Source organism: Pseudomonas sp. BRM28, assembly GCF_002939405.1.
GTDB lineage: Bacteria > Pseudomonadota > Gammaproteobacteria > Pseudomonadales > Pseudomonadaceae > Aquipseudomonas > Aquipseudomonas palmensis.
Window position 1 is genome coordinate 3597363 of the sequence record NZ_PEFV01000001.1, and the last position, 57671, is coordinate 3655033.

The following is a 57671-nucleotide window of genomic DNA, read 5'->3' on the forward strand; positions in this document are numbered from 1 at the left end:
AATCGGCTTCGGCCACCCCATCGGCCCCACCTGGCTGGAGGTCAACACCTGGGTTTCGCTGTTCGGCGACAACGACGACTACCTGGGCGACAACAAGCTGGAGCAGAAACCGCTGTATGCCGTCGAAGGCCACTACAGCTACACCATCAACCGCGGCCTGTGGGCTTCCCTCGACGCCACCTACAGCTTCGGCGGCGAAACCCGCATCAACGGCGAAAACCAGGACAACAAGCAGGCCAACACCCTGGTCGGTGCCAGCCTGGGCTTCATGCTCTCGCCGCAGTTCGGTGGCCTGATCGCCTACACCGACACCGTGTCCGAACGTACCGGCTCACCCGATGTGAACACCTGGACCTTGCGCCTGAACTACGCCTGGTAGCCATGGGAGGCCTGATGAAGCGTTCGCACCGACTCACCTGCCTGGCCCTGCTGGCCCTGTTGCCGGCCCTGGCAAAGGCTGCCGACCCGCTCGACCCCAGGGCCCTGGCCGCGCTGTCGAACATGGGCAGTTACCTGCACCGCCTGCAGGCCTTCAGCCTGAGCACCCGCAGCGAAACCGACCAGCAACTCGACAGCGGCCCCACGGTGACCTTCGCCCACCACACCCAGGTGCTCGCCCGCCAGCCCGACAAGCTGTTCGTCAGCGTCGACCAGGGCTCGGCGGCGCGCCAGTTCTTCTACGACGGCAAGCAGTTCACCCTGTATGACGGTCGTCACGGCTACTACAGCAAAGGCGCGGCGCCGGCGACCATCGAGCAACTGCTCGGACAACTGAGCGAGCGCTACGCCATCACCCTGCCGCTGGCCGACCTGTTCCGCTGGAACGCCCAGACCGCGAAACAGGTCGGCATCACCCAGGCCACGCTGATCGGCAGCGAATCCCTCGACGGCCAGGCCTGTACCCACTACGTGTTCCGCCAGCCCGACATCGACTGGCAACTGTGGCTACGCGAAGGCGCGCAGCCGTTGCCGTGCAAGCTGATGATCACCCGCCGCGACGACCCCGAGCGCCCGCGCCACAGCGTGACCTTCGACTGGGACCTGAGCACGCCCATCAACCCGGCAGCCTTCGACTTCACCCCGCCGGCCAAGGCCGTGGCGGTGCCGCTGCGCGAACCGAACGAGGGCCGCCAGCCATGACGCCACTGCGTACCTGCCTGCACCTGGGCCTGATCGCCTGCCTGCTGACACCGCTGATGGCCGACGCCTGGCAACTGCGCGGCGGCGGTGGCGGGCGTACCTTCGTGGTGCCCTATCACGCCGGGGGCGGCCACTTCGCCCCCCCGCCGCCGCATTACCAGCCCATGCCGCACCCGATGCCCCCGCATCCGCAGCCGATGCCGCCCCACCCGGCGCCGCCTCCGCATCCGCAGCCCGGCCCTGGGCCGCACCCACCGGGCCCGCCACCGCATCCACCGGGCCCGGGCCCTCACCCGCCCGGCCCCGGCCCGATGCCGCCACCACCGCCACCGCCACCGCCGCACCCGGACGACTGGTATCACCCCTGGGCCGCCGCTGCCGTGGTCGGTGCCACCACTGCCACGGCCATCGCCATCGGCACCCAGGTGGCCGAGGTACCGCCGGACTGCGTGTCGGTGGTCGCCAACGGCGTGGCCTACCAGCACTGCGGCGCCACCTGGTACCAGCCGCAGTACGTCGGCAGCAACGTGCAGTTCATCGTGGTGCCTGCGCCATGGTGAACCCACCCGACCCAAAGGAATGCCCATGAGCGCCCTCACCGACATCAATGCCCTGCACGCCGCCATCGCCGCCTCGGTGCTGGGCCAGGACCAGGTGATTCGCCAGATCCTGGTGGGCCTGCTGGCCAACGGGCACGTGCTGCTCGAGAGCCTGCCGGGCCTGGCCAAGACCCGCACGGTCAAGGCCCTGGCCCGGCACCTGGATGCACGCATGAGCCGCATCCAGTTCACCCCCGACCTGCTGCCCTCCGACATCACCGGCGCCGAGGTGCTGCAACAGGTCGAGGGCCAGCACCAGGTGCGCTTCCAGCCCGGCCCGCTGTTCGGCAACCTGATCCTGGCCGACGAGATCAACCGCGCCCCGGCCAAGGTGCAGGCGGCGCTGCTCGAAGCCATGGAGGAGCGCCAGATCACCGTGGCCGGCACCAGTCACAGGCTGCCCGACCTGTTCATGGTGATCGCCACCCAGAACCCCATCGAGCAGGAAGGCACCTACCCGCTGCCCGAGGCGCAGATGGACCGCTTCCTGATGAAGGTGCTGCTGGATTACCCCGCGCCAGCCGATGAAGGCCAGGTGTTGCAACTGCTGCGCCAGGAGGAACAGCGGGCGGCGGCCAAGGCGGCCAGCGACAGCTTCAGCCTCGGCCAGGAGGTGATCTTCCAGGCCCGCCGGGAAGTGGCGGCCATTCACGTGGCCCCGGCCATCGACAGCTACCTGATCGCACTGGTCAACGCCACCCGCCACCCCGCCGACTACGACGCCGACCTGGCGCGCTGGCTGCAGCTGGGCGCCAGCCCGCGCGGCGGCATCGGGCTGGACCGCTGCGCGCGCGCCGATGCCTGGTTGCAGGGCCAGGACTTCGTCTCGCCCGACAACGTGCGCGCCATGCTCCACCCGGTGCTGCGCCATCGCCTGCAACTGAGCTACGACGCGGTGGCCGACGGCGTGACCAGCAGCGAGGTACTCGACCGCCTGCTCGACAAGGTGGCCATCCCGGCCTGAGGACCGCATATGCCAGCACCGGCGCAGCAACCCGACGGGCACGTCTACGTATCGCTGGCGCAGCTGATAGCGCTGGCGTTCGATGCCCGCGGCCTGAGCTTTCTGGCGCGCCAGCCCAGGGCCAGCGTGCTGGCCGGCAGCCACGCCTCGCGCCTGCGCGGGCGCGGCCTGAACTTCGACGAGCTGCGCCGCTACCAGCCCGGCGACGACCTGCGCCATCTCGACTGCAGGGCCAGCCTGCGCACCGGCACGCCGGTGGTACGCACCTTCACCGAAGAACGCGACCGGCCGGTGCTGGTGGTGCTCGACCAGCGCATGTCGATGTTCTTCGGCTCGCAGGTCAGCTTCAAGTCGGCGCTGGCCGCGCAACTGGCCGCGCTGTGCGCGTGGATCGCGCTGGCGGCAGGCGACCGGGTCGGCGCCCTGCTGTTCGACGACACCCGCATCGAATACCTGGCGCCGCTGCGCAGCCGCAGCCGGGTCCAGGCGATCTGCGCCAGGGCCGCACAGTTCAACCAGGCGCTGTCGGCGGATGTACCCGATGGCGATGCTGCGCACGGCCTCGACACAGTCCTGCAGCGCTGCCTGGCGCTGGCCGCGCACGACTGCCTGATCTGCTTCATCAGCGACTTCGCCGGTGCCGGCGAACGCACCCTGCATCAGTTGCGCCAGCTGCGTACCCACAACGACGTGATCGCGTTGCAGGTCTACGACCCGCTGGCCCTCGACCTGCCACGCCAGGGGCGCCTGCTGGTGACCCAGGGCCAGTTGCAGGTGGAGCTGGCGGTGGAGCGGCGTCAGGTGCACAAACCCTTGAGCGAGTTTCTCAGTGGCCGCCTGCACGACGTGGCGCAGATGCTGCGCCGCAGCCAGGTGCCGCTGCTGATGTTCAGCACCGCCCTGCCTGCCGCCCAACAGCTGCGCATGGAACTGGGCAAGCTGCGCAGGCCACCGGCATGACCGCGCCAGTGCCCAGCGTCGACCAGCTCAAGGAGCTGGCGCTGCCGCCCGCCGTCAGCTACTGGCCACAAACCTGGGGCTGGGCGCTGCTGGCGGCATTGCTGCTGGCCGGGCTGCTGCTGTGGGCGGCGCTGCGCCTGCGCCGCTGGCAGCGCGACCGCTACCGCCGCCAAGCCCTGGCACGCCTGCGCCAGCTGGAACAGGCAATGGCAGATCAGACCCGGCGCGTGCAGGCCCTGCGCGAAGTGCCCGAGCTGCTCAAGCGCGTGGCCCTGTCGATGCCCGAGGCTCCGGCCGTGGCCCCGCTGCATGCCGCCGACTGGCAGGCGTTTCTGGTGAGCCATTCAAGCACCCCGCTGCCCGCCGACTTCGCCTGGCAACTGGCGCAGCTGGCCTATGCCCCCGACAGCCGCCTGCACGAAATCGATGCGTCAGCGCTGTTGGGCTACAGCCGCGCCTGGGTGGAGCATCATCATGTGGCAGCTTGATTACCCCTGGCTGTTGCTGATGCTGGCGCTGCCCTTGCTCGGCTACCGCTACCTGCCGCCCTATCAGGAAGCCCGCAGCGCCTTGCGCGTACCGTTCTTCGAGGCCATCAGCCAGGCCACCGGGCAGCGTCCGCGCCTGCCCGGCACCCGGGCCAATCGCTGGCAGCTGCTGTTGCACTGGCTGGTGTGGGCACTGCTGTGCCTGGCCGTGGCACGCCCGGTGCTGGTCGAGCCCCCCATCGAGCACCAGGCACCGGTACGCGACCTGATGCTGGCCATCGACATCTCCCAGTCGATGCAGACCGTCGACCTCAAGAACGCCGACGGCAAACCGGTTTCGCGCATCAGCGCGGTCAAGGCGGTGGTCGCCGACTTCATCGCCAGGCGCCAGCAGGACCGTCTCGGCCTGGTAGTGTTCGGCAGCGGCGCCTACGCCCAGGCACCGCTGACCCTGGACCACGCCAGCCTGTCGATCCTGCTGCAGCAGACCGACGTCGGCATGGCCGGGCCCAACACCGCCATCGGCGATGCCATCGGCCTGAGCCTCAAGCTGCTGGAGCAGGCTCACGAGCCGCAGAAGGTGCTGATCCTGCTGACCGACGGCAACGACACCAGCAGCGCCATCACCCCCGCCCACGCCGCCCAGATCGCCGCGGCCCGCGGGGTGGTGATCCATACCATCGGCATCGGCGACCCGCAGGCCGAAGCCGAGGCCAAGGTCGACCTGCCGACCTTGCAGCAGATCGCCACCGTCACCGGCGGGCAGTTCTTCCGGGCCCAGGACCGCGATGCCCTGCAACAGGTGTACGCCACCCTCGACACGCTCACCCCGCACGCGGTGAAGACCTACAGCCACCAACCCAAGCGCGACCTGTTCTGGCTGCCGCTGGGCGCGGCCCTGTTGCTGCTGACGCTGTACCACCTGCTCGCCCTGGCGGCAGCGTGGTGGCGCAGGCGCCTGCCAGCGGAGGCGCCCGCGCATGGACATTGACCTGAACAACCTGCATTTTCTGCGCCCGCTGTGGCTGTGGCTCTGGCTGCCCGCTGTGCTGCTGGTGCTGGCCTGGCGCCGCCAGCGCGGCCAGGCGCTGAACGTGAGTATCGCCCCGCAACTGCTGGCGCACCTGCGCATGGACGGCCACGACCGGCACCGCATTCGCCCCATACACCTGCTGGCGGCCCTGCTCGCACTCGGCGCACTGGCCGCTGCCGGCCCCACCTGGGAGCAGGACCGCCCGCAGTTTCTCGACAACCGCGCGCCGTTGATCCTGGCCCTGGACCTGTCCGGCTCGATGGACGCCAGCGACCTCTCGCCCACCCGCCTGGAGGCCGCCAAGCACAAGCTGCACAGCCTGGTGCAACGCCGCCAGGGCGCAGCCACCGGGCTGATCGCCTATGCCGGCAGCGCACACCTGGTGCTGCCCCCCACCCGCGACCCGGCGCTGCTCGACAGCTTCATCCAGGCGCTGGGCAGCGACCTGATCGAACAGCCTGGCAAGAACGTTTTGGCCGTGGTGGGGCTGGCCCGTAAACTGATCGCCGCCGAGCCCGGCCCCGCCACCCTGGTGCTGCTCACCGACGGTGCCGACACCACGCAACTGGCCCCGCTGGGCAAGGCCCTGGACGCCAGCCTGCTGCAGGTACTGGTGCTGGCGGTGGGCAGCAGCGATGGCGGCCTGGTCAGGGGCGCCGACGGTCAGCCGCGCACCGACAGCAACGGCCGGCCGCAACTGGGCCGCTTCGACAAGGCCGGCCTCGAACAACTGGCCAGGGCGCTGGATGCACCACTGGGCAGCCTGACCCCCGACGATGACGACCTGGACTGGATCGAGGCCCATGCCCAGCAGCACTTCGCCGACGCCGACCCGGCCAGCCAGCAGCTGCGCTGGAAAGACGCCGGCTACTGGCTGTGCTGGCCGTTGCTGCTGATCGCCCAGTTGTGCATCCGCCGCGGCTGGAGCCTGAACTGGAGCGCGTGCCTGCTGCTGGGCCTGGTGCTGGCCCCGGACGGGGCGCGCGCCAATGCCCTGGTGGATGCATTCATGACCCCCGACCAGCAGGGTCGCTGGGCCTTCGAACACCACCACCTGCCCGCCGCGGCCGCGCACTTTCAGGACCCTTACTGGAAGGGCATTGCCGCCTACCAAGGGGCCGACTACGACCTGGCGCTGGCCAGTTTCGCGCGCCTGCACACCGCACCGGCCTATTTCTACCTGGGCAATATCTACACCCGCCGCTTCAAGTTCGACCAGGCCATCGCCGCCTATCGCCAGGCACTGGCCCTGCAACCGGGGTTTGCCGAGGCCCAGGCCAACCTCGCCCTGGCCATCGCCCTGCAGAAGGACACCGAGTCGGCGCAGCAGAACGCCCCAGAGGTGCAGGCCGACCAGGTGGCCTTCGACAAGCCGGCCGGCAAGGGCCCGAGCAAGCAGGTGCAGACCCCGCAGGCGACCTCGGACGCCCTGTGGCTGCAGAACCTCACCACCTCGCCCGCGCAGTTTCTCAAGCGCAAGTTCAGCCTGCAGGACCAGGCTGCCAGGGGGGCGCCATGAGGCTTGTCGGCCTGCTCCTGGCCTGGCTGCTGTGCAGCTGTGCGCTTGCCGCCGACCCGCAGTTGCGGGTGCAGGCGCAACTGCTGGGGGGCGACAGCGTGGTGGTGGGTGAAACCGTGCAGTTGCAGCTGGACGTGCTCACCGACACCTGGTTCACCGGCGCCCCGCAGTTGCCGACGCTGAGCGTGCCCGGCGCACTGGTCACCCCACCCGGCGACCAGGCCCAGCACCTGACCCTGAACCTGGACGGCAGCACCTGGTTCGGCATGCGCTACCTGTACCCGATCACCGTGCAGCAGGCCGGCACCCTGGACATTCCCGCACTGACCGTGACGGCCCGGCCGGGCAATGCCGCGGCCGCCCTGAGCGCCACCACGGCGGCGCTGCACCTGCGCGTACAACTGCCGACCGGGGTCGAGCCGGGCCAGGCGGTGCTGGTGGCCAGCGCCCTGAGCCTGACCCAGCAGGTGAACCCGGCAAGCAGAACATTCAAGGTGGGTGACAGCCTCACCCGCAGCGTGACCCTGCAGGCCCAGGGCGCGCCGAGCCTGATGCTGCCGGTGACGGCGCTGCAGGCCGTGCCGGGCCTGAGCCTCTACCTCAAGACGCCCCAGGTGCAGGCCCTCGACGATGGCCATGGCCACGTCGTGGGCGGCCAGCGCATCGACACCGCCAGCTACCGCATCGAGCAGCCCGGCAGCTACCAGCTGCCCGCCGTGCAGGTGCACTGGTGGAGCACCACCGACCAGGCCCTGCGCAGCGCAACGCTGCCCGCCGTGCCCTTCACCGCCAGCGCTGGCCCTGCCTACACCCCGGTGTTCTCGGTGGCCGACGATCTGCAGCGTCTTGGCCAGCAGGGCCGCCTGCACCTGTCGCGGCACTGGCTCGGCGCCGCCCTGGTGCTCGCGGCACTGGGCCTGGCGTGGCGGGTGTGGCTTAGCCCGCGGGCCGACCTGGCTGGCCCGCTGGCGGCACTGGCAGGCCCGACGCCAGGCCCGTCGCCTCGCCTCTGCCGAGCATGCATGGCAACAGGTGCCCGTTGATCTGGCCAGGCATCCGCCGCAGCTCACTGCGCTATACCTGTGGTTCAGGCGCAGCCAGGGCAGCGTGCGCCTGGCCACGACCGACGACACCACCCTGCTGGCGCTGCTGCGACGCGGCTACGGCGCAGACGGCGCGCCCGATACGCTGCTCGCTGCGCTCAAGGCCGAACTTGCACAGCTTCATGCACGGCATTCACCGCGCCAGCCTGCCGCGCCCGCGCGCCACGGCCTGCGCCCGCTCAATCCAATGCAGAACAGGGAGTCGCGATGAAATCCAGTCCGAGTGTTCGTGGGTGGCTGCTGCTGGTATTGCTGCTGCACTGGCCATTGTCGGCCCAGGCCGATGCGCCGCTGCCCTCATGGCATCAGGGCGCCGCCAGGGCCGCCCTTGTGCAGTTCGTCGAAAGCGTCACCCGCGAGGGCGACCCGCAGTTCGTGGCCCCCGCGCAACGCATCGCGGTGTTCGACAACGACGGCACCCTGTGGAGCGAACAGCCCGCCTACTTCCAGGTGCTGTTCGCCTTCGACGAGATCCGCCGCATGGCCCCCGAGCACCCCGAGTGGAAGACCACCCAGCCGTTCAAGGCGGTGCTGGAAAACGACCAGAAGGCCCTGGCCGCCGCCGGCATGGACGGCCTGCTGAAAATCATCGGCGTGACCCACACCGGGGTCAGCACCGAAGCCTTCATCGGCCATGCCAGGGCCTGGCTGGCCAAGGCCCGTCACCCCACCCACCAGCGCCCCTACACCGAGATGATCTACCAGCCCATGCACGAGCTGCTCGACTACCTGCGCAGCCAGGGCTTCAAGGTGTACATCGTCTCCGGGGGCGACACCGCGTTCATGCGCGCCTTCGCCGACGAGGTGTACGGCGTGCCGCCCGAGCAGGTGATCGGCTCCAGCTTCGTCACCGAATACCAGCTGGTCGACGGCGTGCCGGCCCTGCTGCGTACCGCCAGGATCGCGCACAACGACGACGGCCCGGGCAAGCCCGAAAGCATCGACGCGATCATCGGGCGTCGGCCGATCCTGGCCTTCGGCAACTCCGACGGCGACCTGCAGATGCTGCAATGGACCGCCGCCGGCAAGGGCCCGCGCTTCATGGGCCTGGTGCACCACACCGACGCGAAACGTGAGTGGGCCTACGACCGCCAGTCGCAGGTCGGACGGCTGGACAAGGCGCTGGACGAAGCGCGCCGCCAGCAATGGACAATCGTGGACATGGCGGCCGACTGGGCCCGGGTATTCCCGTTCGAGCCTGCCTCCACACCGCAATCGCAGTGACGCGGTAACGAGCAAAGCAGTGATGCAACCGACATGTCGCCTGCGGGCGGCTCGAATGGCGAAAGGGAGGCAAGTCAGATGACTCGCATACGCAGATGGGCACCGCAGCTCGCGCTGGTCGCGGCCACGGTGATGGGGCTCGCGACAGGGGCGGCAAGTGCCGCCGACAAGCCGAATATCCTGGTGATATTCGGCGACGACATCGGCCAGACCAATATCAGTGCCTACTCGATGGGGGTGGTCGGCTACCAGACCCCCAACATCGACCGCATTGCCAAGGAAGGCATGCTGTTCACCGACTACTACGCGGAAAACAGCTGCACCGCCGGCCGCTCCAGCTTCATCACCGGGCAGACGCCACTGCGCACCGGCCTGTCCAAGGTCGGCGCACCGGGGGCGCCGGTGGGCCTGCAGGACCGCGACATCACCATCGCCCAGGCACTCAAGTCGCTGGGCTACGCCACCGGGCAGTTCGGCAAGAACCACCTGGGCGACAAGGACGAGTACCTGCCGACCAAGCACGGCTTCGACGAGTTCTTCGGCAACCTCTACCACCTCAACGCCGAAGAGGAGCCCGAGCGCCCCTACTGGCCCAAGGACCCGAACGACCCCTACGTGAAGAACTTCAGCCCGCGCGGGGTGATCCACGCCTTCGCCGACGGCAAGATCGAGGACACCGGTTCGCTCAACAAGAAGCGCATGGAAACCATCGACGATGAAACCACCGGCGCGGCCGAGGAGTTCATCAAGAAGCAGGTGGCCGCCGACAAGCCGTTCTTCGTGTGGATGAACACCACGCGCATGCACGTGTACACCCATGTGCGCGACTCGATGAAGGGCCAGAGCGGCATGCCCGGCAACGAATACGCCGACGGCATGCTCGAGCACGATGGCGACGTGGGCAAGCTGCTCAAGACCCTCGACGACCTGAAGATCGCCGATAACACCATCGTGATCTACACCACCGACAACGGGCCCAACCAGTTCTCCTGGCCGGACGCGGCGACCACGCCGTTTCGCAGCGAGAAGGACTCCAACTGGGAAGGCGCCTTCCGCGTGCCGGCGATCATCCGCTGGCCGGGCAAGATCAAGGAAGGCACGGTGTCCAACGAGATGTTCTCGGGCCTGGACTGGTTCCCCACCCTGCTGGCGGCTGCCGGTGACACCGGCGTGAAGGACAAGCTGCTCAAGGGCTGGGCACCGACTGCCGGTGGCAAGAATTTCAAGGTGCACCTGGACGGCTACAACCAGCTGCCCTACCTCACCGGCCAGCAACCCAAGGGCGCACGTGACGAGTTCTACTACTTCAACGACGACGGCGACCTGGTGGCGATGCGCTTCGGCGACTGGAAGGCGGTGTTCTGCGAACAGCGTCGCCCCGGCGGCTTCGAAGTGTGGCAGGACCCCTTCGTATGCCTGCGCGTGCCGAAGATCTTCAACCTGCGCATGGACCCGTATGAGCGCGCCGACGTGGTCTCTGACCAGTACAACGACTGGCTGGCGAAGAACGTCTACCTGACCGGCATCGCCACCATGAAGGCTTCGGTGTTTCTGGAAACCTTCATCGACTACCCACCCAGCCAGCACCCGGCCAGCTTCAGCGTCGACCAGGTGCGCAAGCAGGTGGACGCGAAGATCGAGGAGAAGATGAAGCAAGGCAAGCAATAGGCGGCAAGCTGCACACGGATGCCTCGTCCCTGACGGGGCATTTTGCCGACTGCGATACCCGCCCAACCCGCCAATCTGCTGCTAGGCTCAAGCACTGGTTGTCCCTCCCGCGAGGGCGTATTCCCAGCACTCACCACAAGGCCCCTTGCCCTGATGCCGGTCGCCAGCCGCTCCTCCCGACACGCCAAAGCCCCCGCCGCCTGCGCTCCACCCCGCACACTGCCCCTGGCAGCGACCCTGCTGCTGGTCTCCGGCAGCGCGGCGCTGATCTATCAGGTGCTGTGGATCAAGCAGCTGTCACTGGTGGTGGGGGTGGAAGTGCATGCGATCACCACCGGCATCAGCGCATTCTTCGCCGGGCTGGCGCTGGGCGGCTGGTGGCTGGGGCGTCACGCCGATCGGCTGCGCCAGCCGCTGCGCCTGTATGCGCTGCTCGAACTGGCCGTGGCCGTGGTCGGCATCGCGGCCACCCTGGCCCTGGGCAGCAGCGCCGGGTTGTTCGCCCGCCTGCAGGGCAGCATCGGGCTGCTGGCCTGGGCGCTGCCGTTCAGCCTGGTTGCCCTGCCGGCGCTGCTGATGGGCGGCACCCTGCCGGTGCTGGTGCGTGCCGTGACCGCGCAGGGGGCAACGGCCGGACGCGCCGGCGGGCAGCTGTACGCGGCCAACACGGCCGGGGCGATTGTCGGCACCCTGCTCGCAGCCTTTGTGCTGATCCCGCTGCTGGGGGTACGCGGCAGTGCCTGTGCCGCCGCCGTGCTCAACCTGCTGGCCGGGGCCGGTGCACTGTGGCTGCTGCGCCTGACACCGGACGTCGAAGCCGACACCGTGGTAACCGTTAGCGCCCCGCGCAGCCCGGCGGCGCGCCTGGCCCTGGCCCTGTACGCGGTGGCCGGGGGCATTGCGCTGGGCTATGAGGTGATCTGGTCGCAGGCCCTGGTGCAGTTCATGAGCACCCGCACCTTCGCCTTCGCGGTGATGCTGGCCACCTACCTGGCCGGGCTGATGCTGGGCAGCGCACTGATTGCCCGGCGCGTGGAGCGGCTGCGCGACCCGTGGGCCACCTTTGCCGTGCTGATCGGTGCGGCGGGGCTGCTGGCGCTGCTGGAAATCGCCGGGCTGGGGCGCTGGCTGATCAGTGCGCAGACCCAGGCCGAAGCGCTGGTACTGGGCCTGGGCGGCAGCGCACTGGCGGGCATGAGTGCCCGCTTTGCGGTGGTGGCGGTGAGCGTCGTGCTGCTGCCCACCACGCTGCTGGGGGCGGCGTTTCCGGTGGCGCTGCGCCTGGCCTGCGCGCCGGGCCATGCGGGGCGCGACGTGGGCGCGGTGGTGGCGCTCAACACCCTGGGCGGGATTGCCGGGGTGATGCTGTGCGGGTTCGTGCTGGTGCCCGCGCTGGGGCTGGTGCGCAGCCTGGGGGTGCTGGCGGTACTGGCGGCAGGGGTCGGGGTACTCGCGGTTGTGGTGGGGGCAGGCCTGGCCGCTTCGCCGGCAAGGCCAGCGCCTGCAGGTACAGGCTCAGGATCTGCTCGAACCCTGTGGGAGCGGGCTTGCCAGCGAACAGGCGCGCTCAGTCAACCCAGATTCATCGCCCTCTACGCCATTGCCCTGGCCAGCCTCCTGACCGCCCTGCTCACCCCACCCCAGCGCCTGGCCAACCTGCTGCCCGGCGCGCGCAGCGGCGAGCTGGTGTTCTATCAGGAAGGCCGTGGCGCCACGGTCGCCGTGGTCGAACAGCACAAGCCCCAGGGCAGCTTTCGTCGCCTGTACATCCAGGGCGTGTCCAACACCGGCGATGCCATGCCGTCGCTGCGCTACATGCGCCTGCAGGCCCTGCTGCCGCTGTTGATCCACAACGGCGAGCCGCGCTCGGCGCTGGTGATCGGGCTGGGCACCGGCATCACCGCCGGCGCCCTGCTGCGCTACCCGGGCCTGGAGCAACGCGTGGTGGCCGAACTGCTGCCGGCGGTGGTGCACGCCTCGACGCTGTTCCAGGGCAACTACCACGCCGCCGACGATGCGCGCCTGGACATCCGCCTGCGCGACGGGCGCCGTGAACTGCTGGCCAGCCCGCAGCCCTACGACCTGATCACCCTGGAGCCACCGCCCCCCTCGGCAGCCGGCGTGGTCAACCTGTACTCGCGTGACTTCTACCAGCTGGCCGCCAGCCGCCTCAACCCCCAGGGCCTGGTCGCCCAGTGGCTGCCGCTGCCCACCCAGAACATCGACGACAGCCGTGCCCTGGTGCGCAGCTTCATCGACGTGTTCCCGCATGCCTCGCTGTGGACCACCGAGTTCCATGAAATGCTGCTGGTCGGCTCGCTGCAGCCGGTGCGCCTGGACCTGCCGCGCATCAGCGCGCGCCTGGCGCAACCCCACGTGCAACGCACCCTGGCCGAGGTGGGCGTGGACTCGCCGGCCGCACTGCTGGCCACCTGGGTCACCGACCGCGCCGGCCTGGAGCGCTTTGCCGCACAGGCCCCGGCCGTCACCGACGACCAGCCACGCATCGAGTACGCCCCCTGGGTGCGCAGCGACGAGATCACCCGGGTGTTGCCGGCCCTGCTGGCGCTGGACAGCCCGGTGCCGCTGGAAGGCGCCGATGCCCTGGCCAGCCTGCGCCTGAACGACCAGCGCCAGCGCCTGCAGCGCTTCTACCAGGTGGGCCTGAGCGCCTACCGCGGCCAGCGCGACACCTGGGCGCGACAGGTTCAGGGCGTGATGCGAGAAGATGGCAGCAACCCGTACTACCGTTGGTTCCTGGGCATGCCGTGAAGCGCGCCGCCTGATTGAAGCGCCCCTTACCCCAACAGCATGGACGTCTGCATGTCGAAAAAGCGCGCCGTTACGCCGCCCCAACAGCCCCCCGTGCGCGGCACCAGCCTGCTCTGGCCGGTGCTGGCCGGGGCGGTCCTGCTGGCCCTGCTGGGCACCTGGTTCGCCCTCGACCGTGCCCCGGCACGCCTGCCGGTGGCCGCGCAGAGCACGCCACCAGCCCCGCCGGCGCCAAGCAGCCCCGCCCCGGCGCTGGTCGACGAAGCCACCTGCCAGGGTTGCCATGGCGAACAGGTTCGCCAGTGGCAAGGTTCCCATCACCAGCTGGCGATGCAGCCGGCCACCGCCCAGACCGTGCTGGGCAATTTCGCCGACGTGCAGTTCAAGAGCGACCGCGAGACCACGCGCTTCTTTCGCCAGGGCGACCGCTTCTGGGTCAACACCCCAGGCGCCGACGGCCAGCCCCAGGATTTCGAGGTGGCCTATGCCTTCGGCATCGAGCCCCTGCAGCAGTACCTGATCGACACCGGCGGCGGGCACCTGCAGGCGCTCGGGGTGGCCTGGGATACGCACCAGCAGCAGTGGTTTCACCTGTACCCCGGCCAGGGCGTGGACTTCAAGAACCCGCTGCACTGGAGCAAGCCGCAGCAGAATGCCAACTTCATGTGCGTGGAGTGCCATACCACCGGCTTCAAGCGCAATTTCAACGCTGCCAGCGCCACCTTCGACAGCCACTGGAACAGCCTGGGCGTGGGGTGCCAGGCGTGCCACGGCCCGGCCTCCGGGCACCTGGCGTGGGCGGCGCAAAAGCCGGCCAGGCAGGTTGCCCATGCCGGCTTCCAGCAGAGCCTGGTGGAGGGTGGCAACCTGGCCGAAGTCGAGACCTGTGCCCGCTGCCATGCGCGCCGCGCGCCGCTGGGCGATGGCTTTCACAACGAGCGCCGCCTGATGGACGACTACCTGCCCAGCCGCCTGACCCGCGAGCTGTATGAGCTGGACGGCAAGATCAAGGACGAGGTGTTCGAGTACGGCGCCTTCACCCAGAGCAAGATGTTCGCCAAGGGCGTGCGCTGCAGCAATTGCCACGAGCCCCACAGCACCCAGCTCAAGGCACCGGGCGACGGGGTGTGCCTGCAGTGCCACAACCCTGCGGGCAAGACCGGCGTGGCCGGGGTCGACGGCGCCGGGCTCAAGGCCCGCGACTATACCGCCACCGAGCACCATCACCATGCCCCCGGCAGCCCCGCGGCGCAGTGCGTCAGCTGCCACATGCCCGGCAAGTTCTACATGGTCAATGACTATCGCCACGACCACGGCTTCAGCATTCCGGCACCGGCCCAGGCACTGGCGCTGGGCACGCCGGATGCCTGCCTGGGGTGTCACAAGGGCAGTGCCGGGCAGCGCGTCAGCGAGCAGTTCGCGCTGTGGTACGCCGACCGGCCCTCCGACACACCGGCCTACGCTGCCAGCCTGGACCTGCTGCGCAGCGGCAAACCCGGTGCCGCCCAGGCGCTGCTGACGCAACTGGCCAACAGCGAACTGCCGGCGATCCGCCGCGCCACCCTGCTCGCCGAACTGCCCAACTACCCGAGCGAACGTACCCTGCAGGCGGCGCGCAGCGCCCTGGGCGACAGCGCACCGCAGGTACGCGCCGCGGCGGTGGAAGCCCTGGCCGCGCTGCTGCCCCCGCAACAGCGAAGCATGCCGCTGGCCCCCTTGCTGCGTGACCCGGTGCTGGCCGTGCGCATCGCGGCCGCCTACGCCCTGCTGCCGGCACGGGCAGCCGGGCTGGGCGCGGCGCAGGCGGCGTTCGAGCAGGCGCTGGGCGAATACGAAAGCGTGCAGCTGAGCCTGCTCGAACGCGCCGAAGCCAACCTCAACCTGGCCCTGCTGTACCAGGCCAGCGGACGCACCGATGCGGTCGAGCCGTACCTGCGCAGCGCGGTGCTGCGCGACGCCGACTTCCTGCCGGCCCGTGTGGCCCTGGTGCAGTGGCTGGACAGCCATGGCCGCCAGGACGAAGCACGCACGCTGCTGGAAGACAGCCTGCGCCAGCACCCCGACTCGGCGCTGTTGCAGCAGGCCCACGGCCTGGCCCTGATTCGCCAGGGCCGTCGCGACGAAGCGCTGGTGGCGCTGCGCAAGGCCGTGCAGCTGGCCCCGCAGAACGCCGGCTACGGGTATGTGCTGGCGGTGGCCCTGCACGATCAGGGGCAGCGCGAGCCGGCAATGCAACAACTGTGGAGCAGCCTGCAACAACAACCGTTTAACCGTGATGTTCGGCTGGCCTTGATGCATTATCTGCAACAGGCCCGGCAGGTGGACACAGCCAATGCCCTGCTCGAGTCGCTGCGCCAGCTCAACCCCTACGACCCGATGCTGCAACCGCGCCCCGCCAGCGGGAGCTGAGGGCCTGCAAAAAATTTGATGAAGGCAATATCGAACTAGAATCAGGCCTGCACACTCAGATGCGCATGTGCCTTACCTACCCTGCTCAGGAGCTTGTCCAAATGGCTGCACTGCAACCTGTCACCCTCACCGCCATCCGCACCCACCAGGCCTCCCTGGTAGCCGAATGGCTGGCCGGGCTGGACGCGTCGGGTGCCACGCGCAACCTCAAGGCCGACGACCTCAAGCGCCAGACCGAAGAGTTTCTCGACCTGCTGCACGCCGGCCTGCAGAACGGCGATGCCAGCAACCTCAACGCCGGTGCCTGGGACGATGTGCGCCTGTTCCTGGAAAAGCTCTCCCATAGCCGCGCCCTGCTCGGCCAGGACTCGCAGCAGACCGCCACCTTCATCTTCTCCCTCAAGGGCCCGCTGTTCGCCCTGCTGCAGCGCGAGTACAGCGAGCAGCCGGCGCAACTGGCCAACCAGCTGCTGCAGGTGTCCGAACTGCTCGATGCCCTGGGCCTGCACACCATCCGCACCTTCCAGAAATCCCGCGAGGCGGTGATCAAGCGCCAGCAGGAAGAACTGCTGGAGCTGTCCACCCCGGTGGTCAAGCTGTGGGACGGCGTACTCGCACTGCCGATGATCGGCACCCTGGACTCGCAACGCACCCAGGTGGTGATGGAATCGCTGCTGCAGCGCATCGTCGACACCGGCTCTGAAATCGCCATCATCGACATCACCGGTGTGCCCACCGTCGATACCCTGGTGGCCCAGCACCTGCTCAAGACCGTGACCGCCATCCGCCTGATGGGCGCCGACTGCATCATCAGCGGTGTACGCCCGCAGATCGCCCAGACCATCGTGCACCTGGGCCTGGACCTGCAGGGCGTGGTGACCAAGGCCAACCTGGCCGACGCCCTGAAGCTGGCCCTGCATCGCCTGGGCCTGTCCGTCGCCAAGGCGGGCTGAAGCCATGGAGCGCATCCCGATTCTGCAAATCGGCGAATTCCTGCTGGTGACCATCCAGGTCGACATGCATGACCAGCTGGCCATGACCCTGCAGGACGACCTGTCCGAGCGCATCAGCGCGACCTCGGCCAAGGGCGTGCTGATCGACATCTCGGCGCTGGACATGGTCGACTCCTTCATTGGCCGCATGATCGGCACCATCTCCGGGGTGTCGCGCATCATGGACACGCAGACCGTGCTGGTGGGCATGCAGCCGGCCGTGGCGATCACCCTGGTCGAACTGGGCCTGACCCTGCCCGGCGTGCGTACCGCGCTCAACGCCGAGCGCGGCATGCGCCTGCTCAACAACTCGGCTGCACCGCAATGAGCGCCGAGCAAAGCGGCACCCAGCCCATCCTGCTGGAGCAGGATGTGGTACGTGCACGGCAACTGGCGCGCACCCTGGCCCAGGGCTGCGGCATGAGCCTGATCAACCTGACCAAGCTGGTCACGGCGGTCAGCGAGCTGGCCCGCAACGCCGTGGTGTATGGCGGCGGTGGCCACATGGACTGGCAGGTGGTCGAGAAGGACCATCGCAAGGGCCTGCGCCTGACCTTTCGCGACGAAGGGCCGGGCATCCCCGACATCAAGCTGGCCATGACCGATGGCTGGACCAGCGGCGGCGGCCTGGGCCTGGGCCTGACCGGGGCAAAGCGCCTGGTGGACGAGTTCGAACTGGATACCGCCCCCGGGGCCGGCACGCGCGTGACGATTCTGCGATGGGCCTGAGTATCCTGGGCAGCCTGACCCAGGTGCTGCCGATAGAAGACGAGAGCCAGGTCGGTCATGCCCGGCGCTGCGTGCAACGCCTGGCCGAACAGCAGGGTTTCGATGACACCGACGCCGGGCGCGCCGCGCTGCTGGCCACCGAGCTTGCGAGCAACCTGCTCAAGCATGCCGGGCGCGGTGAACTGCACCTGCGGGTGCTGCCCAACAGCGGCTACAGCGGGCTGGAACTGATCGCCATCGACCGTGGCGCAGGCTTCGACCTGCACCACTGCCTGGCCGACGGGTTCTCCACCGGCGGTACCCAGGGCATCGGCCTGGGCGCGATCAAGCGCCTGGCCGATGTGTTCGATGTGTACGCCGACAGCCGTGGCGCCGCCGTGCTGGCGCGCCTGTACCCACGCAGCAGCGCGGCCTGCGACCTGCGCTGGGGCGCCAGCCAGCACAGCCTGCATCACGACCCGGCCTGTGGCGATGCCTGGTACCTGGCCTACGACGGCCAGCGCATCAGTGCCCTGGTGGTCGACGGGCTGGGCCACGGCGAGCTCGCCGAACGGGCCGCCCACGCCGGCACCCAGGCCTTTGCCCAGGCCCCGTTCGCCGACCCCGCGCAGGTGCTCGAGGCGATGCACGTCAACATGCAGGGCACCCGTGGCGGCGCCGCGGCCTTCGCCCAGTACGACAACGGCGCGCTGCGTTTCAGCGGCGTCGGCAACATCGGCGCGCACCTGCTCGCACCCGGTAGCAGTCGTGGCCTGGCCTCGCACCCGGGTATCGTCGGCGGGCAATTCCGTCGCGTGCGCCCCTTTGACTATGCTGATGTGCATGCCAACCTGCTGGTGCTCTACAGCGACGGGCTGCAATCGCGCTGGGACCTGCAGCAGTATCCTGGCCTCATGCATCAGCACCCGGCACTGATCGCCGCCGTGCTGCATCGCGACTTCTGCCGAGGCCGCGATGATGTCACCGTGCTGGTTGTTGCCCTGGAGACCCTAAGTGGCTGATTCCCCTACCCTTGCCGACACCGAGGCGCAGGCGCTGATCGCGCGGCTGCGTGAAGAGGGCGACGCCCTGCGAGCCGAACTCGAAGAAACCAACCAGGGCGTGCTGGCCCTGTATGCCGAGCTGGATATCCAGGCCGAGCAACTGCGCCAGGCCTCGGACCTCAAGAGCCGCTTCCTGTCGTACATGAGCCACGAGTTTCGCACGCCGCTGGGTTCGATCCTGAGCATCGCCCGCCTGCTCAGCGACGAGCTGGACGGCCCGCTGAGCCCCGAGCAGCACAAGCAGGTGACCTTCGTCAGCAATTCGGCGCGCGAACTGAGCGACATGGTCGACGACCTGCTCGACCTGGCCAAGATCGAGGCCGGGCGCATCACCATCTCGCCGGCCTGGTTCGACATGCTCGACCTGTTCGCGGCCCTGCGCGGCATGTTCCGGCCGATCGTCGATGCCTCGGCGGTCGACCTGATCTTCGAAGAGCCCCAGGGCCTGCCGCGCCTGTACAGCGACGACAAGAAGCTGGCGCAGATCCTGCGCAACTTCATTTCCAACGCGCTGAAATTCACCGCCCGTGGCGAAGTGCGGGTATCGTCGCAACTGGAAGACGACGGCCAGATCCGCTTTGCGGTGCACGACACCGGCATCGGCATCCCGGGCGAGCTGCACGACACGCTGTTCGAGGACTTCGCACAGATCGACTCGCCGCTGCAGAAGCGCCTGCGTGGCACCGGCCTGGGCCTGTCGCTGTGCAAGCGCTTCGCGGCGCTGCTGGGTGGCCGGGTCGGGGTCGAGAGTACGCCCGGGGTCGGTTCGACCTTCTACGTAGTGATCCCCTTGGCGCTGGCCCAGGAGCCTGGTGATGAAGCCTGACATCCGCCTGCTGATCGTCGACGACAACATCGTCACCCGCTATGCCCTGCGCCGGCGCCTGGAATGCCATGGCTACCGCATCGACGAGGCCGGCACCGGTGGCGAGGGCCTGGAGCTGATTGCCAGCCAGACCTACGACGCGCTGATCCTGGATGTACACCTGCCGGACATGAGCGGCTTCGATATCGTGCGCATCCTGCGCGCCACCCCGGCCACCGCGTTGCTGCCGGTGATCCACGTATCGGCGGCCGCCATCGGTACCGGCGACATCATCACCGGGCTGGACGCCGGGGCCGACGCCTACCTGATCCACCCGGTCGACCCCGAGGTGTTGCTGGCCACCCTGCGCACGCTGCTGCGGGTACGCGACACCGAGCAGGCGCTGCGCGAGAGCGAGGCGCGCTTTCGCGAGATCTTCGTCAGCACCGCCGCGCCCATCGCGCTGCTGGGCACCGGGCTCAAGGTGCACGAATGCAACCAGGCGTTCGCCCAGCTGATCCAGGACAACCTGAGCCCCGACACCCTGGTCGAGTGCTTTGCCGACGACCAGCAGCCGGTGATCGACGAGCTGCTGCGCAGGCTCGGCACCCGGGACCGCTGGAAGGGCCTGCTGCACATGCGCGTCAACGGCCAGCTGCGCGAGACCCAGTGGCAGGTGTCGCCCTACCGCAGCGGCGAGTCGAGCCTGATCTTCGTCGAGGACGTGACCGAACAGCGCCACCGCGAACGCACCCAGCGCGCCGAACTGGACAGCGCGACCACCCTGCTGGCCCAGGAAGTGGCCGAGCGCGCCCGTACCGAGGCGCAGTTGCTGCAGGTGCAGAAGATGGACGCACTGGGCAAGCTTACCGGCGGCATCGCCCATGACTTCAACAACATGCTCACCGGCATCATCACCAGCCTGGAGCTGATCAAGAAACGCATCGAGCAGGGCCGCGTCGACAAGGTGCAGTCCTACGCCGACGCTGCACTGGGCGCCGCCATGGGGGCCGCCACCCTGACCCACCGCCTGCTCGCCTTTGCCCGCCAGCAACCGCTGGACCCCCGCCCGGCCGACATCAACCAGCACATCCGCTCGCTGGAGGAACTGCTGCGACGCACCATCGGCGAACACATCAGCCTGCACCTGAACCTGAGCGAGCACCTCAGCGTGGCCCTGGTAGACCCGATCCAGCTGGAGAACGCCGTGCTCAACCTGGTGATCAACGCGCGCGACGCGCTGCCCCAGGGTGGCAACATCTGGATCAGCACCTACGCGGCGCACACCCAGGACGACCTCAAGCTGGCCGATGGCGCCTACGTGGCATTGTCGGTGCGCGACGACGGCAGCGGCATCGCCCCCGAGGTGATCGGCAAGGTCTTCGACCCGTTCTTCACCACCAAGCCCATCGGCCAGGGCACCGGGCTGGGGCTGTCGACCATCTACGGCTTCGCCCGCCAGTCGGCCGGCGACGTGCAGATCCGCAGCACCGGCGGGCGCGGTACCGAAGTGACGCTGCTGCTGCCGGCCAGCCAGAGCCCGCTGTTGAGCATCACCGAACCCACACCCGACACCGTGATCAGTACCGCCGGCGAGCATGTGCTGGTGGTCGAGGACATGTCGGTGGTGCGCAGTTTCGTCTGCGAGGTGCTGACCGATGCCGGTTACCGCTGCACCCCGGCGCCGGACGTCGAAAGCGCCCTGCAGAAACTGCATGCCGACCCGAGCATCGCCCTGCTGCTCAGCGACGTGGGCCTGCCGCACATGAACGGGCGCGAGCTGGCCAATGTCGCGCGCATGCTGCGCCCGAGCCTGCCGGTGCTGTTCATGACCGGCTACGCCGAGAACGCCATCGACCGGCAGCATTTTCTCGGTGAGCGCATGGACATCGTCACCAAGCCGTTCCAGATCCACGAACTGCTGGACAAGGTTCGGCGCAGCCTCGACGCCTGAGCCGCCTCAGCCCAGGGCCCGGGCCAGAAACGGCGCGGTACGGCTGTGGGCACTGGCCGCCACCTGCTGCGGCGTGCCGCAGGCCACCAGCGTGCCGCCCTGGTCCCCCGCCCCCGGGCCGATGTCGATCACCCAGTCGCTCTGGGCCACCACGCGCATGTCGTGCTCCACCACGATCACCGTATGCCCGGCATCCACCAGGCGCCCCAGCTGCAGCATCAGCCGGTCGATATCCTGCGGATGCAGGCCGTTGGTGGGTTCGTCGAGCACATACAGGGTGGCCCCGCGGGCCATGCGCTGCAGTTCGGTGGCCAGCTTGATGCGCTGCGCCTCACCGCCCGACAGCTCGGTGGCCGGCTGGCCCAGGCGCAGGTAGCCCAGCCCGATTTCGTGCAGCACCGCCAGGGCACGCTGCACCGCCGGCTGCTGCTCGAACACCGCCAGGGCCTGGGTCACCGTCAGCTGCAGCACCTGGGCGATGTTCAGGCCCTGCCAGGTGACCGCCAGGGTCTGCGGGTTGTAGCGGGCGCCATGGCAGGTGGGGCACGGTGCGTAGACGCTGGGCATGAACAGCAGCTCGACGCTGACAAAGCCTTCGCCTTCGCAGGTTTCGCAACGGCCCTTGGCCACGTTGAACGAGAAGCGCCCGGCATCGAAGCCCTGTTCGCGGGCCGCATCGGTGGCGGCGAACAGTTTGCGCACGTGGTCGAACAGGCCGGTGTAGGTCGCAAGGTTCGAGCGCGGGGTACGGCCGATGGGCTTCTGGTCCACCTGCACCAGCCGGCGGATGTGCTCCAGGCCCGCCGTGACCTGGCCGCCGCTGGCCTGCGCCACGTCATCCTCCAGGCTCTGCTCCTGGGGCTCGCTGGGCGCAGTGGCCTGGCCCAGGTGCGCGCCCACCAGCTCCAGCAGCGCCTGGCTGACCAGGCTGGACTTGCCCGAGCCGGAAATCCCGGTGACGGCCGTGAAGCACCCAAGGGGGAAGGCCGCATCGAGGTTGTGCAGGTTGTTGCGCGTCACGCCCTCCAGGCGCAGCCAGCCGCCGGGTTCACGCGGGGTGCGCGGCACGGCGGCCTGGGCGCCGAACAGGTAGTTGCGGGTCTGCGAGGCCTCGACCTCGGCCAACCCGGCCGGGGGCCCGCTGTACAGCACCTGGCCGCCCTGCTCACCCGCCGCCGGGCCCACGTCCACCAGCCAGTCGGCGCGGCGCATGGTGTCCAGGTCGTGCTCGACCACGAACACCGAATTGCCCGCGGCCTTGAGGCGCAGCAGGGCCTCGTACAGCGCCTCGCCATCGGCCGGGTGCAGGCCGGCCGAGGGTTCGTCCAGTACATAGATCACCCCGAACAGCTGCGAGTTGAGCTGGGTGGCCAGGCGCAGGCGCTGCAGCTCGCCCGAGGACAGGGTCGGCGTGCTGCGCTCCAGGGCCAGGTAACCCAGGCCCAGGTCAATCAGGGTGGCCACCCGTTCGAGCAGGTCCTGGGCGATGCGCTGCGCGGCCAGGCGTTTTTCCAGCGAGAGGTTGGGTGTGTGGCGCACGTCCGGGCCGCCGGCATGGGCGTTGTCGCCCCTGGCCGCGCGCTGCTGGCGGGCGTCACGGGTTTGCGCGTGGGTCAGCACCGCACCCTGCGCGTCGCCATGCTCGACATAGGTGGCGCTGGCCACCGGCTTGAGCACCTCGGCCAGCTGCAGCAAGGGCAACTGCGCCAGCTCGGCAATGTCCAGCCCGGCGAAGGTCACGGTCAGGGCCTCGCGCTTGAGCCGCTTGCCCGCGCACAACGGGCAGGCGCTGGCCCGCATGAACTGGCTGACGCGCTTGCGCATCAGCGCGCTCTGCGAATGGGTGAAGGTGTGCAGCACATAGCGCCGCGCGCCGCTGAAGGTGCCTTGATAGCTGGGTTCGAGCTTGCGCTTGAGGGCGTCGCGGGTCTGGGCCGGGGTCATGCCGGCATACACCGGCACAGTGGGGGTTTCCTCGGTGAACAGGATCCAGTCGCGCTGCTGCTGGGGCAGGTCGCGCCACGGAATGTCGACGTCATAGCCCAGGGTCACGAGGATGTCGCGCTGGTTCTGGCCCTGCCACGCCAGCGGCCACGAGGCCACCGCACGCTCGCGGATGGTCAGCGACGGGTCGGGCACCATCGAGGCCTCGTCCACCTCGTAGACCCGGCCCAGGCCGTGGCACTCGGGGCATGCGCCCTGGGGCGTATTGGGCGAGAAGTCCTCGGCATACAGCATCGGCTGGCCGTCCGGGTAACTGCCGGCGCGCGAATAGAGCATGCGAATCAGGCTCGACAGCGTGGTCACGCTGCCCACCGAGGAGCGCGCGCTGGGGGTGCCGCGCTGCTGTTGCAGGGCCACCGCCGGCGGCAGGCCTTCGATGGCGTCCACATCCGGCACCCCGACCTGGTCGATCAGGCGTCGCGCATAGGGCGCCACCGACTCGAAATAGCGGCGCTGGGCCTCGGCATACAGGGTCGAGAACGCCAGCGACGACTTGCCCGAGCCGGACACGCCGGTGAACACCACCAGCGCATCGCGGGGGATGTCCACATCCACGTTCTTGAGGTTGTGTTCGCGCGCGCCGCGCACCTTGACCATGCCGGCCGGGCCGGCATGGGGCGTGGTGGATCGAGGTGAATTCATGGTCGGACCTTGGTCGGCGAGGGTCTGGAATTGGAGCGGCGTGCGCGGCGGATCGTTCCACCGCCGCCCTGGGGCCTCAGCTCAGCGCGGCCCGCAGACGTTGACGCAGGCGCGAGCCGAACACGTTGATCAGCAACCCCACCATCACCAGCACCCCACCCCAGCATTGCAGGGTACTCAGGCGCTCACCCAGCAGCAACGCCGAGGAGCTCAGCCCCACCACTGGCACCAGCAGCGAAAACGGTGCGACCTTGCCCGCCGGGTAGCGCGACAGCAGGCCGCTCCACAGGCTGTAGCCGAGCATGGTGGCGATGAAGGCCAGGTACGCCAGGGCCAGGATCGAGTTCAGGCCGATGCCGCGCAGCGAGCTTTCGATCAGCGCCGGCCCTTCGAGCCACCACGACAGGGCGAAGAATGGCAACGGCGGGATCAGCGCGCCCCAGATCACCAGCGCCACCAGGTCGATGTTGCCGAAGCGGCGCGTGATGATGTTGCCCATGGCCCAGCATGCGGCGGCGCACAGGGTCAGCACCAGGGCCAAAAATGGCACGTGGCTGCCGTTCTCGCTGCCGATCAGCGCCAGGCCCCCGGCGGCCACCAGCAGCCCCAGCAGGCTGGCGGCGCGCAGCCGCTCACCGAGAAACATCGCGGCAAAGAACAGCGTGAAGAAGGCCTGCGACTGCAGCACCAGCGACGCCAGGCCCGGCGGCATGCCGTTGCCCATGGCCTCGAACAGAAAGGCGAACTGGCCCAGCGAGATGGTGGTGCCGTAGGCCAGCAACCAGCGCCACGGCAGTTGCGGGCGCTTGATGAAGAAGATCGCCGGAAACAGCACCAGCACGAAGCGCAGGCCACCCAGCAGCATGGGCGGCAGGCCGTCGAGGCCGACCTTGATCACCACGAAATTCAGGCCCCAGGCGACGATCACCACCAGCGCCAGCAACAGGTCCTTTAACGGCATTCTGCCCTCACCAATTTGTAATATTTCGAAACAGCATATCCTTATTCCCGGGTTCAGTTATACCCGTCGGCGGCGCATGCCTGTGTGACCAGGAGCTGCCCGGCAGCCCACACCACAAAAAACGCCGCGCAACCTGCAGAACCGTCGTATAAATATCGGCCCGGTGCCTAACGCCCCGTCCTGCCAGAGGCCAGTATCCATGCCCCTCAAACCCTTCTGCGGTGCCAAACTCGCCCTGCTGTTCCACGACCACCTGCTCACCTACAGGCGCGACGTGAAAAGCACCATCCCCTTCCCCGGCTGCTGGGACTTTGCCGGCGGGGGGCGCGAAGGTGATGAGACCCCGGTGGAATGCGCGCTGCGCGAGCTGGACGAAGAGTTCGCCCTGCGCCTGCCCCCCGAACGCATCGAATGGCGCCGCAACTACCCCAGCCTGGCCAGACCCGGCTGGGAGTCCTGGTTTCTGGTGGGGCACATCACGCAGGGGGAAATCGATGCCATCGAATTTGGCGACGAAGGCCAGTACTGGCAGATGATGCCGATCAGCGATTACCTGAAACACGCTGAAGGTGTGTGGTATCTGCAGGATCGGCTGCGGGACTATCTGGCGCAGGCCAGTTGAACCCGTTGGGTGGCGATCCACCCGGCAGGAACGGATTGCGCCGGCGCAAGGGCCGGCGCGGCGGGTACTTACATGTGGCTGTGGTCGTGCATCGAGTGCTCGCCGTGACCGTCGGTGGCGGTCAGCGAACGCACCGGGGCGTCGACCTTGATCGACTCCTTCTGGCCCTTGGCGTCTTCGACGATCAGGGTCAACGGCACCGTGTCGCCTTCCTTCACCTGCTTGACCAGGCCCATCAGCATCACGTGGTAGCCATTGGTGTCGAGCACCACCGGCTTGCCGGCGGGCAGGTCCAGCGCCTTGACTTCACTCATGCTCATCACGTCGTTGTGCATCTGCATCTGGTGCACCTGCACGGTCTTGGCCACCGGCGACTCGACACCCACCAGCTTGCTGTCGGTGCTGGCAGTGAGGGTCATGAACGCACCGGTCGACTGCTGCTGCGGCACGCTGGCGCGCACCCAGGGCTCGCCCACGGTGGTCTGGGCAACGGCGGGCAGCGCCGCACCGAACAGGGACAGCAACGCCATCGCGCCAAGCGCGTGTTTCACGGGAGAACGCATTAACAAACCTCCATTACGGTAAGCAGGTCTTCGGTGCATTCCCTGGCATTGAGGGAATGCGAGAGGCCAAGGCGCAGCACGCCACGCGAGTCGAACACGTAGCTGGTCGAGCTGTGGGAAATGGTATAGGTGTCGCCGGCCGGCACCTTCTCGTAGAACACGCCGAATTCCTTGGCCACTGCGGCCGTCTCTTCCAGGGTACCGGACAGCGCCACGAACGAGGGATCGAAGGCCTTGACGTAGGCGTCCAGAACTTCGGGGGTGTCGCGCTCGGGGTCCAGGCTGATGAACACCACCTGCAGGAAGTCGGCGTCGCGGCCCATCAGCTTCTTGATCTGCACCGCGCGGGCCAGGGTGGTGGGGCACACCGCCGGGCATTGGGTGAAGCCGAAGAACACCATCGGCATCGAGCCCTGGAAGCTCGACAGGGTCATCACGTTGCCTTGCGGATCCTTGAGCTTGAAGGTGCGGCCGAGGATCTTGTTGCTCAGGTCCTTGCCGTATTTGAAGTCCAGCGCGCCGGAGTTGTTGCAACCTGCCAGGGCACCGAGGCCGAGCAGGCCGAGCCCGGCGATCACCGTGCGCCGGGTCAGTAAATCGTTCATGTAACCATCCTTTTGGGAAGGTGCCGGCCCCGAGAGCGGGAGCCTTGTGCAAGGGTTTTGCGAGGCGGCATTTTGTCACGCAGGGTCGACGGGTTCCAGCGCGCAGCGCCAGATGGGTGCGGTCTGATGTCGCAGCATGGCAGTCAAGATTGTAAGGAAGACTTACCGAGCGAATAGAAATGTTATACAGTAACCATTCAATTCGCCCCCTCTGCCTGCGACCTTTCAATGACTAGCGCTACTGCCCTCCCCGCCGCCAGCAAACCGAGCCAACGCCTGCTGTCCATCGATGCCCTCAGGGGCCTGGTGATCCTGTTCATGCTGCTGGACCACGTGCGCGAAACCTTCTTCCTGCACCGCCAGGTGAGCGATCCGATGGCCATCGACAGTACCGAACCTGCGCTGTTCGTCAGCCGTACGCTGGCCCACCTGTGCGCCCCGGTGTTCGTGCTGCTGACCGGTCTGTCGGCCTGGCTTTATGGCCAGAAGCACCAGGGCCGGGGCGATGTGTCGGCCTTTCTGTTCAAGCGCGGGCTGTTTCTGGTGGTGCTGGAGTTCACCCTGGTGAACGTCGCCTGGACCTTCCAGCTGCCGCCCAGCGTGATCTACCTGCAGGTGATCTGGGCCATCGGCATCAGCATGATCGCCCTGGCGGCCCTGGTGTGGTTGCCGCGCCCGCTGTTGCTGGTGCTGGGCGCCGCGATCGTGGCCGGTCACAACCTGCTCGACGGCCTGCACTTTGCGCAGGGCTCTGCGCTGCACGTGCCGTGGGCGATCCTGCATGACCGAGGCTGGCTCGAGTTCTCCGACAGCCTGCGCCTGCGTACCTCGTACCCGGTGCTGCCGTGGGTCGGCGTGATCGCGCTGGGCTACGGCCTGGGCCCCTGGTTCGCCCACTCGATGCCGGCCGCCACGCGCCAGCGCCGTCTGCTGCTGGCAGGCCTGGCAACCCTGCTCGGCTTTGTCGCCCTGCGCCTGCTCAACGGCTACGGCGAGGCGCCATGGACGGTTCAGGCCGATACCGCGCACACCCTGATGAGCTTCTTCAACATCACCAAGTACCCGCCCTCGCTGCTGTTCCTGGCCCTGACCCTGGGGGCTGGCCTGCTGTTGCTGCTGGGCCTGGAGCGCGCCGGGCAGCGCCGGTGGATCAGCACCCTGGCGGTGTTCGGCGCCGCACCGATGTTCTTCTACCTGCTGCACCTGTATGTGCTGAAAGTGGCGTACCTGGGCTGCGTTGCACTGCTGGGCCTGAACCAGGGCAATTACTTCGGCTTCGATGGTATCTGGGCGGTGTGGCTGACCGCCGTGCTGCTGGCCGTGGCGCTGTTCCCGCCGGTGCGCTGGTTTGCCGCGTTCAAGGCCCGCCGTCGCGACATTGCCTGGCTCAAGTACCTCTGAGGCTGGCGGGGTTTTGTTTCCCTGCGGGCGGCGTGATCGACTACCATGCCGCCCGCCGGTTTCCACACGGAATCAATAGGGAATCCGAGACGCCACTGCATGGCGTCAAACGGAACTGCCCCCGCAACTGTAAGTGCCGAGCCTGCTCCTGAAATGCCACTGGGTGCCCCCCGGGAAGGCCGGAGCCAGGTGACGACGCACCAGTCAGGAGACCTGCCGGCACAGCAACAATCACTAACCGGCGGGGTGTCCGGGGAGTACATCTGTGCCGCGAGCGCCCCGCGCGCCGAACGGCCTTGCCCTGCCCGCGCGGCAGCGCCTGTCGATGTGTTTCCAGGTTGTACACCCCTGCCCGTGTACGGTTCGAATGGAGATCGCATCATGCAGTTGCCCCGCCTTGTCACCCTGCTCGCGGGCCTGGGTCTGTCGACCCTGGCCCAGGCCGCCCCGACCCACTACCCGCTCACGCTGCAGAACTGCGGCATGCCGCTGACCTTCCAGCACGCGCCCGACAGCGCCGTGACCATCGGCCAGGCCGGCACCGAGATGTTCTACGCACTGGGCCTGGGCGACAGGCTGGTCGGCACCTCGCTGTGGTTCAACGATGTGCTGGCGCAGTACAAGGTGCAGAACGACAAGGTCGAGCGCCTGGCCGACAACGACCCCAGCTTCGAGGCGGTGATCGGCAAGCGCCCGCAACTGGTGGCGGTGCAGCTGGAGTGGATGGTCGGCCCGCAGGGCGTGGTCGGCACCCGCGAGCAGTTCCATGAGCTGAACATCCCCACCTACCTGATGCCGTCCGACTGCGAGGGCAAGGACAACCTGGTCGGCGCCGACGGCACCCGCCTGGAGCCGTTTCGCATCGACAGCATCTACAACAGCATCAGCCAGCTGGCCGAGATCTTCGACGTGCAGGCGCGTGGCGAGCGGTTGAACAGCGAGCTCAAGGCACGCCTGGCCAAGGCTGCCGCCACCGTGAAGGGCAAGGATCTGAAGGACACCAGCGCCCTGTTCTGGTTCTCCAGCGCAGACCTGGACATCGACCCGTACGTGGCCGGGCGCAAGGGTATCCCCGACTACATGCTGCAGACCCTGGGCGTGCGCAACGTGGTGCAGTCCGATGAGGAATGGCCGACCGTGGGCTGGGAAACCATCGCCAAGGCCAACCCCACCTTCCTGGTGATCGCGCGCATGGACCGTCGTCGCTTCCCGGCCGATGACTACCAGAAGAAACTCGAACTCCTGCGCAGCGACCCGGTCACGCGCAACATGGACGCGGTCAGACACAACCGCATCGTGATTCTCGATGCGCACGCCATGCAGGCCAGCACGCGCCTGTTCAGCGGCATGGAGACCCTGGCCTCGGCCATCAACGGCTTCGACCTGGCGCCATGACAGGCAGCGTTGTGCGCGGCCTGCTCGCGTGGCTGGCCCTGCTGCTGGCGATACTGGCAGGGGTGGCGATTGGCGAAACGCCGATCGCCCCCTCGGTGGTGCTGCAGGTGCTGGCCAACAAGCTGTGGGCCGCCGGGCACCTGCTGGACCCGATCGATGAAGGCATCGTGTGGAACTACCGCCTGACACGTGCGCTGGTGGCCGCCGCCTGCGGCGCGGGGCTGGCCACCTGCGGGGTGGTACTGCAGTCGCTGCTGCGCAACCCGCTGGCCGACCCGTACCTGCTCGGCATCTCGGCCGGCGCCTCCACCGGCGCGGTGCTGGTGGCGCTGCTGGGGCTGGGCGCGGGGGCGATCACGCTGTCGCTGGGCGCCTTCGTCGGGGCCATCGCGGCCTTCGCGCTGGTGGCGCTGCTGGCCCGTGCCAGCGGGCCGTCCAACAGCACGGGGCAGATCATCCTCGCCGGGATCGCCGGCTCGCAGCTGTTCAACGCGCTCACCGCCTTTCTGATCACCCGGTCGGCCAGTGCCGAGCAGGCGCGCGGCATCCTGTTCTGGCTGCTGGGCAACCTCAGTGGCGTGCGCTGGCCGTCGGTGTGGCTGGCGCTGCCGGTGGCGCTGGCCGGCCTTGCGGTGTGCGTATGGCATCGGCGGGCGCTGGACGCCTTCACCTTCGGCAGCGACTCGGCCGCCTCGCTGGGCATCCCGGTACGCCGCGTGCAGGTGCTGCTGATCAGCTGCGCGGCACTGGTGACGGCAGTGATGGTGTCGATCGTGGGCGCCATCGGCTTTGTCGGGCTGGTGATTCCGCATGCGATGCGGCTGCTGTTCGGTACCCCCCATGCGCGCCTGCTGCCGGCCAGCGCGCTGGGTGGCGCGCTGTTCCTGATTGCCGCCGACGTGCTCTCGCGCACCCTGATCAAGGGCCAGGTGATTCCGGTGGGGGTGATCACGGCGCTGGTCGGCGCACCGGTGTTCGCATTGATACTGATTGGCCGCAGGAGCGCCCGATGAACGCTGTCACCCACCCGCTGGATGAAGCTGCACTGCGCTGCACCGGGCTGGGTTTGAAGGTGCGCGATGCCGTGCTGCTGGACGCGGTCGACCTTGAGGTGCGCCGTGGCGAGACCCTGGGTATCGTCGGCCCCAACGGCTCGGGCAAGTCCACCCTGCTCAAGCTGCTGGCCGGGCTGCGCACGCCCACCTGCGGCGAGGTGCAGCTGGGCAGCAACGCGCTCAGGCAGCTGCCACGCCGCGAGGTGGCGCGGCGGTTGGCAGTGGTCGAGCAACAGGCCGACACCAGCGATGCGATCAACGTGTTCGATGCCGTGGCCCTGGGCCGCACGCCGTGGTTGTCGGCGTTGCGCCCGTGGTCGGCAGACGATCACGCCATCGTGCAGCAGGCCCTGGCCGACGTGGATGCCACCCACCTGGCAACACGCAGCTGGCGCAGCCTCTCCGGTGGCGAGCGCCAGCGCGTGCACATCGCCCGGGCCCTGGCGCAACGCCCGCAGCTGCTGTTGCTCGACGAGCCGACCAACCACCTCGACATCCAGCACCAGCTGGGCATTCTGCGCCTGGTTCAGGCGCTGCCAGTGACCACCCTGATCGCCCTGCACGACCTCAACCAGGCCCTCACCTGCGATCGCCTGGCCGTGCTCGAGCGCGGGCGCCTGGTGGATGTCGGCCCGCCGTTGCAGGTGCTGACCCCGCAACGCCTGCAGGCCACCTTCGGGGTGCAGGCGCACTACCTGACCGACCCCTTCGACGGCGCGCAGATCCTGCGCGTTCGTTCCCCTTGACCTGAAATGGATAGCCCGCCCATGCGCCTTGCCGCCTTGCCCCTGCTGCTCGCCAGCGCCCTGCTCGCCCCTTCGGTATCGGCCGAGGTGCACGAAGTGAAAATGCTCAACCGTGGTACGACCGGCAGCATGGTGTACGAGCCGGACTACCTGCGCATCGCCCCCGGCGATTCGGTGAAGTTCATCGCCACCCAGAGCGGGCACAATGCCGCCTCGCTGCCCGGCCTGCTGCCCGAAGGCGCCGAGGCGTTCAAGGGCAGGATCAACCAGCAAATCGAGCAGACCTTCAACGTGCCGGGCCTGTACGGCATCCAGTGCATCCCGCACCTGTCGATGGGCATGGTGATGCTGATCCAGGTCGGTGAGCCCGCCGCCACGCCACCAAGCCTGCCGAGCACCTTGCCCAGGCGTGCAGCAGATCGTCTTGCCGCCCTGCTGCAACGCGAGGCCGCACAATGATCGCACTGCGCACCCGTTCGGCCCTGCTGCTGGCATTGGCCGGGCCGGCGCCCCTGGTGCTGGCCGAATCGGCCCAGGAGCAGGCCAACGGCCTTATCGAAGACAGCACCTGGAGCCTGCTCAACCGCAGCGTGTACGACAACCGCGAATACCGCCACGGCGCGCGCAACAGCGGCGCACGCAATGCCTACAAGCCCCGTGCCGAGCGCAACGGTTATGCCGAGGAATGGGCCTATGGCCTGATGGGCACGTTGCAGTCGGGCTTCACCCAGGGCCTGATCGGCGTGGGCGTGGATGCCCATGCCTACCTTGGCGTGCAACTGGACAGCGGCGGCGGACGCGCCGGCAAGGCGCGCCTGCTGGGGCTGGACAACCACGGTCACCCCAAGAACGAGTTCAGCCGCGGCGGCGCGGCGGTCAAGCTTCGGGCCTCCTCCACCGTGCTGTCGTATGGCGAACAGCGGGTCAAGACCCCGGTGTTCAGCTCGTCCGACAGCCGCCTGCTGCCCGAAACTGCCACCGGGGTATTTGTCACCAGCACCGAATTCGATGGGGTGAAACTGATAGGCGGGCACTTCACCGAGAGCACCGACCGCAACGCCAGCAGCCATGACCAGGGGTTCGTGGTGAACTACTCCAACGCAGCAAAGGGCGATGCCTTCGACCTGGCCGGGGTGGTCTACAGCGCAAGCCCGAGCCTCAGCGCCAGCCTGTACACCTCGCGCTACGAAGATACCTGGAACCAGCACTACCTGGGCGGCACCTTCAGCCATGCACTGGACGCCAACCGCTCGCTCACCTTCAACCTCAACCTGTACCGCACCACCGACACCGGCAAGGCGTTGTCCGGGCAGATCGACAACACCACCTGGAGCCTGCTCTCGACCTACGCCCAGGGCCCGCACAGCTTCAGCCTGGGCTACCAGAAGGTCGATGGCGACACACCGTTCGACTATGTGACCCGTGGCGCGATCTTCATCAGCAACGCCGTGCAATTGTCGGACTTCAACGCCCCCAACGAGCAGTCGTGGCAGGCCCGCTACGACCTGGCAATGACCCCGTGGGGCCTGCCCGGGCTGGTGCTGAGTGCGGCGTATGTGCGCGGCAGCCGCATCGATGGCAGCCACGTCGACCCGCGTGGCGGCTATGCGTACCTGGGCTACGGCGAAGGCGGCAAGCACTGGGAGCGCGACCTGGAGGCGCGCTACGTGGTGCAGGGCGGCGTGGCCAAGGGCACCACCGTGTCGCTGCGGCACAACGTGCACCGGGGCAACACTGCCCAGGCCGAGCTGGATGCCGACCAGATCCGTTTGGCGGTGGAATACCCGCTCAACGGGCGCTTCTGAGGTTCAGCCGGCGGGCAGGCGACATTGCATGTGGGTGGTCTGCCACACCGGGTCGGCTTCCACATCGATGATCTCGAAGCCATGTTTTTGCCAGAAACCAATGGCGCCTGGCAGAAACGGATGGGTGTGCAGGTACAGCACCTGCACCTGGTCCTGCAGCGCCAGCTCACGCAACGCGCGGTACAACTCACCGGCCAGCCCGCTGCGGCGATAGGCCGGCAACACGAACAGGCGCACCACTTCCACCACCTTCTGCCCACGGTAGTCGAGCTGGCGGAAGCGGTGGTCGTAAGGCAGGTAGCCGATGGCCGCGACGATCTGGCCATTGCAGCGGGCCAGCAGGAAACGCCCCGCGCCGTGCAGGTAGACCTGTTCGAACTGCTGCAGGTCTGCCGGCATCCCGGTGGCGGCGAGCTTGGGGAACAGCGCGGCGCGGGCCTGCATCACGAATGCTACGGCAGCCTGCCTGTCGTCGGCGCCGGCCTGGTGCAGCGTGATCGGCTCAGGGCGCATAGCGCAGCGGCAGGCGGGTGGAGTACTTGATCTGCTCCATGGAGAAGCTGGAGCTGATGTCGGACAGGCCCGGAATGCGGATCAACTGCTTGTACACCGCGTCGTAGGCGGCCACGTCCGGCACCACCACGCGCAGCAGGTAGTCGGTGTCGCCGGCCATGCGGTACACCTCCAGCACTTCGTCGATACCGGCCACGGCGGCATGAAAGCCGGCCAGCCAGTCGGCGTTGTGCTGGGTGGTCTTGATCGAGACGAACACCACCACGCCGACATTGAGCTTCTTGCCGTCGAGCAGGGCCACGCGGCCGCGGATGATGCCGGCCTCTTCGAGCTTCTGGATGCGCCGCCAGCAGGCGGTGGTGCCCAGGCCGATCTGCTCGGCGATATCGCCCACCGCGCGGGTGCAGTCGGTTTGCAGAAGGTCGAGTATTGCCCGGTCCAGCTTGTCCATGCAGAAGCCTTTTGGTGGGGAGAGGCGTCGGGCATTTTCCATCAGGTGGGCGGGGTGTGTCACGGGGCAGGCAGCAGTGCGGTGACGGTGGCGGCCCCTTGCAGGAGCTGGCCTTGCCAGCGAAGGGGCCGGGGAACCGTCAGACACGAAACCCCGGGCCTGTAAAAACGTTACCGCATGCAAACGCCTACAGCGTCGCCACACTGCTCACGATGCGCAGCGAAAGGCCCTCATAGCCATCCAGATTGATGGTCATCTCCCCCGCTTCGCTCAGCTCGCCCTCCAGCCGTTCGTTGATCATGTCCACCACCGCGCCGGGGCTTACATCCGGCAGATGCAGGGTTTCGCTCAGTGGCTCGGCACCGAAGTTGAGTGCGGTGATCTGGATGCCCTTGCCTGCCGGCAGCTCGTGCACCATCAGCAGCAAGGCCGGGTTGGCCACCTCGGGGATCAGGATCTGCCGGCTCGCCGCAATCGCATAGGCCTGGCGCACAGCGAGCATGCGTTTCAGGCTGCTGGCAAAACTGTCGGGCTGCTGCAACTGGCTGGCCAGGCTGCCATACAGCGAACGCGCACGCGGCAGGCCCTCGGCCGAGAGCTGCGCCTCCACGTCCAGGTCGGCCAGGTCATAGGCGCCGCGATGAATCCAGCGGGTGTCGCCGTCACCCATCAGCCCCTCAACCTGCTCGGGCTCCAGCGGCAAGGCGCCGACCAGGTCCCAGCCCGACAGCGCAAACACCCCCGGCTGCATGGCGTTGTACATGGCCAGCAGCAGGTGCACCTTCTGGATCAGCGCCAGCTGCTCGGCGTCGATGCTGCCCAGGTCGCGAATGCCCAGCGCGGCAGTGATGATGCTGACCGTGGTGCACGACACGCCATTGGTCACGAACTTGAGGTTGTACGGCGCGTGCTCGCCCGCCAGGCCCTCGTACATCTCGCTGCGGATATGCTCGCGCAGGATGTTGCCGGGGAAGGTCTGGCCCTTGTACAGGTAGCTGTCGTTGGCGTGCAGGGTCCAGAAGTGCACCAGCTCCAGGGTCAGTTCATCGTGGTTCTGCAGGGCATGGATCAACGAGGCGGGGTCGATCTTGAACGCATGCATCTGGTGCAGCATCAGGCGCAGGAACTCGGTGTCGCCGGTCAGCAGCGCGTGCTGGTAGGCCGGGCGCGTGACGAAGTCGTAGGACAGGTCGGCGCCGCCGTGGGACATGTTGGCGATGTCGTCCAGGGTCAGGTTCAGTTCCTGGAAGCTGAAACCACCGGCCTTGCGGATCATGCCGCCCAGCAGCTGGTTGCCGGTGACCGACAGCGGGTGGCTCTCCGACCAGGCCGGCCCTTCGGCGCGCCGCTCCACGCCGAGAAAGCCATTGGCATCCAGACGCAGGCCACGGGCGCCGAGCACGTCGATGGCGTGCAGGGCGTCGCCGATGATCAGCTGCTGCGCGGCAAAGCTTGGGTCCAGCCAGTTCAGCGATGGCTGGCCCTCCTTGAAGTAGTGCAGGTACACCCAGCGTCGCAGCTTGCCGTCGACCCCGAGTACCGGCGGCGTGGCGCTCCAGTCGGTTTCCTTGATGCCGGGTTCGAAGAAGATCACCCGCTGCAACTGGCCAACGATGTAGTGGCGGGCCTTGAGCTCGTCGCACATGGCCGGCGTGAGGTTGGCCGCATCGCGCCCGGCCGGCACCTCGGGCAGCAGGCCCCAATCGGCTTCGCGGATCTCGATCATGTGGTACAGCCCGGGATAGTCGCCGTAGGCCATCGCGGCCAGGCGAAAATCGGCGCCCTTGCCGGTGTGCGCCGGGATCGAGTCGTCGATGGTCACCGCGTTGTGCGCCGAGGCCACCTTGCTCAGGTGCACCAGCTCGGCCTCGCTGCCGTAGCGCGGGTCGATGTCGAAGCTGATGCGGTCGAAGTTGCCGTCCACGCTGGGGGTGAACTCGCGCTGGGTGATGCCGCCCGAGCGCTTCAACGGCCCGGTGTGCACGCCCTGGATGCCCAGCTCCGACAGCGCCTGCCACAGCTGCTCATGGGCCAGCGCCTGCAACACCGAACCGCCCTCCTCGACGATGATCGAGGCCGGGTACACCGTCAGCCACACCGAGGCGATAGCACTGGCGTCGCGGGCGCGGGCCTCGGCGTAAGGGTGCAGCCACATGCGCGCCTGCCCTGCATACAGCCGGGCGCGGTCGCGGGCGGCTTGCAGCATGGACTGGCCTTGCAGCCATTCGATGGTGTCCTGGCCTCGCTGGGTCATACGCTTGCTCCTTCGACGGGGGGCGTGGGGTCGTGCCCTCAAGGTGTGAGTGGGTTTGACTGCAATCGTTCGCATTTTTTGCTGCGACCAGCGGGCAGATGTGGCAGAGCTCCGCCGCACGGCGCGCCTACCCCGGCCCACACGCCCTCAAACCCACCCCTCCAGCCGCAACGTCGCGCGTACCAGCCGCTGCTCCTCCTCCTCGATCTCCTTGAGGTTCGCGCAGATGCCCTGGATATGCGCAATCGCCGCCTTGCGCGCCTGTTCCGGCATTCGCCCGGTCACGGCGTTGTACAGCCGCGCATGTTGGCGGTCGATCTGGCGCTTCTGCACATCGCGGTGGTACAGGTTGTTCACCGAGGCAAACACCGAGTTCAACAGCAGGTCGGTCAGCGAGCGCAGCGTCTGCACCAGCACCGGGTTGTGCGAGGCCTCGCAGATCGCCAGGTGAAACGCATGGTCCAGGTGCGCATGCTCCGAGGCCGTCAGTGGCTGCTCATGGGCCGCCAGCAACGCCTCGTAGCTGCGCCGTATGAGCACGAAGTCCGCCTCGGTGCCGCGCAGCGCCGCCAGGCGTGCCGACTCCCCTTCCAGCAGGCTGCGCACCTCGAACAGGTCGTACAGGGTGCGCGGCTGCGAACTGAACAGGTGCATCAATGCCGAGGTGCTGCCCTGCCCCGACAACTGCGCCACATATGAGCCCTTGCCATGCGCAGTCTCGATGATGCCCTTGGCGCGCAGCAGCTTGAGCCCTTCGCGCAGGGCCGTGCGCGACACGCCGAGCTTTTCGGTCAGGCGCCGCTCCGACGGCAGCGCCTGGCCGACCTTGAGCACGCCATCGACGATCAGCCGCTCGATGCGCTCGCACACTACGTCTGCCACCTGCATTGAAAGCGCTTCGCTCATCGTTCCTCCAACTGGTATGACCAGACGCCATGAGTTTTATGACCCTTGCCAGATCAATACATAACTAACTGTATTTATTGAATATTCATGAACAAGCCGGAAAAACCGCAGCAACAAACTGGTTCGACCAGTGATTTGAGCGATAGACACTAAGCCGTCGCCGGCCAATGATGCAAGTGAGCCGTGTTCCATCGAGCTTCCATAACAACAAGACAAGGGTCGTTAGCCTGCCCATGAACATTCTCTACGACGAACGCGTCGATGGTGCGCTGCACAGCGTCGACCGGGCCGAGTTCCTGCACACCCTGCAGAGCCGCCTGCCCGACCTGGATATCCTGCACGCCGCCGAAGACCTCAAGCCCTACGAGTGCGACGGCCTCTCGGCCTACCGCACCACGCCGATGCTGGTGGTGCTGCCGCGCCATCTGGAAGAGGTGCAGAGCGTGTTGCGCCTGTGCCACGAGCGCAAGGTGCCGGTGGTGGCACGTGGCGCCGGCACCGGTTTGTCCGGCGGCGCGCTGCCGCTGGAAAAGGGCGTGCTGCTGGTAATGGCGCGCTTCAACAAGATTCTTGAAATCGACCCGGCCGGGCGCTTTGCCCGCGTGCAGCCCGGCGTACGCAACCTGGCGATTTCCCAGGCTGCCGCGCCGTATGGGCTGTACTACGCACCCGACCCCTCCTCGCAGATCGCCTGCTCGATCGGCGGCAACGTCGCCGAGAACGCCGGTGGCGTGCACTGCCTCAAGTACGGCCTGACCGTGCACAACGTGCTCAAGGTCGAGATGCTCAGCGTCGAGGGCGAACGCATGACCCTGGGCAGCGATGCCCTGGACGCCCCCGGCTTCGACCTGCTGGCGCTGTTCACAGGTTCCGAGGGCATGCTCGGTATCATCACCGAAGTCACCGTCAAGCTGCTGCCCAAGCCGCAGGTGGCCAAGGTGCTGCTGGCCGCCTTCGACTCGGTGGAAAAGGCCGGCCGCGCCGTGGGCGACATCATCGCCGCCGGCATCATCCCCGGCGGCCTGGAGATGATGGACAACCTGGCGATTCGCGCCGCCGAAGACTTCATCCACGCCGGCTACCCGGTAGAGGCCGAGGCAATCCTGCTGTGCGAACTGGACGGCGTCGAGGCCGACGTGCACGACGACTGCGAGCGCGTGCGCGTGCTGCTCGAACAGGCCGGTGCCACCGAAGTGCGCCTGGCCCGCGACGAAGCCGAGCGCGTGCGCTTCTGGGCCGGGCGCAAGAACGCCTTCCCCGCCGTGGGCAGGCTGTCGCCCGACTACTACTGCATGGACGGCACCATACCCCGGCGCGAACTGCCCCACGTGCTGGGGGCCATCGCCGACCTCTCGGCCGAGTACAACCTGCGCGTGGCCAACGTGTTCCATGCCGGCGACGGCAACATGCACCCTCTGATCCTGTTCGATGCCAACACCCCCGGCGAGCTGGAACGCGCCGAGGCGTTCGGCGGCAAGATCCTCGAGCTGTGCGTGAAGGTCGGCGGCAGCATCACCGGCGAGCACGGCGTGGGCCGCGAGAAGATCAACCAGATGTGCGCCCAGTTCAACAGCGACGAGCTGAGCCTGTTCCATGCGGTAAAGGCTGCGTTCGACCCGCTGGGCCTGCTCAACCCGGGCAAGAACATCCCCACCCTGCACCGCTGCGCCGAATTCGGCGCCATGCACGTGCACCACGGCCAACTGCCCTTCCCGGACCTGGAGCGCTTCTGATGAGCACCGTACTGTTCGACCCGGCCCACGGCAGCGACCGCAGCGCCGACCTGCTGGCCCGCGTGCAGCAGGCCATCGCCGAGCGCACCCCGCTGTTCATCCGCGGCGGTGCCAGCAAGACCTTCTACGGGCGCCCCGTCGACGCCCAGCCACTGGACCTCGCCGGGCACACCGGCATCGTCTCCTACGACCCCACCGAACTGGTGATCACCGCCCGCGCCGGCACGCCCCTGCGCGAGCTGCAGGCCGCGCTGGAGCGTGGCGGGCAGATGCTTGCCTGCGAAGTGCCGTGCTTTGGCGACAACGCCACGGTCGGCGGCATGCTCGCTGCCGGCCTGTCGGGCCCGCGTCGCCCATGGGCGGGTTCGGTACGCGACTTCGTACTGGGCACGCGCATGATCAGCGGCCTGGGCACGCACCTGCGCTTTGGCGGCGAGGTGATGAAGAACGTCGCCGGCTACGACCTGTCGCGCCTGCTGGCCGGCAGCCTGGGCTGCCTGGGGGTGATCACCGAAGCCTCGTTCAAGGTGCTGCCCAAGTACCGCTGCCGGGTCAGCCTGCGCCAGGCCATGCCGCTGCAGATGGCCCTGGACAAGCTCGGCGAATGGGGCCAGCAGCCGATCCCGCTGACCGCCGCCAGCCATGACGGCAGCACCCTGTACCTGCGCCTGGAAGGCAACGAGGGTTCGGTACGCGCCGCCGCCGAACGCCTGGGCGGCGATGCGCTGGATGACAGCTACTGGGACGACCTGCGCGAACAGCGCCTGGCGTTCTTCGACGACCCGCGCCCGCTGTGGCGCCTGTCGGTGCCGGCACTGACGGCGCCGCTGGCGATCGAAGGCGAGCAGTTGATCGACTGGGGCGGCGCGCAACGCTGGCTCAAGAGCAGCGCCGATGCCGACAGCATCCGCCAGCTCGCCGCCGCCGCCAACGGGCACGCCACCTGCTTCACCCCGGGCGTGGCGGACAGCCCGTTCCAGCCGCTGGCCGCACCGATCCTGCGGTTTCACCAGACGCTCAAGCGCAACCTGGACCCTCAGGGCATCTTCAACCCCGGCCGCCAGTACGCCGACGTCTGACCCAGGAGCCACCATGCAGACCAACCTGAGCGAAGCGGCCAAGCGCCTGCCCCACGCCGACGAAGCCGAACGCATCCTGCGCAGTTGCGTGCACTGCGGCTTCTGCAATGCCACCTGCCCCACCTACCAGGAACTGGGCGACGAGCTGGACGGCCCGCGCGGACGCATCTACCTGATCAAGCAGTTCCTCGAGCAGGACACCGTCAGCGAGAAGACCCAGCAGCACCTGGACCGCTGCCTGACCTGCCGCAACTGCGAAACCACCTGCCCGTCGGGGGTGGAGTACCACAAGCTGCTGGACATCGGTCGCGACGCCATCGAGGCCCGTGTACCCCGCCCGCTGGGCCAGCGCCTGCTGCGCAGCGGCCTGCGCGCCGTGGTGCCGCGCCCGGCCCTGTTCCAGGCGCTGGTGAGTACCGGCGAGCTGCTGCGCCCAGTGCTGCCCGAGGCATTCAGGACCCACCTGCCACGCAGCGTGGCACCGGCCCGGCAACGCCCCCAGGCCACCCATGCACGGCGCGTGCTGATGCTCGAAGGCTGCGTGCAGCGCAGCCTGTCGCCCAACACCAACGCCGCCACCGCGCGCGTGCTCGACCGCCTGGGCATCAGCATCACGCCGATTGCCCAGGCCGGCTGCTGCGGCGCGGTGGACTATCACCTCAACGCGCAGGACACCGGGCTTGAACGTGCGCGGCGCAACATCGACGCCTGGTGGCCAGCCGTGGAAGCCGGCGCCGAAGCCATCGTGCAGACCGCCAGCGGCTGCGGCGCCTTCGTCAAGGAATACGCCTACCTGCTGCGCGACGACCCGGCCTACGCGGCCAAGGCCGAGCGCATCAGCGCCCTGGCGCGGGACATCGTCGAAGTGATCCGCGCCGAACCGCTGGAGCGCTTCGAGGCCTGCTGCGACCAGACCCTGGCCTTCCACTGCCCGTGTACCCTGCAGCACGCACAAAAACTTGGCGGCGCAGTTGAAGCCGTACTCAAACGCCTGGGCTTCAACCTTACCGAGGTACCCGACAGCCACCTGTGCTGCGGTTCGGCCGGCACCTATTCGCTGACCCAGCCGGTGCTGTCCAGGCAACTGCGCGACAACAAGCTCGATGCGCTGGAAAGTGGCCACCCCGACGTGATCGCCACGGCCAACATCGGCTGCCAGACCCACCTCGACGGTGCCGGGCGAACCCCCGTGCGGCACTGGATCGAACTCGTTGACCAAGCCCTCAACCCAGGAGCCTGATTTCATGCAAAGCAAACCCGTAATGACCCTGAGCGACGTGCAGCAGATTCTCGCCGCCGCCCGTGCCGAGGCCCAGGCCAACCAGTGGGCCGTGAGCATTGCCGTGGTCGACGACGGCGGCCACCCGCTGGGCTTCGAGCGCCTGGACGGCTGCGCGCCGGTGAGTGCCTACATCGCCACCGAAAAGGCCCGCAGCGCGGCGCTGGGCCGACGTGAAACCAAGCTGTACGAAGACATGATCAATGGCGGGCGCACGGCGTTCCTGTCGGTGCCGGTCATCAGCGGCACGCTCGAAGGCGGCGTGCCGGTGATCGTCGACGGCCAGGTGGTCGGCGCGGTGGGTGTGTCGGGGGTCAAGTCCGAACAGGACGCCCAGGTGGCCAAGGCCGGCGTTGCCGCCGTTAAAGACTGATCAGGAGCAACCGAACATGAACGACCGTATTCAGCGTCAACGCCTGCAGGTCGCGAGCGCCCTGCAGCACTTCATCGAAACCGAGGCCCTGCCCGGCACCGGTGTGCCGGAGGCCAACTTCTGGCAAGGCTTCGACGCCCTGGTGCACGACCTGGCGCCGAAGAACCGCGCCCTGCTCGCCGAACGCGACCGCCTGCAGGCCGCGCTGGACACCTGGCACCGCGCCCACCCGGGCCCGGTGGCCGACATGCCGGCCTACCGCGCCTTCCTGAGCGAGATCGGCTACCTGGTGCCGGTGCCTGAACAGGTGGCGGTGAGCACCTCCAACGTCGACAGCGAGCTGTGCGAACAGGCCGGCCCGCAGCTGGTGGTGCCGGTGATGAACGCGCGCTATGCGCTCAACGCCGCAAACGCACGCTGGGGCTCGCTGTATGACGCGCTGTATGGCACCGATGCGATCAGCGACGCCGACGGCGCCGAGGCTGGCGAGGGCTACAACCCGCGCCGTGGCCAGAAGGTCATCGCCTTCGCGCGCAAGGCCCTGGACCAGGCTGCACCGCTGGCCGGCGGCTCGCACGCCGAGGCCAAGGCCTACCGCATCGAGGACGGGCAACTGCGCGTCGACCTCATCAGCGGCCTGACCACCACACTCAAAGACCCCGCCAAGTTCGTCGGCTTCCAGGGTGATGCCGCCCAGCCGAACGCGGTGCTGCTGAAGAACAACGGCCTGCACCTGGAGATCCAGATCGACCCCACCAGCGCCATCGGCCAGACCGATGCGGCCGGGGTCAAGGACGTGCTGGTCGAAGCCGCCCTGAGCACCATCCTCGACTGCGAGGACTCGGTGGCCGCGGTGGATGCCGAAGACAAGACCCTGATCTACCGCAACCTGCTGGGCCTGATGAAAGGCGACCTGAGCGAAGCGATCAGCAAGGGCGGCAAGACCCGCGTGCGCCGCCTCAACCCGGACCGCGTCTACACCGCAGCCGATGGCGCAACACTGACCCTGCATGGCCGTTCGCTGCTGTTCGTGCGCAACGTCGGCCACCTGATGACCAACCCGGCGATTCTCGATGGCGATGGCGCCGAGATTCCCGAGGGCATCATGGACGCGGTGCTCACCGGCCTGATCGCCATCCACGACCTGCAGCGGCGCGGCAACTCGCGCAGCGGCAGCGTGTACATCGTCAAGCCGAAGATGCACGGCCCTGCCGAAGTGGCGTTTGCCGCCGAACTGTTCGGGCGTGTCGAAGACCTGCTGGCGCTGCCGCGCAACACCCTGAAGATGGGCATCATGGACGAGGAGCGGCGCACCTCGGTGAACCTCAAGGCGTGCATCGGCGCAGCGCACGAGCGGGTGGTGTTCATCAACACGGGCTTTCTCGACCGTACCGGCGACGAGATGCACAGCGCCATGGAAGCCGGCCCGATGCTGCGCAAGGGCGACATGAAGTCCACGCCGTGGATCACCGCCTACGAGCGCAACAACGTGCTGGTGGGGCTGGCCTGCGGGCTCAAGGGGCGCGCGCAGATCGGCAAGGGCATGTGGGCCATGCCCGACCTGATGGCCGACATGCTGGTGCAGAAGATCGGCCACCCCAAGGCCGGTGCCACCACCGCATGGGTGCCCTCGCCCACGGCCGCCACGCTGCATGCGCTGCACTATCACCAGGTGGACGTGCAGGGGGTGCAGAGCGAATTGCAGCGCATCGACCTGGCCGGCGAGCGTGACAGCCTGCTCAACGACCTGCTGACCATTCCGGTATCGCCGCGTCCGAACTGGAGCGATGCGGAAAAACTGCAGGAGCTGGAGAACAACTGCCAGGGCATTCTCGGCTACGTGGTGCGCTGGGTGGAGCAAGGAGTCGGGTGCTCCAAGGTACCGGACATCCACAACGTCGGCCTGATGGAAGACCGTGCGACCTTGCGTATATCCAGCCAGCACATTGCCAACTGGCTGCTGCATGGCACGGTGAGCGAGGCCAAGGTACGCGAGGTGCTCGAACGCATGGCGGTGGTGGTCGACCGGCAGAATGCCGGGGATGCGGCATACCGCCCGATGGCGCCGGACTTCGCCACCTCGATGGCGTTCCAGGCCGCCAGCGACCTGGTGTTCAAGGGGCGTGAGCAGCCGAGCGGGTATACCGAGCCGCTGCTGCATGCGTGGCGCTTGAGGTTCAAGGCGGCGAGCTGACGGGCCTCTTCGCCCGCAAGGCTGGCTCCTGCAGGAACCAGCCTTGCGGGCGAAGGCCCCGGCAACTACACGATGGGCAACCCATTGTTGACCACTTCCCGCGTATACGACGCCAGCTGCTTGGCATCCATGCTGGCCACCAGGTCGGCCTCGATGGGCCGGTGCGCCACGATACTCACATCGGTGCAGCCCAGGGCGTTGTGGCGGATCCGGCGCACCGCCGGGCTGATGGTCACGGGGATGATGCCGATGCCCATTTCCTTGGCGATGCGAAATGCACCGGTCTTGAACGGCAGCACGCCCTGCCCTGTGTTGCGCGTGCCCTCGGGGAAGATCCAGAGCGATGTATTGCTGTGGGCCACGCGGGTGGCGATGCGCCGCAGGCTGGTGATCGACGCGCGCGGGTTGCTGCGGTCGATGAACAGGCTGCCGGTCAGCCAGTACAGTTGCCCGGCCAACGGCAGCCAGCGCAACGACTGCTTGCCCACGATCACCGTGCCTGGGCGCAGCGCCTGGGCCACGACAAATGCATCGTGGTTGCTCTGGTGGTTGGCCACATAGATGTAGGAGCGGTCGGGCGCGATGGCGTCGAAACCACCGACCTCGACGCGCACGCCAAAGATCCAGTTGATGGCCCTGTAGACCTTGCAGGCCAGGTAGAGGTTGTCCTGCTTGCGCGGGTTGAGCAACAGCACCAGGCACAGGAACGGAAACGTCACCACCACGAACAGCACGACCAACAGCCAACGCACACACGCAATCATTGCACTATCACCTTCCTAGGCACTTGGTCTCCTACCCGCAACATCAAGATACGGTCATCGCGGGCACACCATAACAAATGGATATATCCAAAGCACCCTGTGATAACGTCAATTCAACTTTCGTTGGGGTTGCTGCTTCTCATGCCGGTTAAAACGGCGCTAATCAATGCTGAGGCCATCTCTACCGAATGCACCGTCGACCATGCCAGGCCCCGACACTCCTGCGCGTTTGCCTCAACGGTTTTCAAGCTCGTCGAGGCCGCACATTTAAGGTAAAGGGCCGCATGTACCAGAGCCTCTTCGGCACTGATACCGGAACGGACACAGAACAGTGCTGGATACTCGGCAGATTGGCCTATCATCGTTTCCGCCGTTTCACACAGCAGAAGTCCAGGACGCTCGTCGACTATTTTTTTCATGATGAAGTCCATGTCAGAGTTTTGAACCCGTAGTTAAGCAAAGTTGCGACGGGCCCAATAGCTGCCTGTTAGGGCAGGAAAAGCTGGCCTGTATGGGTTGACTGGATTTGGCAATATCCATTTTCAATTCGTATAAAAACATGCACTTTCATGTTTAAAAATCTTGCTCATAACATTGAGTTTCATTTTTCAGCTCTCGAGTGACATTCAAGTGAGTGATTGGCGCGAAAGGTTCATTGCCGTGGTGACGGGGTGCCGCAACGAAGGCGAGCTGTTCAGCGAGCTGACCCGGCTTACCCGCGAGCTGGACTTCGAGTTCTGTTCCTATGGGCTGAAGAATCCGCTGCCGATCGCCGCCCCGCAGTTCATCCTGCGCTCCAACTACCCCAGCGCCTGGGAAGCCAGGTACGTGGCCGAGGACTATTTTTCCTGCGACCCGACGGTGGCCCACGGGCTGACCCGCACCACGCCCCTGCAGTGGGCCGCCGCGCAACAGCAGCACCAGCAGGCATTCTGGGAAGAGGCGCGGCACTACAGCCTGGACCACGGCTGGTGCCTGTCGGTGCAGGGCGACTACGGCACCATCGGCCTGCTGTCCCTGTCCCGCCCGGATGACCCGATCTCCACACTGGAACTGGACGCCAAGGAAGCCAAGCTCATCTGGCTGTCGCAACTGGCGCACAGTGCCATGACCGGCTTCTTTGCCCAGACCCACCTGCCCGAGGCCCAGAAGACCCTGACCGCACGGGAGAAAGAAGTGCTCAAATGGACCGCCGTGGGCAAGACCTACAGCGAGATCAGCATCATCCTCACCATCGACAGCCGCACGGTGAAGTTCCACCTGGTCAACGCCATGCGCAAGCTGCAGGCCAGCAACAAGGCCGAGGCGACGGTGAAGGCAATTCTGCTGGGGATGCTTTTCTAGGCCAGGGCTGCATCAATAGCTGAAAATTCCCGACACAGCGACTAAGGTAGGCACAGATCGGTGCCCGCCCCTGGCCCGAGACAACAAGATGACGGTGAGCCGCCCCTGCGCGCGCCACGGTCGACGGGAGCCCAGCATGCAGCATACCCAGACCAGCCCGAGCGATCTTGCGGCCTTCGTCGACGATCACTTCCCCGAGCGCGGCATCCGCCCCGACCCTGTCATTGCGCAGTCCTGGTACCGCAGCGTGGTCGAGCATCGCCTCGACCCCGGCGCCGCCGGGCGTACCCATGTGCTGGGCGCCGACGCCATCCGCCAGCATCAACAGCAGCACCAGCAATACCTGGCCATCGCCAGCCAGGGCGTCAGCGGCCTGGCCAGGCGCGTGGTGCCGGCCGGGTTCGCGGTGCTGCTCAGCGACGAACACGGCATCACCCTCGACACCCGCCTGCCCGAAGCCAGCCACATCTATACCCAGGCCGGGCTGGTGGTGGGCGCGCGCTGGGACGAGTCGATTGCCGGCACCAACGGCATCGGCACCACCCTGGCCGCCGCGCAGCCGCTGATCATCCACCGCGAAGAGCACTTTCTGGCCTCCAACTTTCGCCTGAGCTGCTCGGTGGCACCGATCTTCGACGCCCAGGGCCTGCTGCGCGGCTGCCTGAACGCCACCTGCCTGAACAGCAACGGGCCCAAGGAGGCGCAGTACCTGACCCTGCAACTGGTGATCCTGTATGCGCGGCTGATCGAGAACGCGCACTTTCGCGAGTGCTACCGCGACCGCCTCACCCTGTCGCTCAAGCCCATCGACGACATAGCCGACCTGGCCAACGAGCAGTTGCTGGCGCTGGACGACAACGGCCGCATCATCGGCGCCAACCGCGCCACCTTCGTTGCCCACCAGCGCGATGCGGCGCCGCTGCTGGGTGCGCGCATCGACAGCCTGCTGCCAACCTCGGTGGATGAACTGCTGCACCTGACCCAGGGCGGTGCACGCGGCGTGCGCCTGCGCGGGCAGCAGGACGACGCCTTGCTGGATGTGGGCCTGCGCATACCGTCGCAGCGCCATCGCCCTGCCCCGGCCAGACCGCCGGTGCGCAGCAGCCACCCCGACCTGCAGCAGCTGGCCGGCGGCGATGCGCGCCTGCAACAGGCGGTGCAGCGGGTGCGCAAGGTGCTCGACAAGGACCTGCCGATACTGATCACCGGCGAGACCGGCACCGGCAAGGAGGCATTCGCCCGCGCCATCCACCAGGCCAGTGCGCGGCGCGCCGGGCCGTTCATCGCGCTCAATTGCGCGGCGATTCCCGAGACGCTGATCGAGAGCGAGCTGTTCGGCTACCGCGGCGGCAGCTTCACCGGGGCCGACAAGAAGGGCATGAAGGGCAAGCTGGAACTGGCCGCCGGCGGCACGCTGTTTCTGGACGAGATAGGCGACATGCCGGCGCACCTGCAAACCCGTTTGCTACGGGTGCTGGCCGAGCGCGAGATCTTCCCGATTGGCGCCCAGGCGCCGGTGGCGCTGGACGTGCAGGTGGTGTCGGCGACCCACCAGGACCTGCACGGGATGATTGGCGACAAGCGCTTTCGCGAGGACCTCTACTACCGCCTGGGCGGCATGAGCCTGGCGTTGCCGGCCTTGCGCGAACGCAGTGACCGGGGCGCGTTGATCGAGCAGTTACTGGCGGCGCAGAGCAGCGGCGTGCGGCTGACCGAACAGGCCCGCCAGTGCCTGCATGCCCATGCGTGGCCGGGCAACATTCGTCAGTTGCTCAATGCGTTGCGCTACGCGGTGGCGTTGGCCGAGGACGGGGTGATCGACGTGGATTGCCTGCCGGCGGAAGTGGTGCAGGTGGTGCGCGGCGAGCCGCTGCGCATCGACAGCCAGGACCCGGCCAGCGAGTTGCTGCAAAGGTTGCGGCGCCATCGCTGGAACATCAGTGCGGTGGCGGCTGAACTGGGGGTGGCGCGCTCGACGCTGTATCGGCAGATGAAGAAGTACGGGGTGGTGCAGCCCAATGATCGGTTGTGATGGCAGGGGTTGCTGTGCAACCCATCGCGGGTCGAGCCCGCTCCCACAGGCTGTGGGAGCGGGCTTGACCCGCGATGAGGCCCTAACAGGCTACCTGGGCCTCAGATCTGGATGTAGACCACATGGGTATGCGTGTACTCATACAACCCATGCTTGCCATCGGCCCCACCGATCCCCGACTTGCGCGTGCCGGCATGGAAGCCCTGCATGGCCTCGAAGTTCTCGCGGTTGATGTAGGTCTCGCCGAAATCCAGCGCGTTGCTGGCATGCATCGCTGCACTCAGGCTGCGCGTGTACAGCGATGAAGTCAGCCCGTATTCACTGTCGTTGGCCAGCGCAATCGCCTCGTCCAGGCTCTCCACGATCTGGATCGGCAACACCGGCCCGAAGATCTCCTTGCGCATGATCTCCATGTCGGCCGAGCAGCCGGCCAGCACCGTCGGCTGGTAGTGGAAGCCCTGCCCGCGATCGGCCACCGCGCCCCCGGTCACCAGCTGCGCGCCCTGCCCGGTGGCGGTGCGCACCATCTGCCCGACCTTGTCCAGGGCGGCCTGGTTGATCAGCGGGCCCATGTCCAGGTCCGCCTCGGCCAGCGGGTCACCATAACGGGTGGCGGCCATGGCGCTGGCCAGTTTGTCGGTGAACTCATCCGCCACCTCGCGCTGCACGTACACCCGCTCGGCGCAGTTGCACACCTGCCCGGTGTTGATCACCCGCGACGCGGTGATCGACTTGACCGCCAGTTCCAGGTCCGCATCAGCCAGCACGATGGCCGGCGCCTTGCCGCCCAGCTCAAGGTTGAGCTTGGTGATGTTCGGCGCCGCCGCGGCCATGATCCGCGAGCCGGTGCCCACGCTGCCGGTGAAGCTGATCAGGTCGATGCCAGCGTGGCTGGTCAGGCGCTGGCCCACGGTCGCCCCGGTACCGCACACCACGTTGAACACGCCGCTGGGCAGGTCGGTCTCGGCCACCAGGCGGGCGAACTCGAAGCAGTTGATCGGTGTTTCTTCGCTGGGCTTGATCACGATGGTGTTGCCCGTGAGCAGGGCCGGCGCCATCTTGCGGGCGATCAGAAAGAACGGGAAGTTCCACGGCAGAATCCCGGCCACCACACCCAGCGGCTTGCGCAGCAGAAAGATGCTTTCACCGGCGCGATCGCTGGTGAGCACCTCGCCTTCCAGGCGTCGCGCCCACTCGGCCATGTAGTCCAGGTAGTCGGCGGTGAAGTTGACTTCGACCAGGGCCAGGCCGAGCACCTTGCCCTGCTCGGCGGTGATGATGCGCGCCAGGCGCTCGGCGTTGTCGCGCACCTTGCTGGCGATCTTGCGCAGGTAGCCGGCGCGCTCGATGGCCGGGCGCGTCGCCCAGCTCTTCTGGGCCTTGCGCGCGGCGGCAATGGCCTGCTCCACCTGCGCGTCACTGGCCTGGGGTACGCGCCCCAGCAGTTGTCCATTGGCCGGGTTGTGCACCTCGATCTGCGCGTCGCTGTCGACGAACGCATTGGCGATGTAGTTCTGGTAGATGACGTCACTCATGGGTCAATGGCTCCTTTTCAATGGGATGACTTGGCGCTGAACTGCTTCCAGGTATCGCCTTCCTGATGAAGGTCGTGGGCGCGCTTGATCAGGTACTGGTGGATCTGGTCGACCTGCTCGGGGGTGAAGGCGTCGGCGAACGACGGCATGCCATCCGGCACGCGGCCACCGAAGAGGATGCCGAGGAACATCTGGTGCTTTTCCGGGGTGAGCTTGCGCAGGTCGGGCAGCACGCCGCCGCTGACCGCGTGGATACCGTGGCACTGCGAGCAGTAACCGTCGTACAGCTTGGCGCCCGCCTCGATCGAAGCGGTGTCGTTGCTCAACGCGGGTGGTTTGGGGGTGTCCGGGCGTGGCGCCGGCTCTTGCAGCTTGGCGGTGCCGCCCAGCTTGTAGGTCAGCACCTGGGCGTACGGCTGCACGCCGGCCCGCAGCGACAGGGCCCCGGCAAAGGTGGAGAACGCGCCGCCCCAGCCGGCCATGAAGGTCACGTACTGCTCGCCATCCACGCTGTAGGTGACGGGCGCGGCCATCACGCCGCTGGCAGCCGGTTGCTCCCAGAGTTTTTCGCCGGTGTCGGCGGCATAGGCGATCACCCGCCCGTCGGCGCTACCCTCGAACACCAGGTTGCCCGCGGTACTCAAGGTGCCGCCGTTGAAGATGGTCACGTAGGGCACTTCCCAGGCGGCCTGCTGCTTGACCGGGTCCCAGGCGATCAGCTTGCCCGACCAGCTCTTGGCCATCTCCAGCAGGCCTTCGGCGCCTTCGGGCATCATCCCGGTGCGCAGGCCCAGCTGGTACATGCTCTTGAACGGGTTGCGCTTGGGCGCCTCGGGGATGTGCTCGTAGTAGGCCGACATGATGTGCGCCGGGATGTACACCAGCCCGGTGTCGGGGTTGTACGACATCGGCTGCCAGTCATGCGCGCCCCAGAACGCCGGGGTCACCAGGTTGCGCTTGCCGTTCTTCCAGTAGGCGGCGTTCTCTTCGTCCAGGATCGGCCGCCCGGTCTTCATGTCCATGCCCTTGGTCCAGCTCTGCGGCACGATGCCCTTGGCCGACAGCAGCTCGCCGGTGGCGCGGTCGATCACATAGAAGAAGCCGTTTTTCGGCGCCTGCATCAGCACCTTGCGCGGCTTGCCGTCGATGGGCAGCTCGGCCAGGATCATGTGCTGGGTGGCGGTGTAGTCCCAGGCATCGCCCGGGGTGGTCTGGTAGTGCCACACGTATTCGCCGGTGTCGGCATTGACCGCCACGATGGACGACAGGAACAGGTTGTCGCCCTTGGCCTGGCTACGCCATTTGGGGTCCCACAGCGAGCCGTTGCCCACGCCGATGTACAGCAGGTTCAGCTCCGGGTCGTAGGCGAACGAGTCCCAGGCGGTGCCGCCACCGCCCTGCTCCACATAGGCATCGCCGAACCAGGTCTTGGCGGCGATCTCCATGCCCTTGCCCTCGGGCGGCAGCTTGGGGTCGCCCGGCACGGTGTAGAAGCGCCACGCCTCCTTGCCGGTTTCGGCGTCGTAGGCGGTGACATAGCCCCGCACGCCGAACTCGGCGCCGCCGTTGCCGATCACCACCTTGCCGTTGACCACCCGAGGGGCGCCGGTGATGGTGTAGCTGCGCTTGTGGTCGGCGCGGGTGTCGACCGACCAGGCGCGCTGGCCGGTCTTGGCGTCGATGGCCTCCAGGCGCCCGTCGAGCACGCCCACGTAGACCTTGCCCTTCCACACCGCCACGCCACGGTTGACCGCGTCGCAACAGGCTTCGCCGGCGCGGTGGCGGTCCGATTGCGGGTCGTACTTCCAGATCAGCCTGCCGTCGCGCGCATCCAGCGCGTACACCACCGAGAACGGCCCGGTGGTGTACATCACCCCGTCGACCACGATGGGGGTGGCTTCCACGCCACGGTCCAGGTCCAGCTTGTAGCTCCAGGCCAGGCCCAGCTGGCCGACGTTCTGGTCGCTGATCTGCTTGAGCGGGCTGTAGCGCTGTTCGTCGTAGGTGCGCCCGGTGCTCATCCAGTTACCGGGCTCCTTGTCGGCGGCGATGATGCGCGCGCCATCGACGTTGGCCGGGATGTCCGCAGCCAGCGCCGGTGTACCCGCCAGGCTCAGCAGCACGGCAACGGCAAGGGATTTGAGGGGAAGCGAGGCGAGGCCAGTCTGTCTCATGGGAGTGTCCTGTTCTTATTAGTGGCGCAGTCTTCGCGCTGCGCCATCAGCTCATCGCAACCGCCATGCCAGCTGTGACATGAACCGCCACAACCGCTCTGGCACGCGGCTTTGCGCGCGCCGCACCGATGCCGCCCGCGCTGCAATCAACGCTACAGGTGTTGCATCACCCGCTACACAGGGCGCACACCTGTAGCGCAGTGCTGGCCCGGCGCACGCCACATTCACAAATCGAATGGCAGGGATTTAAACATTTAATTTGTGGATAGCTAAAGATGGTCATAACGTAGCGGTGCAATCCCTGAACGGGGCCGCCCGCCGCAGGCTGGCCCGGGGGACACAACAACAAACATCGAGACTGTCCATGTCCAGAACCACTTACTTCGCCCCCCACGGCGGGCACCCGGCTCAGACCGAGCTGCTGACAGACCGTGCCATGTTCACCGAAGCCTACGCGGTGATCCCCAAGGGCGTGATGCGTGACATCGTCACCAGCCACCTGCCCTTCTGGGACAAGATGCGCATGTGGGTCATCGCCCGCCCGCTGTCGGGTTTCGCCGAGACCTTCTCGCAGTACATCGTCGAAGTTGCCCCTGAAGGCGGCAGCGAGCGCCCGGAGCAGGACAAGAACGCCGAGGCGGTTCTGTTCGTGGTCGAGGGTGAAGTCGACATCACCCTGCAAGGCAAGCCGTACACCCTCAAGCCAGGCGGCTACGCGTTCATTCCGCCGGGCGCCGACTGGAGCCTGCGCAACAACAGCGCGGCCAACGTGACCTTCCACTGGATCCGCAAGCACTACCAGGAAGTCGAAGGCCTGGCGCACCCGGAAGCGTTCGTCACCAACGAACAGGACGTTACCCCGATCCCGATGCCGGGCACCGATGGCGCCTGGGTCACCACCCGCTTCGTCGACATGGCCGACATGCGCCACGACATGCACGTCAACATCGTGACCTTCCAGCCGGGCGGCACCATCCCGTTCGCGGAAACCCACGTGATGGAGCACGGCCTGTACGTGCTGGAAGGCAAGGCGGTGTACCGCCTGAACCAGGACTGGGTCGAAGTGGAAGCCGGCGACTTCATGTGGCTGCGCGCCTTCTGCCCGCAGGCCTGCTACTCGGGTGGCCCTGGCCCGTTCCGCTACCTGCTGTACAAGGATGTGAACCGCAACGTGAACCTGACGCTGAACCCAAAGCGTTAAGCAGGTAGCGATGCAGAAAGCCCGCCGTGACTGGCGGGCTTTTTTGTGGGGAAGTGACCCGCAGGCTCACACCGCCTGTGCTTCGAGCAGGCCGGTCAACACGCCCGCCAGCGCTCGTACCATCGGGTCGGCCGTCTGGCGATGCAGAATCAGAATCTCGTAGCTGTCGATCACCGGCAGGCCATCCGCCTCGCCGAGCACCCGGTGCTCGGCGGTGACGGCGCGTGGCGGCAGCAGGCTGATACCCATGCCGTCGGCCACGGCGGCCTGAATGCCGCTGAGGCTGGAGCTGGTGAACGCGATGCGCCAGCGCCGGCCCAGGCTCTCTACTGCGCTGATGATTTCGTCGCGGTACAGCCCGCGTGGCGGAAAGGTCACCAGCGGGATCGGGTCCAGCGCCAGGGCCGGGTTGTGCGCGCTGTCGATCCAGCGCAATTGCTCCGGCCAGCTGGCCACCCCTTCGCGACCGTTGCGCCGCTGCTTGAGCAGCACCAGGTCGAGCTCGCCGTTGTCGTAGCTCTGGCTGAGGTCGCGGCACAGGCCGCTGGTGACTTCGAGCTTGACCTGCGGGTGCCTGCGGTTGAACGCCGACAGTGCGTTGGTGGTGCGCCCGCCAACGAAGTCTTCGGGTACGCCCAGGCGCAGGGTCACGCCGACCGTGGCGCCGGCCAGGGCTTCGAGCATCTGGTCGTTGAGGGCGAGCATGTGGCGGGCATAGCCGAGCAGGGTCTGGCCGGCGTCGGTGGGCAGCACCTCGCGATTGCCGCGCTCGAGCAAGCGGTGACCGACCATCTCCTCGAGGCGCCGGACCTTCTGGCTGATGGTCGACTGGGTGGAATGCAGGCGCGTGGCCGCCGTGGTGAAACTGCCGCAGTCGGCCACCACCACGATGGCGCGCAGCAGGTCGAGGTCGAACAGAGACCTATTCGGTTTCAGACTGAGGGTCATGCGTAGATTCGATTCATGAATGGTGCAAGGGTTCTACCATGCGCCCCCCGGCGCGGCAACCAGTGACATGAACCCGCAGGCACCGGCCCTGTCGGCGAAGTGGCCGTCTATCGTCGATAGAACCAACTGTTGATTGAATAGTTTAAATACATCCAAACGTTAAACCGATTACTACCCGATCAGGTAGTTACGCAGTGCGCGCCAGTGGGATCTAATTCATGTGCGTGGAGGGCCCAACGCACATTGAACCTGTTGAACACGGAGTGTTTATGTCGACCCGCATGTTTATCACCGCCGCACCGGTGGGTGCAGTGTCTCGTTTCGTCTCACCGAAAGAGCCGAAGTTTCTCGATAACTCGGAACTCGCCGCCCAGGACGACTCACTTGAAAGTGTATTGTTGAATGCAGGTTGGAAACGCGTTGCGGCGGGCGGCCTGCGCACCCGCGTCAACCCCGGCGCCGGTACCCGGGCGCTTGTGGCTGTCAGTGCAACAACCCTCAAATGGCTCGAATCAAGGAAGACCCAGCAGGACATCGTGTTCACTCTGACCGGCAGCGGCTGGCAGCTGGATAACGACGGCGCGCTGGTTCAGCATGATCCCCTGCACCAGGGCTACCTGCCGCCAAGCCTGGTCGAAGCGCTGCGCAGCGACTCCCCCGCAGCCTATGAAACCTTGATTTCACAGGGCTGGGAGGTCTGCGCAGCCGGTTACTGGAACCCCATGCGGGCCGCGTCACCGTACCTTCCCATTACCCCGGACGCCATTATCGAAGCCAGCGTGCACGCCGCCGCCGAAGGCGCGGCGATCCTCCACCTGCACACCCGCGACCTGTCCGACAGCCACACCCTGTCGATCCCCGGCAACACGCAGACCATCACCCTGGGGGCCCAGCAAAACCATATCGATGTCGACCAGTACAACCAGATAGTACCGGCACTGCATCAACGTATTCCTTCGGCCATCATCAACCTCTCGACCAGTGTACGCGGCGGTCGCAACTTCGAAAGCCCGATACGCCGGGCGCACTTGCATCACTATGGCCTGAATAAACGCGGGCCAGATGTAAGTTCATTCAGCCCCGGCCCGGTTATATTCCAGGCCGGTGGCGGTTATGAAAACTCACCCCAGTTTCTTGAACAGCAACTTGAACACTTGAACACCTGCGCCATTCGCCCGGAAGTTGAAGTGTTCAACAGTTCGATACTTGATAATGCACTCGGCCCGAACCTGCGCGGGCTGTCCCAGGCAGGCAACCCGATACTGTTCATGCTGGTCGCCGGCGTGGATCAGTTCCGCCGAGCCGAAGACGGCAGTGTCAGCGACGATTCGCTGATTCCGGTAGCCGACCGGGAAGCAGTCTATGGGCTGATCAAGCAGGACACCCCGGCGTCTCTGGCGCACGCCATCGAACTGGCGTCGTCGCGCTTGCAGCCGTTTGTGCAACGCATCCGCCGTGAAGTGCCCGACGCGGTCATTTCAATCCTGGCACCCGGGCCGATGCTGAGGATACTGGCGGAGGTGGCGCTGAGCCTGCGCCTGGACGGTGTACGAGTCGGCCTGGAAGATGCGTTGCATGTACCGGATACGCTGGCGCCCGGCGGCTCGCGCAAGGCCACCACCGCCGATCAGGTGCGCTACGTGCGCAAGCGGCTCGAAGCACTGGGCGTGAGCCTGCAAGACGCCGAGCAGACCCGCGACCGGCTGAACATGCCGCTGGACCAGGTGAGACTGTTTCGCGAGGCAGCGGCAACGCTGAAAAGCCTGGAACTGGAAGGCCCCCCCACGGCGCCACGCCCCATCGCCCGGGCACTGCTCGATGCGCTCCAACCCCTGCAGCAGCGCTACCTGGAACGTGAGGCGGCGTTCATCGGACATGTATCGGCACGCCTCGCCGAAACCCTGGCCGGGCAGGCACCCGTCAGCGCAGAACGCCTGGCCGAGGTGGCGATCGAGACCATTTTCGACAGCGGCCTGTACGTGCGCTACTTCATCGAAGAGCGTGACCGTTACCGCCTGCCGCTGAACCAGTTCGGCAAGCGCCTGTATGCCGTGCAGGCGCTCAACTTCATTCGTGAATTGAACGACGAACACGGCGTGACGAACCTTGCCTGGGACCAGGCTCTGGACACCCTGGCGACGCAGGACCAGTTACCCCGCGACAGCTATCGAATCGTACCGCACCAGTACAAGGGCCAGGACCTGCGCTTTCTTGAATACCTGGCGTCGCTACCGTGTCGCTACAACAGCAGCAGAACCCTGGTGGTCAACACCGTACTGCGCACCGACCCCGACTACAGCATGACCATGGCCCTGCTGTTCGAAGGCATTCACCAACTGACCTCGCGCCTGCGCGGCGATTCGTCTGCCGAACGCAAGACACACGGCACGCGGCTTTACCACGTGCAGGCGCAGGACGTGCAGGATGTGCACGCAACTACCCTGCCCAACCCGATACGCCACTACCAATGGGCCGTACTGCCCAGCACACCCACCACCAATTACCCGCAAGGCATTGCCCTGGGCAAGGGCCTGGCTTCGACCTTCTCGAGTTTCCTGCAAGGCATCGGGCAATCGTCGGTGGCGCTGCTGGGCATTGTGCATTCGGGCCTTGATGCCCAGGACAACCCGATCATCGAATCGGCCATGCTGCACAACCGGTTCATCCTCGGCACGCAGTGGCACAGCCAGGTCGTCAGCCACTCGGCACGCCTGATCTATGAGCAGGTGATACTGCCCCGCATCATTGCGCAACCGAACGCCCTCAGGTTCTGCCCCGATGGCTTGGTGGCCCGCGATGACAACGGGTTGCCACTGGACCACGCCGGACGCCCCGCCACCCGGCTTTCCTTCCAGGGCATCGAAGACCTTCAGCGCCTGCACTTCTGTGCCCACAGCTCTGGCGCCGCCACATTGCAGCAACTGGACAATGCCATGCGCGAGGACATGCAGCGCCTGGGCTACTCCGTTCTGGAACAGGAGGAAATATTCAACCGTGCGGTGGCCATTTCGTTCGGCTCCGCCACCGACATCGACACCACCCTGCAAGGCACGCCGGTCATCGATATCACCGCCTACAACGATATACGCAGCCTGGCCGGCACCACCACGCACGACTACATCCCGGCCAAGGCCTGCGCCAACACGGCGACCATCGCGCAGCTTCACGGCGGCGTGGCTGCACAGCACCGCTACGATCAGGCCAGCTGGGCGTTCTACAAGGAAGGCAAGGGACGCAAATTGCTGCGCCTCAAGGATGTGGTGCTGCGCCACGACCCGGTACGGGCCCATGACGGTCACTCGATCCGACGTTACCTGGAGGGTGCACCGGCCACCTTGCACGACCTGTTGAACCTGTTCCTCGAGGCGCCGTTGAACATCCGCGCCGACATGCTCATGCGCGAGTTCTACGCCACTCAACAGACCACCCGTCACTGAAGGGATGCCTGAATGAAAATCGCAATTGTGGGCGCTGGATGCAGCGCCGTTCTGCTCTGCAAGGAACTGGCACGCCAGGGGCATGACGCAGCGGTGTCGGAAATCACCGTGTACGAAACCACCGGCCACTTCGGCCCGGGGCTACCCTACGGCCAGGCCACCACGACACCGGAGTTCATTCTGAACATGGCCACTTCCACCCTGGGCACGGACGTCGAACATGCCTATGGGTTCCTGAAATGGCTCAAGGCCC

General features: G+C 67.1%; 50 protein-coding genes and 1 riboswitch (2 of these 51 cut by a window edge). Of the genes, 37 read left to right on the plus strand and 13 right to left on the minus strand.

The genetic code is table 11. The features are described from left to right. The 20 genes from CR917_RS16915 to CR917_RS17015 form a co-directional block, all read left to right on the plus strand. Nucleotides 1–379: the 3' end of a transporter gene (locus tag CR917_RS16915; protein ID WP_043859780.1), read on the plus strand. Its footprint begins 527 nt before the window's first position; the window shows 379 of its 906 coding nt (coding positions 528–906); the start codon falls outside the window, past its left edge; it ends in the stop codon at nt 377–379. A gap of 14 nt (nt 380–393) precedes the next feature. After that, on the plus strand, nt 394–1140 hold the full coding sequence (locus CR917_RS16920; protein WP_043859781.1) for a DUF2092 domain-containing protein: 747 nt from the start codon (nt 394–396) through the stop codon (nt 1138–1140). After that, the gene (locus tag CR917_RS27455) at nt 1137–1700 is read left to right on the plus strand and encodes a hypothetical protein (RefSeq protein WP_173925055.1); all 564 of its coding nucleotides are present in this window, start codon (nt 1137–1139) and stop codon (nt 1698–1700) included. Before CR917_RS16920 ends, CR917_RS27455 begins: the two co-directional genes overlap by 4 nt. 25 nt (nt 1701–1725) lie before the next feature. Continuing rightward, a complete protein-coding gene (locus CR917_RS16935) occupies nt 1726–2703 on the plus strand; it encodes a MoxR family ATPase (protein ID WP_104572646.1) in 978 nt (325 codons plus the stop codon). 9 nt (nt 2704–2712) lie between these two features. Then, on the plus strand, nt 2713–3663 hold the full coding sequence (locus CR917_RS16940) for a DUF58 domain-containing protein (RefSeq protein ID WP_104572647.1): 951 nt from the start codon (nt 2713–2715) through the stop codon (nt 3661–3663). Further along, nucleotides 3660–4151 carry a DUF4381 domain-containing protein gene (locus CR917_RS16945; protein WP_104572648.1) on the plus strand — a complete coding sequence of 164 codons (492 nt, stop codon included), beginning with the start codon at nt 3660–3662 and terminating at the stop codon, nt 4149–4151. The genes CR917_RS16940 and CR917_RS16945 overlap by 4 nt, the downstream gene beginning before the upstream one ends. Beyond that, nucleotides 4138–5142, plus strand: coding sequence for a VWA domain-containing protein (locus CR917_RS16950; protein WP_104572649.1), 1005 nt, complete (start codon nt 4138–4140; stop codon nt 5140–5142). The genes CR917_RS16945 and CR917_RS16950 overlap by 14 nt, the downstream gene beginning before the upstream one ends. Further along, the gene (locus CR917_RS16955; RefSeq protein WP_100633345.1) at nt 5132–6703 is read left to right on the plus strand and encodes a VWA domain-containing protein; all 1572 of its coding nucleotides are present in this window, start codon (nt 5132–5134) and stop codon (nt 6701–6703) included. The genes CR917_RS16950 and CR917_RS16955 overlap by 11 nt, the downstream gene beginning before the upstream one ends. Then, entirely contained in the window at nt 6700–7746 is a 1047-nt protein-coding gene (locus CR917_RS16960) for a BatD family protein (RefSeq protein ID WP_104572650.1), read from the plus strand. Before CR917_RS16955 ends, CR917_RS16960 begins: the two co-directional genes overlap by 4 nt. After that, nucleotides 7736–8017, plus strand: coding sequence for a hypothetical protein (locus CR917_RS16965; protein WP_104572651.1), 282 nt, complete (start codon nt 7736–7738; stop codon nt 8015–8017). The genes CR917_RS16960 and CR917_RS16965 overlap by 11 nt, the downstream gene beginning before the upstream one ends. Beyond that, nucleotides 8014–9030 carry an HAD family phosphatase gene (locus CR917_RS16970; RefSeq protein WP_043859767.1) on the plus strand — a complete coding sequence of 339 codons (1017 nt, stop codon included), beginning with the start codon at nt 8014–8016 and terminating at the stop codon, nt 9028–9030. Before CR917_RS16965 ends, CR917_RS16970 begins: the two co-directional genes overlap by 4 nt. A 78-nt stretch (nt 9031–9108) precedes the next feature. Further along, nucleotides 9109–10698: an arylsulfatase gene (locus CR917_RS16975; RefSeq protein ID WP_043859768.1), complete on the plus strand. Its 1590-nt coding sequence runs from the start codon at nt 9109–9111 to the stop codon at nt 10696–10698. Nucleotides 10699–10851: 153 nt separating this feature from the next. Further along, a complete protein-coding gene (locus CR917_RS16980) occupies nt 10852–13470 on the plus strand; it encodes a fused MFS/spermidine synthase (protein WP_104572652.1) in 2619 nt (872 codons plus the stop codon). Between the two features lie 51 nt (nt 13471–13521). Further along, nucleotides 13522–15879, plus strand: coding sequence for a cytochrome c3 family protein (locus tag CR917_RS16985; protein WP_104572653.1), 2358 nt, complete (start codon nt 13522–13524; stop codon nt 15877–15879). 101 nt (nt 15880–15980) lie between these two features. Then, nucleotides 15981–16832 (plus strand): STAS domain-containing protein, encoded by an 852-nt coding sequence (locus tag CR917_RS16990; protein ID WP_043861204.1) that lies wholly within the window; start codon nt 15981–15983, stop codon nt 16830–16832. 4 nt (nt 16833–16836) lie between these two features. Then, nucleotides 16837–17199 carry an STAS domain-containing protein gene (locus CR917_RS16995; RefSeq protein ID WP_043861203.1) on the plus strand — a complete coding sequence of 121 codons (363 nt, stop codon included), beginning with the start codon at nt 16837–16839 and terminating at the stop codon, nt 17197–17199. Further along, nucleotides 17196–17600 (plus strand): anti-sigma regulatory factor, encoded by a 405-nt coding sequence (locus tag CR917_RS17000; protein WP_043861202.1) that lies wholly within the window; start codon nt 17196–17198, stop codon nt 17598–17600. The genes CR917_RS16995 and CR917_RS17000 overlap by 4 nt, the downstream gene beginning before the upstream one ends. After that, on the plus strand, nt 17591–18601 hold the full coding sequence (locus CR917_RS17005; RefSeq protein WP_173925056.1) for an ATP-binding protein: 1011 nt from the start codon (nt 17591–17593) through the stop codon (nt 18599–18601). Before CR917_RS17000 ends, CR917_RS17005 begins: the two co-directional genes overlap by 10 nt. Beyond that, on the plus strand, nt 18594–19469 hold the full coding sequence (locus CR917_RS17010) for a sensor histidine kinase KdpD (RefSeq protein WP_043861201.1): 876 nt from the start codon (nt 18594–18596) through the stop codon (nt 19467–19469). Before CR917_RS17005 ends, CR917_RS17010 begins: the two co-directional genes overlap by 8 nt. Then, a complete protein-coding gene (locus CR917_RS17015) occupies nt 19459–21402 on the plus strand; it encodes a response regulator (protein WP_054915145.1) in 1944 nt (647 codons plus the stop codon). Before CR917_RS17010 ends, CR917_RS17015 begins: the two co-directional genes overlap by 11 nt. Before the next feature lie 6 nt (nt 21403–21408). Here CR917_RS17015 and CR917_RS17020 read toward each other — a convergent pair whose 3' ends face one another. Together CR917_RS17020 and CR917_RS17025 are read right to left on the minus strand one after the other, a co-directional pair. Next, complete coding sequence (locus CR917_RS17020) at nt 21409–24048, minus strand: excinuclease ABC subunit UvrA (RefSeq protein WP_104572654.1); 2640 nt, start codon at nt 24046–24048, stop codon at nt 21409–21411. 76 nt (nt 24049–24124) lie between these two features. Further along, entirely contained in the window at nt 24125–25009 is an 885-nt protein-coding gene (locus tag CR917_RS17025; RefSeq protein WP_054915147.1) for an EamA family transporter, read from the minus strand. 199 nt (nt 25010–25208) lie between these two features. Here CR917_RS17025 and CR917_RS17030 point away from each other — a divergent pair, with 199 nt between their 5' ends. After that, on the plus strand, nt 25209–25631 hold the full coding sequence (locus CR917_RS17030) for an NUDIX hydrolase (protein ID WP_104572655.1): 423 nt from the start codon (nt 25209–25211) through the stop codon (nt 25629–25631). A 68-nt stretch (nt 25632–25699) separates the two neighbouring features. Here CR917_RS17030 and CR917_RS17035 read toward each other — a convergent pair whose 3' ends face one another. Both CR917_RS17035 and CR917_RS17040 read right to left on the minus strand, forming a co-directional pair. Beyond that, nucleotides 25700–26194 (minus strand): copper chaperone PCu(A)C, encoded by a 495-nt coding sequence (locus CR917_RS17035; protein WP_043861196.1) that lies wholly within the window; start codon nt 26192–26194, stop codon nt 25700–25702. Continuing rightward, nucleotides 26194–26799, minus strand: a complete 606-nt coding sequence (locus tag CR917_RS17040) for an SCO family protein (protein WP_054915148.1) — start codon at nt 26797–26799, stop codon at nt 26194–26196. Before CR917_RS17040 ends, CR917_RS17035 begins: the two co-directional genes overlap by 1 nt. 228 nt (nt 26800–27027) lie before the next feature. On the opposite strand from CR917_RS17040, the gene CR917_RS17045 reads away from it, so the two are divergent. The 6 genes from CR917_RS17045 to CR917_RS17070 all read left to right on the plus strand — a co-directional run bounded on the left by CR917_RS17045 (nt 27028) and on the right by CR917_RS17070 (nt 33201). Further along, nucleotides 27028–28200 carry a DUF1624 domain-containing protein gene (locus CR917_RS17045; protein ID WP_058541262.1) on the plus strand — a complete coding sequence of 391 codons (1173 nt, stop codon included), beginning with the start codon at nt 27028–27030 and terminating at the stop codon, nt 28198–28200. 39 nt (nt 28201–28239) lie between these two features. Next, a riboswitch (cobalamin riboswitch) is annotated at nt 28240–28436 on the plus strand. Between the two features lie 145 nt (nt 28437–28581). After that, nucleotides 28582–29595: an ABC transporter substrate-binding protein gene (locus tag CR917_RS17050; protein ID WP_104572656.1), complete on the plus strand. Its 1014-nt coding sequence runs from the start codon at nt 28582–28584 to the stop codon at nt 29593–29595. Then, a complete protein-coding gene (locus CR917_RS17055) occupies nt 29592–30608 on the plus strand; it encodes an iron ABC transporter permease (RefSeq protein WP_104572657.1) in 1017 nt (338 codons plus the stop codon). Before CR917_RS17050 ends, CR917_RS17055 begins: the two co-directional genes overlap by 4 nt. Continuing rightward, entirely contained in the window at nt 30605–31396 is a 792-nt protein-coding gene (locus tag CR917_RS17060) for an ABC transporter ATP-binding protein (RefSeq protein WP_058541264.1), read from the plus strand. Before CR917_RS17055 ends, CR917_RS17060 begins: the two co-directional genes overlap by 4 nt. A gap of 21 nt (nt 31397–31417) precedes the next feature. After that, nucleotides 31418–31855 carry a pseudoazurin gene (locus CR917_RS17065; protein WP_104572658.1) on the plus strand — a complete coding sequence of 146 codons (438 nt, stop codon included), beginning with the start codon at nt 31418–31420 and terminating at the stop codon, nt 31853–31855. After that, nucleotides 31852–33201, plus strand: a complete 1350-nt coding sequence (locus CR917_RS17070) for an OprD family porin (RefSeq protein ID WP_104572659.1) — start codon at nt 31852–31854, stop codon at nt 33199–33201. The genes CR917_RS17065 and CR917_RS17070 overlap by 4 nt, the downstream gene beginning before the upstream one ends. A 3-nt stretch (nt 33202–33204) precedes the next feature. On the opposite strand, the gene CR917_RS17075 is transcribed toward CR917_RS17070, so the two are convergent. From CR917_RS17075 to glcC, 4 genes are all read right to left on the minus strand, one after another. Then, nucleotides 33205–33714, minus strand: coding sequence for a GNAT family N-acetyltransferase (locus tag CR917_RS17075; RefSeq protein ID WP_043861188.1), 510 nt, complete (start codon nt 33712–33714; stop codon nt 33205–33207). Continuing rightward, complete coding sequence (locus CR917_RS17080; RefSeq protein WP_043861187.1) at nt 33704–34165, minus strand: Lrp/AsnC family transcriptional regulator; 462 nt, start codon at nt 34163–34165, stop codon at nt 33704–33706. The genes CR917_RS17075 and CR917_RS17080 overlap by 11 nt, the downstream gene beginning before the upstream one ends. A gap of 187 nt (nt 34166–34352) precedes the next feature. Beyond that, nucleotides 34353–36419, minus strand: coding sequence for a maltose alpha-D-glucosyltransferase (treS, locus tag CR917_RS17085; RefSeq protein ID WP_104572660.1), 2067 nt, complete (start codon nt 36417–36419; stop codon nt 34353–34355). A gap of 147 nt (nt 36420–36566) precedes the next feature. Then, on the minus strand, nt 36567–37325 hold the full coding sequence (gene glcC, locus CR917_RS17090; protein WP_100633325.1) for a transcriptional regulator GlcC: 759 nt from the start codon (nt 37323–37325) through the stop codon (nt 36567–36569). A gap of 233 nt (nt 37326–37558) precedes the next feature. On the opposite strand from glcC, the gene glcD reads away from it, so the two are divergent. The 5 genes from glcD to CR917_RS17115 are packed head-to-tail and all read left to right on the plus strand — an operon-like array spanning nt 37559 to nt 43983. After that, complete coding sequence (gene glcD / locus CR917_RS17095; RefSeq protein WP_100633323.1) at nt 37559–39058, plus strand: glycolate oxidase subunit GlcD; 1500 nt, start codon at nt 37559–37561, stop codon at nt 39056–39058. Next, nucleotides 39058–40137, plus strand: a complete 1080-nt coding sequence (glcE, locus tag CR917_RS17100) for a glycolate oxidase subunit GlcE (protein WP_088515188.1) — start codon at nt 39058–39060, stop codon at nt 40135–40137. The genes glcD and glcE overlap by 1 nt, the downstream gene beginning before the upstream one ends. 13 nt (nt 40138–40150) lie before the next feature. Beyond that, nucleotides 40151–41377 carry a glycolate oxidase subunit GlcF gene (glcF, locus tag CR917_RS17105; RefSeq protein WP_043861168.1) on the plus strand — a complete coding sequence of 409 codons (1227 nt, stop codon included), beginning with the start codon at nt 40151–40153 and terminating at the stop codon, nt 41375–41377. Nucleotides 41378–41381: 4 nt separating this feature from the next. Beyond that, nucleotides 41382–41789, plus strand: a complete 408-nt coding sequence (locus CR917_RS17110) for a heme-binding protein (RefSeq protein ID WP_043861167.1) — start codon at nt 41382–41384, stop codon at nt 41787–41789. A gap of 16 nt (nt 41790–41805) precedes the next feature. After that, a complete protein-coding gene (locus CR917_RS17115; RefSeq protein WP_058541270.1) occupies nt 41806–43983 on the plus strand; it encodes a malate synthase G in 2178 nt (725 codons plus the stop codon). A 65-nt stretch (nt 43984–44048) separates the two neighbouring features. Here CR917_RS17115 and CR917_RS17120 read toward each other — a convergent pair whose 3' ends face one another. Both CR917_RS17120 and CR917_RS17125 read right to left on the minus strand, forming a co-directional pair. Continuing rightward, nucleotides 44049–44735, minus strand: coding sequence for a 1-acyl-sn-glycerol-3-phosphate acyltransferase (locus CR917_RS17120; RefSeq protein ID WP_160328371.1), 687 nt, complete (start codon nt 44733–44735; stop codon nt 44049–44051). A 125-nt stretch (nt 44736–44860) separates the two neighbouring features. Beyond that, nucleotides 44861–45166, minus strand: a complete 306-nt coding sequence (locus CR917_RS17125; RefSeq protein ID WP_078481746.1) for a DUF3077 domain-containing protein — start codon at nt 45164–45166, stop codon at nt 44861–44863. A gap of 211 nt (nt 45167–45377) precedes the next feature. Here CR917_RS17125 and CR917_RS17130 point away from each other — a divergent pair, with 211 nt between their 5' ends. Both CR917_RS17130 and CR917_RS17135 read left to right on the plus strand, forming a co-directional pair. Continuing rightward, nucleotides 45378–46091, plus strand: coding sequence for a LuxR family transcriptional regulator (locus CR917_RS17130; protein ID WP_104572661.1), 714 nt, complete (start codon nt 45378–45380; stop codon nt 46089–46091). Nucleotides 46092–46227: 136 nt separating this feature from the next. Beyond that, a complete protein-coding gene (locus CR917_RS17135) occupies nt 46228–48123 on the plus strand; it encodes a sigma-54-dependent Fis family transcriptional regulator (RefSeq protein ID WP_054915157.1) in 1896 nt (631 codons plus the stop codon). Between the two features lie 101 nt (nt 48124–48224). Here CR917_RS17135 and aldA read toward each other — a convergent pair whose 3' ends face one another. Further along, a complete protein-coding gene (aldA, locus tag CR917_RS17140) occupies nt 48225–49658 on the minus strand; it encodes an aldehyde dehydrogenase (RefSeq protein WP_043861161.1) in 1434 nt (477 codons plus the stop codon). Nucleotides 49659–49675: 17 nt separating this feature from the next. Beyond that, on the minus strand, nt 49676–51832 hold the full coding sequence (locus tag CR917_RS17145) for a PQQ-dependent dehydrogenase, methanol/ethanol family (protein WP_054915158.1): 2157 nt from the start codon (nt 51830–51832) through the stop codon (nt 49676–49678). Between the two features lie 364 nt (nt 51833–52196). Here CR917_RS17145 and CR917_RS17150 point away from each other — a divergent pair, with 364 nt between their 5' ends. Further along, a complete protein-coding gene (locus tag CR917_RS17150; protein ID WP_043861160.1) occupies nt 52197–53033 on the plus strand; it encodes a bifunctional allantoicase/(S)-ureidoglycine aminohydrolase in 837 nt (278 codons plus the stop codon). Between the two features lie 66 nt (nt 53034–53099). On the opposite strand, the gene CR917_RS17155 is transcribed toward CR917_RS17150, so the two are convergent. Further along, entirely contained in the window at nt 53100–53981 is an 882-nt protein-coding gene (locus CR917_RS17155; RefSeq protein WP_104572662.1) for a LysR substrate-binding domain-containing protein, read from the minus strand. Nucleotides 53982–54262: 281 nt separating this feature from the next. On the opposite strand from CR917_RS17155, the gene CR917_RS17160 reads away from it, so the two are divergent. Both CR917_RS17160 and CR917_RS17165 read left to right on the plus strand, forming a co-directional pair. Continuing rightward, nucleotides 54263–57418, plus strand: a complete 3156-nt coding sequence (locus CR917_RS17160; protein WP_371920453.1) for a 3-keto-5-aminohexanoate cleavage protein — start codon at nt 54263–54265, stop codon at nt 57416–57418. 12 nt (nt 57419–57430) lie between these two features. Then, nucleotides 57431–57671, plus strand: partial view of an FAD/NAD(P)-binding protein gene (locus CR917_RS17165; RefSeq protein WP_104572664.1) — the 5' end (the start) only. Its footprint extends 1193 nt past the window's final position; 241 of the gene's 1434 nt are visible here — the first part of the coding sequence; its start codon is at nt 57431–57433; the stop codon falls past the right edge of the window.

Coding starts and splice junctions, on each gene's coding strand:
- CR917_RS16920 (WP_043859781.1), top strand. CDS start 394: ATGAAGCGTTCGCACCGACTCACCTGCCTGGCCCTGCTGGCCCTGTTG.
- CR917_RS27455 (WP_173925055.1), top strand. CDS start 1,137: ATGACGCCACTGCGTACCTGCCTGCACCTGGGCCTGATCGCCTGCCTG.
- CR917_RS16935 (WP_104572646.1), top strand. CDS start 1,726: ATGAGCGCCCTCACCGACATCAATGCCCTGCACGCCGCCATCGCCGCC.
- CR917_RS16940 (WP_104572647.1), top strand. CDS start 2,713: ATGCCAGCACCGGCGCAGCAACCCGACGGGCACGTCTACGTATCGCTG.
- CR917_RS16945 (WP_104572648.1), top strand. CDS start 3,660: ATGACCGCGCCAGTGCCCAGCGTCGACCAGCTCAAGGAGCTGGCGCTG.
- CR917_RS16950 (WP_104572649.1), top strand. CDS start 4,138: ATGTGGCAGCTTGATTACCCCTGGCTGTTGCTGATGCTGGCGCTGCCC.
- CR917_RS16955 (WP_100633345.1), top strand. CDS start 5,132: ATGGACATTGACCTGAACAACCTGCATTTTCTGCGCCCGCTGTGGCTG.
- CR917_RS16960 (WP_104572650.1), top strand. CDS start 6,700: ATGAGGCTTGTCGGCCTGCTCCTGGCCTGGCTGCTGTGCAGCTGTGCG.
- CR917_RS16970 (WP_043859767.1), top strand. CDS start 8,014: ATGAAATCCAGTCCGAGTGTTCGTGGGTGGCTGCTGCTGGTATTGCTG.
- CR917_RS16975 (WP_043859768.1), top strand. CDS start 9,109: ATGACTCGCATACGCAGATGGGCACCGCAGCTCGCGCTGGTCGCGGCC.
- CR917_RS16980 (WP_104572652.1), top strand. CDS start 10,852: ATGCCGGTCGCCAGCCGCTCCTCCCGACACGCCAAAGCCCCCGCCGCC.
- CR917_RS16985 (WP_104572653.1), top strand. CDS start 13,522: ATGTCGAAAAAGCGCGCCGTTACGCCGCCCCAACAGCCCCCCGTGCGC.
- CR917_RS16990 (WP_043861204.1), top strand. CDS start 15,981: ATGGCTGCACTGCAACCTGTCACCCTCACCGCCATCCGCACCCACCAG.
- CR917_RS16995 (WP_043861203.1), top strand. CDS start 16,837: ATGGAGCGCATCCCGATTCTGCAAATCGGCGAATTCCTGCTGGTGACC.
- CR917_RS17000 (WP_043861202.1), top strand. CDS start 17,196: ATGAGCGCCGAGCAAAGCGGCACCCAGCCCATCCTGCTGGAGCAGGAT.
- CR917_RS17005 (WP_173925056.1), top strand. CDS start 17,591: ATGGGCCTGAGTATCCTGGGCAGCCTGACCCAGGTGCTGCCGATAGAA.
- CR917_RS17015 (WP_054915145.1), top strand. CDS start 19,459: ATGAAGCCTGACATCCGCCTGCTGATCGTCGACGACAACATCGTCACC.
- CR917_RS17020 (WP_104572654.1), bottom strand. CDS start 24,048: ATGAATTCACCTCGATCCACCACGCCCCATGCCGGCCCGGCCGGCATG.
- CR917_RS17025 (WP_054915147.1), bottom strand. CDS start 25,009: ATGCCGTTAAAGGACCTGTTGCTGGCGCTGGTGGTGATCGTCGCCTGG.
- CR917_RS17030 (WP_104572655.1), top strand. CDS start 25,209: ATGCCCCTCAAACCCTTCTGCGGTGCCAAACTCGCCCTGCTGTTCCAC.
- CR917_RS17035 (WP_043861196.1), bottom strand. CDS start 26,194: ATGCGTTCTCCCGTGAAACACGCGCTTGGCGCGATGGCGTTGCTGTCC.
- CR917_RS17040 (WP_054915148.1), bottom strand. CDS start 26,799: ATGAACGATTTACTGACCCGGCGCACGGTGATCGCCGGGCTCGGCCTG.
- CR917_RS17045 (WP_058541262.1), top strand. CDS start 27,028: ATGACTAGCGCTACTGCCCTCCCCGCCGCCAGCAAACCGAGCCAACGC.
- CR917_RS17050 (WP_104572656.1), top strand. CDS start 28,582: ATGCAGTTGCCCCGCCTTGTCACCCTGCTCGCGGGCCTGGGTCTGTCG.
- CR917_RS17055 (WP_104572657.1), top strand. CDS start 29,592: ATGACAGGCAGCGTTGTGCGCGGCCTGCTCGCGTGGCTGGCCCTGCTG.
- CR917_RS17060 (WP_058541264.1), top strand. CDS start 30,605: ATGAACGCTGTCACCCACCCGCTGGATGAAGCTGCACTGCGCTGCACC.
- CR917_RS17065 (WP_104572658.1), top strand. CDS start 31,418: ATGCGCCTTGCCGCCTTGCCCCTGCTGCTCGCCAGCGCCCTGCTCGCC.
- CR917_RS17070 (WP_104572659.1), top strand. CDS start 31,852: ATGATCGCACTGCGCACCCGTTCGGCCCTGCTGCTGGCATTGGCCGGG.
- CR917_RS17075 (WP_043861188.1), bottom strand. CDS start 33,714: ATGCGCCCTGAGCCGATCACGCTGCACCAGGCCGGCGCCGACGACAGG.
- CR917_RS17080 (WP_043861187.1), bottom strand. CDS start 34,165: ATGGACAAGCTGGACCGGGCAATACTCGACCTTCTGCAAACCGACTGC.
- treS (WP_104572660.1), bottom strand. CDS start 36,419: ATGACCCAGCGAGGCCAGGACACCATCGAATGGCTGCAAGGCCAGTCC.
- glcC (WP_100633325.1), bottom strand. CDS start 37,325: ATGAGCGAAGCGCTTTCAATGCAGGTGGCAGACGTAGTGTGCGAGCGC.
- glcD (WP_100633323.1), top strand. CDS start 37,559: ATGAACATTCTCTACGACGAACGCGTCGATGGTGCGCTGCACAGCGTC.
- glcE (WP_088515188.1), top strand. CDS start 39,058: ATGAGCACCGTACTGTTCGACCCGGCCCACGGCAGCGACCGCAGCGCC.
- glcF (WP_043861168.1), top strand. CDS start 40,151: ATGCAGACCAACCTGAGCGAAGCGGCCAAGCGCCTGCCCCACGCCGAC.
- CR917_RS17110 (WP_043861167.1), top strand. CDS start 41,382: ATGCAAAGCAAACCCGTAATGACCCTGAGCGACGTGCAGCAGATTCTC.
- CR917_RS17115 (WP_058541270.1), top strand. CDS start 41,806: ATGAACGACCGTATTCAGCGTCAACGCCTGCAGGTCGCGAGCGCCCTG.
- CR917_RS17125 (WP_078481746.1), bottom strand. CDS start 45,166: ATGAAAAAAATAGTCGACGAGCGTCCTGGACTTCTGCTGTGTGAAACG.
- CR917_RS17135 (WP_054915157.1), top strand. CDS start 46,228: ATGCAGCATACCCAGACCAGCCCGAGCGATCTTGCGGCCTTCGTCGAC.
- aldA (WP_043861161.1), bottom strand. CDS start 49,658: ATGAGTGACGTCATCTACCAGAACTACATCGCCAATGCGTTCGTCGAC.
- CR917_RS17145 (WP_054915158.1), bottom strand. CDS start 51,832: ATGAGACAGACTGGCCTCGCCTCGCTTCCCCTCAAATCCCTTGCCGTT.
- CR917_RS17150 (WP_043861160.1), top strand. CDS start 52,197: ATGTCCAGAACCACTTACTTCGCCCCCCACGGCGGGCACCCGGCTCAG.
- CR917_RS17155 (WP_104572662.1), bottom strand. CDS start 53,981: ATGACCCTCAGTCTGAAACCGAATAGGTCTCTGTTCGACCTCGACCTG.
- CR917_RS17160 (WP_371920453.1), top strand. CDS start 54,263: ATGTTTATCACCGCCGCACCGGTGGGTGCAGTGTCTCGTTTCGTCTCA.